This is a genomic window from Cellulosimicrobium funkei (assembly GCF_001019615.1).
Lineage (GTDB): Bacteria > Actinomycetota > Actinomycetes > Actinomycetales > Cellulomonadaceae > Cellulosimicrobium > Cellulosimicrobium cellulans_E.
Map to the genome: position 1 here is coordinate 1 of NZ_JNBQ01000003.1, position 57,171 is coordinate 57,171.

51 protein-coding genes (1 of these 51 only partly in view) are annotated in these 57,171 nt (G+C 74.0%); 23 read left to right on the plus strand and 28 right to left on the minus strand.

What is annotated here, in order from left to right; all coding sequences use genetic code 11:
* The 4 genes from FB00_RS20930 to FB00_RS04460 all read right to left on the minus strand — a co-directional run.
* The coding region (locus FB00_RS20930) for an alkaline phosphatase family protein (RefSeq protein WP_052877440.1) at positions 1–2,514 on the minus strand (2,514 nt) is incomplete at its 3' end.
* A gap of 149 nt (positions 2,515–2,663) precedes the next feature.
* On the minus strand, positions 2,664–2,918 hold the full coding sequence (locus FB00_RS04450; protein WP_156186299.1) for a hypothetical protein: 255 nt from the start codon (positions 2,916–2,918) through the stop codon (positions 2,664–2,666).
* 270 nt (positions 2,919–3,188) lie between these two features.
* Positions 3,189–4,322, minus strand: a complete 1,134-nt coding sequence (locus tag FB00_RS20935) for an RDD family protein (protein ID WP_052877441.1) — start codon at positions 4,320–4,322, stop codon at positions 3,189–3,191.
* Positions 4,323–4,384: 62 nt separating this feature from the next.
* Positions 4,385–5,623 (minus strand): MFS transporter, encoded by a 1,239-nt coding sequence (locus tag FB00_RS04460; RefSeq protein ID WP_082140995.1) that lies wholly within the window; start codon positions 5,621–5,623, stop codon positions 4,385–4,387.
* 66 nt (positions 5,624–5,689) lie between these two features.
* Here FB00_RS04460 and FB00_RS04465 point away from each other — a divergent pair, with 66 nt between their 5' ends.
* A complete protein-coding gene (locus FB00_RS04465; protein WP_047231709.1) occupies positions 5,690–6,115 on the plus strand; it encodes a MerR family transcriptional regulator in 426 nt (141 codons plus the stop codon).
* 4 nt (positions 6,116–6,119) lie between these two features.
* Here FB00_RS04465 and FB00_RS04470 read toward each other — a convergent pair whose 3' ends face one another.
* From FB00_RS04470 to FB00_RS04490, 4 genes are all read right to left on the minus strand, one after another.
* Positions 6,120–6,455, minus strand: a complete 336-nt coding sequence (locus tag FB00_RS04470) for a YnfA family protein (protein ID WP_047231710.1) — start codon at positions 6,453–6,455, stop codon at positions 6,120–6,122.
* A gap of 392 nt (positions 6,456–6,847) precedes the next feature.
* A complete protein-coding gene (locus FB00_RS04480) occupies positions 6,848–7,486 on the minus strand; it encodes a sugar O-acetyltransferase (RefSeq protein WP_047231712.1) in 639 nt (212 codons plus the stop codon).
* Between the two features lie 115 nt (positions 7,487–7,601).
* Positions 7,602–8,327: a HEAT repeat domain-containing protein gene (locus FB00_RS04485; RefSeq protein ID WP_047231940.1), complete on the minus strand. Its 726-nt coding sequence runs from the start codon at positions 8,325–8,327 to the stop codon at positions 7,602–7,604.
* 110 nt (positions 8,328–8,437) lie between these two features.
* On the minus strand, positions 8,438–9,859 hold the full coding sequence (locus tag FB00_RS04490; RefSeq protein WP_269429991.1) for an NAD(P)/FAD-dependent oxidoreductase: 1,422 nt from the start codon (positions 9,857–9,859) through the stop codon (positions 8,438–8,440).
* Positions 9,860–10,050: 191 nt separating this feature from the next.
* Between FB00_RS04490 and FB00_RS04495 the strand changes: the two genes are divergently transcribed.
* Positions 10,051–10,512: an Lrp/AsnC family transcriptional regulator gene (locus FB00_RS04495; RefSeq protein ID WP_047231713.1), complete on the plus strand. Its 462-nt coding sequence runs from the start codon at positions 10,051–10,053 to the stop codon at positions 10,510–10,512.
* A gap of 37 nt (positions 10,513–10,549) precedes the next feature.
* Here the strand turns inward: FB00_RS04495 and FB00_RS04500 are convergent, their stop codons facing one another.
* Complete coding sequence (locus tag FB00_RS04500) at positions 10,550–12,112, minus strand: class I adenylate-forming enzyme family protein (RefSeq protein WP_047231714.1); 1,563 nt, start codon at positions 12,110–12,112, stop codon at positions 10,550–10,552.
* Positions 12,113–12,262: 150 nt separating this feature from the next.
* Between FB00_RS04500 and FB00_RS04505 the strand changes: the two genes are divergently transcribed.
* From FB00_RS04505 to FB00_RS04520, 4 genes are all read left to right on the plus strand, one after another.
* Entirely contained in the window at positions 12,263–12,937 is a 675-nt protein-coding gene (locus FB00_RS04505; RefSeq protein WP_047231715.1) for a TetR/AcrR family transcriptional regulator, read from the plus strand.
* Positions 12,938–13,133: 196 nt separating this feature from the next.
* On the plus strand, positions 13,134–14,780 hold the full coding sequence (locus FB00_RS04510) for an acyl-CoA dehydrogenase family protein (RefSeq protein ID WP_197088758.1): 1,647 nt from the start codon (positions 13,134–13,136) through the stop codon (positions 14,778–14,780).
* Positions 14,781–14,927: 147 nt separating this feature from the next.
* Positions 14,928–15,368 carry a protein-tyrosine phosphatase family protein gene (locus tag FB00_RS04515; protein WP_047231942.1) on the plus strand — a complete coding sequence of 147 codons (441 nt, stop codon included), beginning with the start codon at positions 14,928–14,930 and terminating at the stop codon, positions 15,366–15,368.
* 68 nt (positions 15,369–15,436) lie between these two features.
* Positions 15,437–16,012, plus strand: coding sequence for a DUF4240 domain-containing protein (locus tag FB00_RS04520; RefSeq protein ID WP_047231717.1), 576 nt, complete (start codon positions 15,437–15,439; stop codon positions 16,010–16,012).
* Positions 16,013–16,061: 49 nt separating this feature from the next.
* Here the strand turns inward: FB00_RS04520 and FB00_RS04525 are convergent, their stop codons facing one another.
* The 3 genes from FB00_RS04525 to FB00_RS04535 form a co-directional block, all read right to left on the minus strand.
* Positions 16,062–17,450: an FAD-binding oxidoreductase gene (locus tag FB00_RS04525; protein ID WP_047231718.1), complete on the minus strand. Its 1,389-nt coding sequence runs from the start codon at positions 17,448–17,450 to the stop codon at positions 16,062–16,064.
* A 118-nt stretch (positions 17,451–17,568) separates the two neighbouring features.
* On the minus strand, positions 17,569–18,366 hold the full coding sequence (locus FB00_RS04530) for an alpha/beta hydrolase (RefSeq protein ID WP_047231719.1): 798 nt from the start codon (positions 18,364–18,366) through the stop codon (positions 17,569–17,571).
* Between the two features lie 76 nt (positions 18,367–18,442).
* Entirely contained in the window at positions 18,443–19,180 is a 738-nt protein-coding gene (locus tag FB00_RS04535; RefSeq protein WP_047231720.1) for a hypothetical protein, read from the minus strand.
* 245 nt (positions 19,181–19,425) lie between these two features.
* On the opposite strand from FB00_RS04535, the gene FB00_RS04540 reads away from it, so the two are divergent.
* Positions 19,426–20,487: an iron-siderophore ABC transporter substrate-binding protein gene (locus tag FB00_RS04540; protein WP_047231721.1), complete on the plus strand. Its 1,062-nt coding sequence runs from the start codon at positions 19,426–19,428 to the stop codon at positions 20,485–20,487.
* Positions 20,488–20,530: 43 nt separating this feature from the next.
* Here FB00_RS04540 and FB00_RS04545 read toward each other — a convergent pair whose 3' ends face one another.
* Positions 20,531–21,547 (minus strand): 5'-3' exonuclease, encoded by a 1,017-nt coding sequence (locus FB00_RS04545; protein WP_231581717.1) that lies wholly within the window; start codon positions 21,545–21,547, stop codon positions 20,531–20,533.
* A 121-nt stretch (positions 21,548–21,668) separates the two neighbouring features.
* On the opposite strand from FB00_RS04545, the gene FB00_RS04550 reads away from it, so the two are divergent.
* Positions 21,669–21,959, plus strand: coding sequence for a hypothetical protein (locus tag FB00_RS04550; RefSeq protein WP_047231722.1), 291 nt, complete (start codon positions 21,669–21,671; stop codon positions 21,957–21,959).
* 10 nt (positions 21,960–21,969) lie between these two features.
* Here the strand turns inward: FB00_RS04550 and FB00_RS04555 are convergent, their stop codons facing one another.
* The 3 genes from FB00_RS04555 to FB00_RS04565 form a co-directional block, all read right to left on the minus strand.
* The gene (locus FB00_RS04555) at positions 21,970–22,833 is read right to left on the minus strand and encodes a CPBP family intramembrane glutamic endopeptidase (protein WP_052877443.1); all 864 of its coding nucleotides are present in this window, start codon (positions 22,831–22,833) and stop codon (positions 21,970–21,972) included.
* A 146-nt stretch (positions 22,834–22,979) separates the two neighbouring features.
* On the minus strand, positions 22,980–23,507 hold the full coding sequence (locus FB00_RS04560; RefSeq protein ID WP_047231723.1) for a hypothetical protein: 528 nt from the start codon (positions 23,505–23,507) through the stop codon (positions 22,980–22,982).
* A gap of 33 nt (positions 23,508–23,540) precedes the next feature.
* Complete coding sequence (locus tag FB00_RS04565) at positions 23,541–23,906, minus strand: ArsR/SmtB family transcription factor (protein ID WP_197088748.1); 366 nt, start codon at positions 23,904–23,906, stop codon at positions 23,541–23,543.
* 84 nt (positions 23,907–23,990) lie between these two features.
* On the opposite strand from FB00_RS04565, the gene FB00_RS04570 reads away from it, so the two are divergent.
* Positions 23,991–25,409 carry an FAD-dependent oxidoreductase gene (locus tag FB00_RS04570; RefSeq protein WP_047231725.1) on the plus strand — a complete coding sequence of 473 codons (1,419 nt, stop codon included), beginning with the start codon at positions 23,991–23,993 and terminating at the stop codon, positions 25,407–25,409.
* A gap of 50 nt (positions 25,410–25,459) precedes the next feature.
* Here FB00_RS04570 and FB00_RS04575 read toward each other — a convergent pair whose 3' ends face one another.
* Genes FB00_RS04575 through arsB form a run of 3 tightly spaced genes read right to left on the minus strand, consistent with a single transcriptional unit; the run spans position 25,460 to position 28,037 of the window.
* Complete coding sequence (locus FB00_RS04575) at positions 25,460–25,897, minus strand: arsenate reductase ArsC (protein ID WP_047231726.1); 438 nt, start codon at positions 25,895–25,897, stop codon at positions 25,460–25,462.
* A gap of 17 nt (positions 25,898–25,914) precedes the next feature.
* A complete protein-coding gene (locus tag FB00_RS04580; protein WP_047231727.1) occupies positions 25,915–26,934 on the minus strand; it encodes a metalloregulator ArsR/SmtB family transcription factor in 1,020 nt (339 codons plus the stop codon).
* Positions 26,931–28,037, minus strand: coding sequence for an ACR3 family arsenite efflux transporter (gene arsB / locus FB00_RS04585; protein ID WP_047231728.1), 1,107 nt, complete (start codon positions 28,035–28,037; stop codon positions 26,931–26,933). The genes FB00_RS04580 and arsB overlap by 4 nt, the downstream gene beginning before the upstream one ends.
* Before the next feature lie 263 nt (positions 28,038–28,300).
* Between arsB and FB00_RS22265 the strand changes: the two genes are divergently transcribed.
* The 4 genes from FB00_RS22265 to FB00_RS04605 all read left to right on the plus strand — a co-directional run bounded on the left by FB00_RS22265 (position 28,301) and on the right by FB00_RS04605 (position 29,786).
* Positions 28,301–28,516 carry a hypothetical protein gene (locus FB00_RS22265; protein ID WP_047231729.1) on the plus strand — a complete coding sequence of 72 codons (216 nt, stop codon included), beginning with the start codon at positions 28,301–28,303 and terminating at the stop codon, positions 28,514–28,516.
* 57 nt (positions 28,517–28,573) lie between these two features.
* Positions 28,574–28,813 carry a DUF1254 domain-containing protein gene (locus FB00_RS22270; protein ID WP_269429996.1) on the plus strand — a complete coding sequence of 80 codons (240 nt, stop codon included), beginning with the start codon at positions 28,574–28,576 and terminating at the stop codon, positions 28,811–28,813.
* Between the two features lie 62 nt (positions 28,814–28,875).
* On the plus strand, positions 28,876–29,319 hold the full coding sequence (locus FB00_RS04600) for an acetyltransferase (RefSeq protein ID WP_047231731.1): 444 nt from the start codon (positions 28,876–28,878) through the stop codon (positions 29,317–29,319).
* An 89-nt stretch (positions 29,320–29,408) separates the two neighbouring features.
* Complete coding sequence (locus tag FB00_RS04605) at positions 29,409–29,786, plus strand: VOC family protein (RefSeq protein WP_047231732.1); 378 nt, start codon at positions 29,409–29,411, stop codon at positions 29,784–29,786.
* 69 nt (positions 29,787–29,855) lie between these two features.
* Here the strand turns inward: FB00_RS04605 and FB00_RS04610 are convergent, their stop codons facing one another.
* The 3 genes from FB00_RS04610 to FB00_RS04620 form a co-directional block, all read right to left on the minus strand.
* Entirely contained in the window at positions 29,856–30,527 is a 672-nt protein-coding gene (locus FB00_RS04610; protein ID WP_047231733.1) for a response regulator transcription factor, read from the minus strand.
* Positions 30,524–32,536 (minus strand): sensor histidine kinase, encoded by a 2,013-nt coding sequence (locus tag FB00_RS04615; protein WP_197088749.1) that lies wholly within the window; start codon positions 32,534–32,536, stop codon positions 30,524–30,526. Before FB00_RS04615 ends, FB00_RS04610 begins: the two co-directional genes overlap by 4 nt.
* 170 nt (positions 32,537–32,706) lie before the next feature.
* Entirely contained in the window at positions 32,707–33,402 is a 696-nt protein-coding gene (locus FB00_RS04620; RefSeq protein WP_047231734.1) for a hypothetical protein, read from the minus strand.
* 218 nt (positions 33,403–33,620) lie between these two features.
* On the opposite strand from FB00_RS04620, the gene FB00_RS04625 reads away from it, so the two are divergent.
* From FB00_RS04625 to FB00_RS04640, 4 genes are all read left to right on the plus strand, one after another.
* Positions 33,621–34,703 carry a DUF389 domain-containing protein gene (locus tag FB00_RS04625; protein WP_082140997.1) on the plus strand — a complete coding sequence of 361 codons (1,083 nt, stop codon included), beginning with the start codon at positions 33,621–33,623 and terminating at the stop codon, positions 34,701–34,703.
* A gap of 107 nt (positions 34,704–34,810) precedes the next feature.
* A complete protein-coding gene (locus FB00_RS04630) occupies positions 34,811–36,700 on the plus strand; it encodes an alkyl/aryl-sulfatase (RefSeq protein WP_197088750.1) in 1,890 nt (629 codons plus the stop codon).
* A gap of 297 nt (positions 36,701–36,997) precedes the next feature.
* A complete protein-coding gene (locus FB00_RS04635; RefSeq protein WP_156186301.1) occupies positions 36,998–44,887 on the plus strand; it encodes a DUF5979 domain-containing protein in 7,890 nt (2,629 codons plus the stop codon).
* 64 nt (positions 44,888–44,951) lie between these two features.
* Positions 44,952–45,371 carry a phage holin family protein gene (locus FB00_RS04640; protein WP_047231736.1) on the plus strand — a complete coding sequence of 140 codons (420 nt, stop codon included), beginning with the start codon at positions 44,952–44,954 and terminating at the stop codon, positions 45,369–45,371.
* Between the two features lie 43 nt (positions 45,372–45,414).
* On the opposite strand, the gene FB00_RS04645 is transcribed toward FB00_RS04640, so the two are convergent.
* The 4 genes from FB00_RS04645 to FB00_RS04660 all read right to left on the minus strand — a co-directional run bounded on the left by FB00_RS04645 (position 45,415) and on the right by FB00_RS04660 (position 51,301).
* Positions 45,415–46,044, minus strand: a complete 630-nt coding sequence (locus FB00_RS04645) for a PAS and ANTAR domain-containing protein (protein ID WP_047231737.1) — start codon at positions 46,042–46,044, stop codon at positions 45,415–45,417.
* 144 nt (positions 46,045–46,188) lie between these two features.
* The gene (locus FB00_RS04650; RefSeq protein WP_047231738.1) at positions 46,189–48,099 is read right to left on the minus strand and encodes an alkyl/aryl-sulfatase; all 1,911 of its coding nucleotides are present in this window, start codon (positions 48,097–48,099) and stop codon (positions 46,189–46,191) included.
* A 95-nt stretch (positions 48,100–48,194) separates the two neighbouring features.
* Positions 48,195–49,973 carry a SulP family inorganic anion transporter gene (locus FB00_RS04655; protein ID WP_197088751.1) on the minus strand — a complete coding sequence of 593 codons (1,779 nt, stop codon included), beginning with the start codon at positions 49,971–49,973 and terminating at the stop codon, positions 48,195–48,197.
* 2 nt (positions 49,974–49,975) lie between these two features.
* On the minus strand, positions 49,976–51,301 hold the full coding sequence (locus FB00_RS04660) for an ion channel protein (protein ID WP_047231739.1): 1,326 nt from the start codon (positions 51,299–51,301) through the stop codon (positions 49,976–49,978).
* 177 nt (positions 51,302–51,478) lie between these two features.
* Here FB00_RS04660 and FB00_RS04665 point away from each other — a divergent pair, with 177 nt between their 5' ends.
* Together FB00_RS04665 and FB00_RS04670 are read left to right on the plus strand one after the other, a co-directional pair.
* The gene (locus FB00_RS04665; protein ID WP_047231740.1) at positions 51,479–51,976 is read left to right on the plus strand and encodes a DUF1269 domain-containing protein; all 498 of its coding nucleotides are present in this window, start codon (positions 51,479–51,481) and stop codon (positions 51,974–51,976) included.
* Positions 51,977–52,118: 142 nt separating this feature from the next.
* A complete protein-coding gene (locus FB00_RS04670) occupies positions 52,119–52,790 on the plus strand; it encodes a GAP family protein (protein WP_047231741.1) in 672 nt (223 codons plus the stop codon).
* Between the two features lie 88 nt (positions 52,791–52,878).
* On the opposite strand, the gene FB00_RS04675 is transcribed toward FB00_RS04670, so the two are convergent.
* On the minus strand, positions 52,879–54,147 hold the full coding sequence (locus FB00_RS04675; protein WP_231581720.1) for an AI-2E family transporter: 1,269 nt from the start codon (positions 54,145–54,147) through the stop codon (positions 52,879–52,881).
* A 149-nt stretch (positions 54,148–54,296) separates the two neighbouring features.
* On the opposite strand from FB00_RS04675, the gene FB00_RS04680 reads away from it, so the two are divergent.
* The 4 genes from FB00_RS04680 (at position 54,297) to FB00_RS04695 (ending at position 56,103) form a co-directional block, all read left to right on the plus strand.
* Positions 54,297–54,704 carry a DUF7144 family membrane protein gene (locus tag FB00_RS04680; RefSeq protein ID WP_047231742.1) on the plus strand — a complete coding sequence of 136 codons (408 nt, stop codon included), beginning with the start codon at positions 54,297–54,299 and terminating at the stop codon, positions 54,702–54,704.
* A 60-nt stretch (positions 54,705–54,764) separates the two neighbouring features.
* Positions 54,765–55,196 (plus strand): DUF6325 family protein, encoded by a 432-nt coding sequence (locus FB00_RS04685; RefSeq protein WP_047231743.1) that lies wholly within the window; start codon positions 54,765–54,767, stop codon positions 55,194–55,196.
* A gap of 62 nt (positions 55,197–55,258) precedes the next feature.
* A complete protein-coding gene (locus FB00_RS04690; protein ID WP_047231744.1) occupies positions 55,259–55,606 on the plus strand; it encodes an SHOCT domain-containing protein in 348 nt (115 codons plus the stop codon).
* 14 nt (positions 55,607–55,620) lie between these two features.
* A complete protein-coding gene (locus tag FB00_RS04695) occupies positions 55,621–56,103 on the plus strand; it encodes a DUF1269 domain-containing protein (protein ID WP_047231745.1) in 483 nt (160 codons plus the stop codon).
* A gap of 20 nt (positions 56,104–56,123) precedes the next feature.
* Here the strand turns inward: FB00_RS04695 and FB00_RS04700 are convergent, their stop codons facing one another.
* A protein-coding gene (locus tag FB00_RS04700; protein ID WP_082140998.1) for a sigma-70 family RNA polymerase sigma factor crosses the window boundary here: on the minus strand, positions 56,124–57,171 show its 3' portion. 23 nt of this gene lie beyond the right edge of the window; only the last 1,048 of its 1,071 coding nucleotides appear in the window; its start codon lies beyond the right edge, outside the window — the gene reads right to left on this strand; its stop codon occupies positions 56,124–56,126.

Consider the following 57,171-nt stretch of genomic DNA (forward strand, 5'->3'; position numbering starts at 1 on the left):
GTACGTCGCCGTACCGGGCCGAGAACGTCTCGGACGACGTGCTCGACGTCGAGCTCGCGACGGACTTCGGGACGCGCGCCGTCGCGGGGTGGAGCCGGGCGCGACGTCCTCGACGCGTCGGGTGCCGAACGGGGTGGCCAGCGTGACGTCCACCGGAACGTCGCCCGCGTTCACCGCCCGCACGGCGACGTAGACCTTGCCCGCGAGGCAGCGCGGCGCCGCCTCCACGGCCAGGTCGACCACGGGGAGCTCGGGGGCATCCGCCCGGACCTCGGGCGCGTCGACGGCCCAGTAGCCGTTGTTCCCGCCGTCGTGCAGGCGCCAGCCGATCCGCACCTGCCGCGCGCCCGACGCGGGGGCCGTTGTCGAGAGCGCGACCTCCTGGCTGGTCTCGAGCGCGGCGCCCTGGGCGGCGTCCCGGCTCCACAGCACCTGCTGCGTGCCGTCGTCGTACTCGGCGACGACCTCGGCGCGCTGCGGCTCGCCCGTGGCGACCTGGCGGTAGTGGTGCGTGAACGTGAGGTCCACAGCGCCGCCGGCGGCGACGTCCTGCCACGGCGACCAGAGCGTGGAGTCGAACCGCTTCCCCGCGCCCACGGGGTTTCCCTTGTCGTTCCACTCGTCGGGGTCGGCCACGGCGATCACGTCCCGGCCGCGGACGAACGAGCCGCGGCCCTGTCCCTCCTCGCTCGTGGTCCAGAACTCGCCGGTCATGAACGACCACCCGCGGTACTCGGTCACGCCGCCCTCGGTGCGCTCGTCGATCGTCCAGCCGGCGGGGGTCTCCTTGGTCCAGCCGGCCGTGTCCTGCGGCTTGGCCGGCTCGTCCACGACGCCCTGGAAGGACGGTGCGACGGTGTCGAACGGGTCGGTCGACGGCGTGCCGATCGGGACGCCGTCGAGCCCCCAGGCCGGGTCGATCGCCACGCCGAGGTGGCGCAGGATCGTCGGCACGACGTCGACCTGGCGCCACTCGCGCGGCGCGGTGCCCGTGACCGGGACGTCCCCTCCCGCGGCGAGGATCCAGATCTTGCGCGTGAGGTGCTGGTCGCCGCCGTGCCCGTACCCGGTGAAGCCGTGGTCGGTGGAGGCGACGACCAGCCAGTCCTCCGCGGCATACGTCTCGCGCGCCTCGACGGCCGCGACGAGCTCGCCGACCTGCCGGTCGAGCCGCTCGATCGTCGTCCTGTACTGCGGCGACTCGGCCGTGTACGCGTGCCCGGTCGCGTCGCCGTCGTGGAGGTAGACGACCATCGCGTCGGGGTCGCGCGTCGAGAGCACCTCGACGGCGTCGTCCACGCTCTGCTGGTCCGTCGCCGCCGCGGAGGGGCCGCGCTGCGTGATCTCCACGTCCGCCGACTGGATGAGGTGCTGGTTGACCGGGACCCAGTCGGCGGTCGAGAAGGTGGAGAACCCGGGGTCCACCTGTTCCAGGCGGGTGAGGACGTCGGGGTACTCGTCGAAGTTCGGGTCGGTGAAGTTGTTGTCCGGCGAGCGGTGCTTGTCCACCCAGACGCCGGTGAGCAGGTTCGCGTGGCCGTGGCCGGAGACCGTCGGCCCCAGCAGGTTGTCCTGCAGGTAGGACACGCCGAGCTGGCCGCGCGCGGCGAGCGCGTCGAGGTTCGGGGTGTCGTACTCGCGCAGCTTGTCGAGCCGGACGCCGTCGAAGTCGATGAACAGGACCTTGCGGTCGCTGATCCCGTCCGGGACGTCCGCCGGGCCGAGCGGGGGCGGCGGCAGGGGCGACTCGGCGCCCGGGAGCGGGGTGTCGGTGACGGCGACGTCGTCGATGGCCCAGTACCAGTCGTTCGTCGCCTTCTCCACGACCCACGAGAGCCGCATGGTCGTCGCGCCGGCGGGGACCGCGACCGGCTGGGTGAGCGTGCGGTCCTGCAGGTACACCTGGTCGCCGAGCACGGCCGTCGAGTACTCGAACAGGCGCTGCGGGGCGGCGCCGTCGAACGACACCTCGAGCGCGGCGACCTGCGGCCCCGTCTGGCGGTAGCTCGAGTCGAAGCTCACGTGCACGGTCGAGCCCCCGGTCACGGCGATGCCCGGGGACGTGAGCGTGCTGGCGAAGAGCTGCTCGCCGGGGGAGTTGCCGTCGTCCCACTCGTCGTCGTCGGCGACGGCGAGCACGCCGGAGGCCTTGGTGAACTGCTCACGGCCCTGCCCGGGCTGCGCGGCCGCCCAGAACTCCGGGGTGGCGAAGGTCCAGCCGCGCCACTCGGCCTTGCCCTTGCCGGCCATGGACGGGTCGTTCGTGACCGTCCATCCCGTCGGGGCGTCGGGTGTCCAGCCGAGCAGGCCGGCCGGCACGTGGGTCTCGTCGACGCGCGGGCGCAGAGAGGGGGCCAGGGAGTCGAAGTCCTCGCGGGCGAGGACCGTGACCCCGGCCTCCTCCGTGCCCTGCGCGGGGTCGGGTTCCGTCCCGGCCGTGGCCGGGAGCGTCGGCAGGAGCATCGCCGCGAGACAGCTCGCGATCGCGATCGCAGCTCCGTTGCGTGGTCGCATGGTCGTCCTTTCGTCGGGTGACCGCCTGAGCGTTCCCGACAGGGTCGACGCGCCGGAGGCGCGGCGAGGACGACCTGGTGAACGGCACACGTCGTCGCGCGGGGGTTGTGCGGACAACCCGCGGGTGCCTCACCGCGACGACGCGCGCCTCACCACCCGGTGGCGCTGCGGCGGATGACGTCCCGACGCAGGTCCAGCAGCGCCGCACGGGCGCGGCGGCGACGGTCGGCAGGGTCCACGGTCAGCTCGTCGCCGGGGTTCGCCCGACGCCGCGGCTCGTCGCGGGAGCCGAGGTCCAGGGTCGCGCTGTGGTCGGCCGGGCGGCGCGTGGCCGCCGTCGCGGTGGACGGCGCGGTGGACGTCGTGGTCGACGGGGCGGAGAAGAGCGGGCGGTTGTCCGGCACGGGAGCCTCCTCGGGGGCGGCCGCGAGGGCGGCCGCGGGTCGGGACGGATGCTGGTGCGCCGGGCTCGTGGCCCGGCGCACCTCCATCGTGCGACCGCGACGTTTCCCCCGGTCGTCCGAGGCGTTTCGGTCGTGTTGCAGCCGATCCGCCGCCCCGTGAGACGCCCGCCCGGGCCGAGCACGAGGTTGCTGCCGTTTTCGGGCCCATGACGCCAGCAACCTCGTGCTCGACGCCGCGTGACGTCGTGCTCGCCGCGCCCAGGACGACGGTCAGGTGGAGCCGCGGCCTCCGCACGAGGCGACCGTCTCGCCCTCGACGACGACGGACGCCTCCCAGTTCCATGCCGTCGGGAGCGCTGCGACCGTCGCCAAGGGGACGTGGACCGTGTACAGCCCTGCGCCGGCGGCCGTGGGCGGGACGACTTCCCACTCGCTGCCGCCGTCCGCGCGCTGCTCGACCCGGAACGGCGACCGGAACTCGCCCAGAGGCTCGCCCTGCCACGTCTCGAGGCGCAGGACGAGGGCGGCGTCCAACGGTCCGTCGGGCATGGCGTCCAGGTCGAGGTCGACCGCGAACGACGCGTCGAGGCCCCCCTCGTCTCCGGCCTCGTCGGGGAGCGGGCTCGTCCGGGTCACGCCCCACCGGCTCTCGGTGCCCGGCATCGACCAGTTGACGACCTGCACGTCGCCGACGGTCAGGGGGGACTCGTCCGACACCTCCGGTGTGCACGTCGCCGTCCATACGTCGCCGCCGGTGTACGTGGCAGGGCCGAGGACGAAGACGGCGCTCCCCACCGAGAGGATCGTCGCCGCGGCGGTGACGGTGCGCGACGGCGTCGGGCCCCCGGTGCCGGTCCCCAGGCCGAGGAACGGCACTGGCGGGCGGACCCGGCGCAGCACGACCGTGCTGCACACCGAGTCGGCGAACGTCCGGCGCTGCGCGTGCCAGAGCGGGCGGAGGAAGCCGATGTACAGGATCGCGTCGAGGAGGTGGGCCAGGTGGCGCAGGACGGTGCGGATCAGCCCGGCGGGCCGCCCGGTCGTGTCGTGCACGACGACGATCCCCACCGTCCGCTTGCCGGGCGTCGCCCCGGTCCAGCCCTGGAGGGCGAAGAGCGCGGCCGCGGTGCCGAGAGCCCACCATGTGCCGCCAGGGACCACGGTGCTCGTGGTCACGCCGAAGCTGATCGCCGGGAGCCAGGCCACCTCGTAGGCGGGCCCGACCGCGAGGAACAGCACCGTCGCGACGATCGCCGTGTCGAGCAGCGACGCGACGACCCGGCGGGACCAGCTCGCGTACTCCTCGCGCGTCGGCTCCGGACCGAGTCCGGGAAGGGTGGGCTCGAGGTCTCCGGCTCCGACGTCGTGCGTCGGCCCCCTGCCGGTCGGGGCGTCGATGGCCACGCGCCGATCCTGGCAGAGACCCCGCCGGGCGGGAAGCCCGCGCCACGCCGCGGAGGAGCGGGTCAGCGGAAGGAGTGGCGCCGGCCCGCGACGATGGTCGCCAGGACCGGGACCATGAGGGCGAGCGAGACCCACGGCAGCCCGGCCGGTCCGGCGACGGCGAGCGCCGCCCCGCCCACCGCGCCGCCGAGCGCGACGGACGTGTTCCAGACGGTGACGAGCGCGGACTGCGCGACGTCGGCGCCGTCGCCCGCGGCCCGGGCGGCGGCGGTCGTGTAGAGGGTGCCGGCCCCGCCGAACGCGGCACCCCACGCGGCGACGGCGAGCACGACGATCACCGTCGACGTCGGCGCGAGGCCGAGGACGAGCATCGCGAGAGCGAACACGACGACGGACCCGAGGGTGAGCGCACGCAGCCGGTGGTCGATGAGCGCCCCGACGAGGACGAGCGCGCCCGCCGACGCCGCGCCGAGGACGAGCAGCAGCGCGCTGGTCCGCGAACCCTGGCCGAGGTGAGCGAGGTGGATCGCGACGTACGTGTACAGCGACGTGTTGGCGAGCACGTTGAGTCCGGTCACGAGGAGCACGGGCCGCAGCCCGGGACGGGGGAGCACGGCGCGGATCGGGAGCTGGGCGCCGCGCGGGGTGCCCGCGGCGGCGGGGACGCCGAGCCGTACCCAGGCGAGCAGGCCGAGGCCGACGAGCGAGAGGACGCCGAACGTCCACCGCCACCCGACGGCTGCGCCGAGCACCGCACCCGCGGGCACCCCGAGCGTGAGGGCGAGCGGGCCGCCGGCCATGGCGATCGTCATGGCCCGCCCGACGCGGTCGGCGGGCACGATCCGGCGCACGTACCCGGGCAGGAGCGCCCACGTGAGCCCGGCCACGAGCCCGGCGGCGAAGCGCGCGACGAGCGTCAGCGCGAACGACGACGAGACCGCGGTGACGGTGTTCGCGACGACGAACCCGGCGACCGTCACGAGCAGCAGGGTGCGGCGGTCCCACCGCGCCGTGGCGCGCGTGAGGGGGATCGCGGCGACGATCGCGCCGACCGCGAACGCCGTGACGGTCTGCCCGGCGGCGCCGGCTCCGACGCCGAGGTCGGCGGCCATGGCGGGCAGCACGCCCGCGGGGAGGATCTCCGTGAGCAGGGTGAGGAACCCCGACGCCGCGAGCGCGAGGAGCGCGCCGACCGGCAGCGCGCCCGGGCTGCGGGCGCCGGAGGCGGGGCGAGGGGCGCCGGCCGACGCGGTGCCGGGGTCCGGGACGGTGGCGGTGGTGGGTGTGCTCGTCGTGGACATGGGGTTAGCATCGATGTCTGACATTGATGTGAAGGTCAAGCGCGACGACCAGGTGAGGTGGATCACGTGCGGATCGGCGAGCTGTCCCGGCGCACCGGGACCCCCACGCGGCTCCTGCGGTACTACGAGGAGCAGGGGCTGTTCACGCCCGAGCGGGCCGAGAACGGCTACCGCGAGTACGGCGAGCACCTGGTCGACCGCGTGCTCCAGATCCGCGGCCTCCTCGAGGTCGGCTTCACGACCAAGATCATCAAGGAGTTCCTGCCCTGCCTCGGCAACGCTCCCGAGATCCACCTGCACAACGCGTACCCGGACAAGATCGAGCTCCTCGAGACGGAGCTCGGCCGCCTGGAGGACCGCATCCGCATCCTCGAGAAGAACCGCGACGCCATCGCCGACTACCTCGAGCGCATCCGCCCGTTCGCCCAGCGCCCCGAGGACCGCCACCCGGCACGGTCCGTCGCGTCCGCACCGGCCGCCGTCGCCCGCTGACCGGCTACTCCGGGCGCGGTGCGTACATGATGACGGCGACGCCGGCGAGGCAGAGCAGCGCGCCGACGACGTCCCAGCGGTCCGGCCGGAAGCCGTCCACGACCATGCCCCACGCGAGCGACCCGGCGACGAAGACCCCGCCGTAGGCGGCGAGGATGCGGCCGAAGCTGGCGTCGGGCTGGAGCGTCGCGACGACGCCGTAGAGCCCGAGCGCGACGACGCCCGCCCCGATCCACAGCCAGCCCCGGTGCTCGCGCAGCCCCTGCCACACGAGCCATGCCCCGCCGATCTCCAGCAGCGCGGCGAGCACGAACAGCGGGATCGAGCGTGCGAGGTCCATGCGCGCCAGCGTAGGCGGGCGTGCACGCACACCCGTGGGGTCCCCTGCCCCGTCGCTGCCGGTGCGGGCCGCGGTGGGTGCTACCGCCGGACCTGCTCCAGCGGCTCCGCGAGTCGCGTGCACTCGCTGCACCGCAGCCGTCGCGCCGTCCGCACCACGGGGTTCCCCACGGAGCTGGAGGGGATCTGGATCCGCACCTCTCGGGTGTGCTCCGCGCACGTGGCTGCGCCGCACTCGCTGCACACGGCCGTCGCGACCCGTCCGTCGCGGGAGGTGGTTCCGCACTCTGCACACTGCATGAGTCCTGCTCTCCGCCGGCACCGGTGCCGGCTGTTCGGGTGAACGTGTCGTCGAGCGCCCCGGGGCGTCGTCGCCCCGGCGCGCGGGTGGCTTCAGCGGGCGGTGGTGTCCTCGGGGGCGGTCGTGATCGCGCGGACGGGTCGGCACGGGTTCCCCACCGCGACGACGCCCGCGGGCACGTCCCGCGTGACCACGGACCCCGCGCCGATGATGCTGTCGTCGCCGATCGTCACGCCGGGCGTGATCGTCACCGAGCCGCCGATCCACACGTTGCTCCCGATCGTGACGGGCTCGGGCCGCTCCCATCCCTCGCGGCGGCGGACGACGTCCTCGGCGTGGTTCGGCGTGTAGATCGAGCAGCGCGGCCCGATGAGGCAGTCGGGACCGATCGTGACGAGGCCTCCGCCGATGACCATGAAGTCGGCGTTGATGAACGTCCGCGCGCCGATCAGCAGACGGTCGCCGTAGTCGATCGTCAGCGGCGGGCGGAAGTCGATCCCGTCCTCGGCGCCGGGGACGAGCTGGTGGAAGAGGCGGCGCGCCTCGTCGACGTCCTCGAAGTACACGCTCCCGATCCGGGCGCACGTCGCGTGTGCGTCCCGGGTCAGCTCCTGGAGCGCCGGCGACGTGCGGTAGCGCAGCCAGCCGCCGGAGAGCAGGCTCCGGAGGTCCTCGTCCGTGGCGGCCAGCTCGGCCATCCTCGTCGTCGTCGGCTCGGTCGTGCTGGTCATCGGACTCCTTCGTCGCGGATTAGTATTTCCGTTAAACATATAGGTCCCCGCGGCGCGACGCAAGACCTCTCGGCACAACCTCTGTGCCGGCGCCGGGGCGGCTCCCGGCGCCCGGTCAGGCCGGGCGGTCGAGCACGCGGCGCAGGCGCGCCTTCTTCTCGTTCTCGCGGACGACCCACGCCACGTCCGGGTCCGACGACCCGCGCAGCGCCGCGAACCGCGGCACACCGGTGGCTGGGTCCCCGACGACGGCGACGCTCCAGCAGTACCCGAGGGCCAGGCGCAGCGTGCGCACCTCGGGGTCGCGACGCGCGTCGGTGGGGAGCGCGCCGAGCGAGGCGGTCGCGGCCGCGCACGCGTCCAGGGCGGCGGCAGCGGTTGCCGGGTCGCGGAGGAGGCGCGGCTCGCAGATCCCGGCGACGGCGGCGCGGCGGACCAGCGGGTCGGGGTCGGCGACCCACGACGCGACGAGCGCGCGGAGCGTGGCAGGCTCGGCGTCGCCGATCCGCTGGAGCGCCATCGCGGCGGCCTCGCGGACGCGCCACGACCCGTCCGACGCGCGGGCACGCAGCCGGTCGGTCGGCGCCGCGCGTGCGTCGGCGGAGGCCTGGACGACGAGCCGGCCCAGCCCGCAGGTGCCGCAGCAGCGGAGGTACTCGTCGGGCTCCTCGGCGAGGGCGCGCACGAGGTCGGCGGGGGCGACGTCGGCGAACGCCCCCAGGAGCTCGAGGTTCGCCCGGGGCCCCGGGAGTCCGGAACCCGCGGTGAGGTACGCCCGCACCGCGGCCGGGTCGCCGTCGAGGGCGCGCAGTGCCGTCCGGTGCTGCTCTCGCACGCTCATGACGACCACGCTAGGACGCGGTGCCCCCGTTCGACAGGGTCTTTCGGCTGGGCTCGGCCGGGCGCGGCGGAGGCGACCCGGGAGCCGTCCGAGGGCGCCTGCCGCCGGGATCAGCGCAGCGGGTCGAACGCGCGGATCTCGTCGGGGGTCTCGCCGGTCGTCACGAGGTGGGAGAGCGCCCGGCCGGTGGCGGGCCCGAGCACCATGCCCCACATGCCGTGGCCGCCCGCGACGTAGACGCCAGGGGTGCGGGTCGCGCCGACGAGCGGCAGACCGTCGGGCGTGACGGGGCGCGACCCGACCCACTCGTCGTGCCGGTCGTCGAGGTCGACGCCCTGGAACAGGTGCCGCACGGACGCGAGGATCGCCTCGATGCGGCGCGGCTGGAGCGGCTCGTCCGGACCGCGGAACTCCATGGTCCCCGCGATGCGGAACCGCCCCTGGTACGGCGTGCACGCGACGCGGCGCGCGGGCAGGTAGATCGGCGTCTCGACGGGCTCGTCGGTCTTCACGGTGAACGAGTAGCCGCGTCCGGCCTGGACGCGCGTGCGCACGCCGAGCGGCGCGGCGAGCGTCGGCAGCCACGCGCCGGTCGCGAGCACGACGGCGTCGCCGCGCAGCACGACCCCCTCCTCACGCTCGGCGGGGGACCCGGCCCGGCGGGGCGCCTCGGCGTCCTGCCCGACGGCGTCCCCCGCCCTGGCCGCGCCCACGAGCGCCGGGTGTGCGGCGGCGTCGGGGTGCACGGCGCGCGCGAAGACGCACGCGCCGAGGCGGCCGGGCTCGACGTCGAGCACCTCGAGCCCGGTGAGGATCCGCCCGCCGCGGGCGCGCACGGAGTCGGCGAGGGCGTGGACGAACGGTCCCGGCTCGAGGAAGCGCTGGCCCTCGAGGGCGTAGACGGTCGAGACGCTGTCGGTGAGCTGGTGGGCGCGCTCGCCGGCCTCGACGCGCCGGACGGGCACGGTCTGGCCGGCGGCGGCGACGTGCTCGAGCTCGCGGAGGAACGGCCGCGCCTCGCGCACGTGCTCGAACGCGACGGTGAACGGCCCGGGCGTGGTGCCGGCCTCGACGCCGTGCCCGAGGCTCCCGCCGGCGGCGAGCTCGTCGAACGCGTCGAGCGCGACGCGGTCGATGGGGGTGAGGGCCGCCATCGCGTGGTCCCAGCGACGCTGCGTCGCGTGCGCCATGAAGCGCGCGAAGAACGTCCACAGGCGCGGGTCGAACCGCAGCGGCACGTGCAGGGGTGCGGCGGGGTCGAGGAGGGCGCGCGGGCCGTACGTCCAGAGGGACGGGTCCGCCAGCGGCATCGCCATGCCGGGGGTGAGCCACCCGGCGTTGCCCCACGAGGACCCCGCGGCGACGCCCTCGCGGTCGACGACGGTGACCTCGACGCCCTGCTCCTGGAGGTGCCAGGCGGTGGCGAGGCCCACCATGCCGGCGCCGACGACGACCGCCGTGCGGGGCGCTCGGCCGGGCGACGCGGACCGTGCGTCGCGGGTGCGGGGACGGGAACGGGGGGTCGTGCTCACGCCGGGCTCCTTCGACCGACGCCCGCCTCGCGGGTGGCGAGGCGGGCGCGTGGCTGGTGTGCGACGGGATGGTGTCGCAACGCCTCCAGCGTGGTGGATCCTTCGGTGTGCGGCAAGATGTGCCGAAGGATCGTCGTAGCGACACGCGGCGACCGACCTGACCTTCGCCGAACCACCTCAGGAGGCTCCCCGTGCCGAAGGATCTTCGACCCGCCGTCCTGGACGACGTGGACCGCCGCATCCTCGACGTCCTCGCGACCGACGCGCGCGCGACGAACGCGGCGATCGCCGCCCGCGTCGGCATCGCCGCGTCGACGTGCCACGCGCGCGTGCGCGCCCTCGTGGAGCGCGGCGTGATCCGCGGCTTCCGGGCCGACGTCGACCCGGCCGCGCTCGGCCGCGGGCTCGAGGCGCTCATCGCGATCCGGCTCCAGGCGGGCGCGCGCAAGGGCCTCGAGGCGTTCCGCGACTACCTGCTCACCCTGCCGGACGTCGAGGGCGTCTTCTTCGTCACGGGCGACCGCGACTTCCTCCTGCACGTCGCCGTCGCCGACTCCGACGCCCTGCGCGACCTGGTCTCCAAGACGCTCAGCGTCCGGCCCGAGGTCGCGGGGACCAGCACGACCGTGATCTTCGAGCACGCGCGTCCCTGACCCCGGCGTCGCGGTCGGGGTCAGGGACGGGCGATGGTCAGACGGCGGCGCTCTCGCGGACCCGCGAGCGCAGCACGTGCTTGGTGAGCTTGCCCGACGGGTTGCGGGGGAGCTCGGTGACGAGCACGACGTCGCGCGGCACCTTGTAGCGCGCGAGGCGGTCGGCGAGGAACGCGCGCAGCGAGTCGAGCGAGGGCTCGGCGCCCGGGGCCGGCACGACGAACGCGACGACGGTCTCGCCCCAGTCGGCGTGCGGCCGCCCGACGACGGCGACGTCCGCGACCTCCGGGGAGCCGCGCAGCGCCTCCTCCACCTCCTGGGAGTAGACGTTCTCGCCGCCCGTGATGATGACGTCCTTGAGCCGGTCGACGATGAACAGGTAGCCGTCCTCGTCGACGCGCACGACGTCGCCTGTGCGGTACCAGTCGCCCACGAGCACGGCCTCGGTCGCCTCCGGGTCGTCGAGGTAGCCGACCATCCGGGTGTCCGACCGCAGCCAGATCTCCCCGGTCCCGCCCGGGCCGACGTCGTTCCCGTCGAGGTCCACGACCCGCACGTCGACGCCCGGCATGCCCGCGTGCCCGATCGAGCCCGCCTTGCGCTCCTGGTCGGCCGGGCCGAGCGCGGTGCCGACCGGCCCCATCTCGCTCATGCCGTACACCTGGTGCAGCTCGCCCGGGTAGGCGGCGCGGATCGCCCGCACGGTGTCGGCGCCGACGGGCGCGCCGCCGGCGAGCCACAGTCGCGCGCTCGACAGGTCGAACGCCGACAGGTCGATCCCCTGCGCGGCCGCGACCTGGAGCGGCGCGACGTACGCGATCGGGGCGCCGAAGAACGCCGTCGTGCGCTCGGTCGCGACCGTCCGGAGCATCTCGATCGGGTGGTACTCGCGCAGCAGCACCGTTGTCCCGCCCAGGAACACCATCGACAGGAACCAGTTGTTGAGCGGCGACGCGTGCCAGATCGGCATCGCGAGCAGGAAGCGGTCGTCGGCGCGCAGCCCGACGGCGGCGGTCGTGTACGCCGCGACCGAGGTCAGCCCGCGGTGGGTGTGCTCGCAGCCCTTGGGGGCCGCCGTCGTGCCGGACGTGTAGAGCACCTGCGCGATGGTGTCCTGGTCGGGCGGGACGCCGTCCCACGGCGCGGCGGCCACGACGAGCGCGTCGAAGTCGTCGTGCCCCGGCGTCCCCTCCACGCCTGCCGCGTCCTGACCGACGGCGTCCGTCTCCGTCCACAGCCAGCGCACCGCGGGCGCGGCGGCGGTCACGACCGGGGCCAGGCTCGCGTCCGCGACGCCCAGCACCGCGCCGCTGTGCGCGACGAGCCGCGCGACCTCCGGCGCCTGGAGCTTGTGGTTGACGGGCACGAGCACGGCGCCCGCACGCCACAGGCCGAACGCCGCGACGACGAAGCCGGGGGTGTTGAACGTCATCACGGTGACGCGGTCGCCGGGGCGCACCCCGGCGTCGCGGAACACCGCGGCGGCGCGGCGTGCGGCGTCGTCCAGCTCGGCGTAGGTGAGCCGGCGCTCGCCCAGCACGAGCGCCTCCTTGGCGGGGACCTTGCGTGCCGTGCTCTCCAGCATGCTGCCCAGGTGCATGTCGTCCTCCTCGACGTCCTGCCCGGCGTCGTCCTCGACGCCGTCTCGGCGGCCCGGCCGGAGCCGGTACCGTGATGAATTGAACCATGGTTCAATTCTTGGTGGGAAGCCGCGACGGGGCGGCGCACCCTCGACGACGACGGAGGAACCGTGCCCTACCGCGAGACGCCGGCCACGCGGGCCGCCCGCGAGCGCAAGCGTGAGGCGCTGCTCGACGCGGCGCGCACGATCGTCGCCGCGCACGGGTTCGCCGGAGCGAGCGTGCAGGCGCTCGCCGCGCGCGCCGGGGTGAGCACGGGCGGCGTCTACTCGTACTTCCCCACCAAGGCCGACCTGCTCGTCGCGGTGTTCCGGCAGGCGGCCGACGTCGAGCTCGACGCCGTGCGGGCCGCCGCGTCGGCGCGTGCGGACGACCCGCCCGGCGGGACGACCGTCGCGCGCCTCGGCCGCGCCGTCGACACCTTCGCGCGGCGCGCGCTACGCGGCCCGACGCTCGCGTGGGCGCTGCTGCTCGAGCCGGTCGACCCGGCCGTGGACGCCGCGCGCCTGGAGTACCGGCGCGCGTACGCGGAGACGTTCGCAGACGTCGTGCGCGCCGGCGTCGACGCCGGGGAGATCCCCACCCAGGACGTGGCGGTCGTCGCGACCGCCCTCGTCGGCGCGATCGGCGAGTCGCTCACCGGTCCGCTCTCCCCGCTCGCGGGCGGCCCGACCACCCCCGAGGGCACGGTCCCGTCCGCGGCGCGGGACGCCGTCGTCGCGACGATCCTGCGTTTCTGCCTGGGCGCCGTCGGCGCCCTGGCCGCCGCGCACGAGTCGACCTGACCGCGTCCGGACCGACCCGAGCTCCCGGACCCCATCCGCACCACCGCCGCATCGCGGCCCCGAACCACCCGCAGAGCCGCAGGAGGACACCGTGACCCCGACCGACACCACCACGCCCGCCTCGGCCCCTGCCGCGGTCACCGTCTCGCACCCGGCCGCGACGGCGTCGCACCCCGCGCCCCACGTCACCCACCGGGTGACGAACCAGCCGCCCGAGCGCGAGGGGGTCAACGAGTACCTCGACCACCCCGTGCTGCGCGAGGCTGTGCACGCCTACGGCGGCGCGTGGGGGGAGGAGCGGCTCGTCGCGGTCGGCGCGCTCGTCGGGTCGGGCGACTTCCAGCGCGCGGCCGAGCTCGCGAACGTCCACGAGCCCGTGCTGCGCACGCACGACCGCCGCGGGAACCGCGTCGACGAGGTCGAGTACCACCCGGCGTACCACGAGGTGATCGGGGCGGCCGTCGCGCACGGCGCGCACACCAGCGCGTGGGCGGAGCCCGGGCCGGGGGCGAACGTCGTGCGGGGGGCGGTGTTCTCGCTGTTCGCGCAGGTCGAGCCGGGTCACGCGTGCCCGGTCTCCATGACGCACGCGGCGGTGCCGTCGCTGCGTCACGCGCCGGGGCTCGCCGCGGTGTGGGAGCCGCGCCTGCTGTCCCGCGGGTACGACGGCGCCCTCGCGGCCCTGGCGAGCAAGCCCGGCGCGCTCGTCGGCATGGCGATGACGGAGAAGCAGGGCGGCTCGGACGTGCGCGCGAACGCGACGACGGCCGTGCCCGCCGGGGCGGACGGCGCGTACCTGCTCACGGGGCACAAGTGGTTCTGCTCGGCGCCGATGTCGGACGCGTTCCTCGTGCTCGCCCAGGTCCCGGGTGAGACCGCGCGCGGCGGCGACGCCGCGCCGTCGTGCTTCCTCGTGCCGCGCGTCCTGGAGGTCGGCACGCGCAACGTCTTCCGCATCCAGCGCCTCAAGGAGAAGCTCGGCAACCGGTCGAACGCGTCGTCGGAGATCGAGCTCGACGGCACGGTCGGGTTCCTCGTCGGGGAGCCCGGGCGCGGCGTGCGGACGATCATCGAGATGGTGTCGCGCACCCGGCTCGACTGCGTGCACGGCTCGGCCGCGGGCATGCGCCAGGCGGTCACCGAGGCCCTGTGGCACGCGCGGCACCGCAGCGCGTTCGGCGCGGCGCTCGTGGACCAGCCCGCCATGACCGCGGTCCTCGCCGACCTCGCGCTCGAGTCCGAGGCCGCGACCCTCACCTCGGTGCGCCTCGCCGCCGCGCACGACGGCGAGTCCGAGCACGACCGCGCGTTCCGCCGCCTCGCGACGGCCGTGAGCAAGTACTGGGTGTGCAAGCGCGGCCCGCACCACGCGTACGAGGCGATGGAGTGCCTCGGCGGCAACGGGTACACCGAGGCGTTCCCTCTTGCGCGCCGCTACCGCGAGCAGCCGGTCATGGCGATCTGGGAGGGGTCGGGCAACGTCATCGCGCTCGACGTGCTGCGCGCCATGGGCCGCGAGCCGGAGTCGGTCGCCGCGTTCGAGGCCGAGCTGGGCACGACGGCGGGCGCGCACCCCCTCCTCGACGCGCACGTCGAGCGCACGCGTCGCCTGCTCGCGGAGGTCGCGGGGGCCGACGCCGGGGCGCAGCAGGCGCAGGCCCGCCGGGTCGTGGAGTCGCTCGCGCTCGCGCTCCAGGCGTCGCTCGTGGTGCGGCACGCGCCGTCGGCCACCGCGGACGCGTTCGTCGCGGCGCGCCTCGGGGAGGACCGAGGGCACGGCTACGGCGTCCTGCCACGGGGCACCGACGCGCACGCGATCCTCGCCCGGCACGCTGGGGCATGACCGGCGGCCGGCTCGCGTCGGGAGCACCACTCTCGTCCCGCTCGGCTACGGTCTCCGAGAGCGGTGGCCCGGGATCGAGGCCGTGATCGGGCCGTACCAGAAGGGGTCCTCGCGTCGGTGGGCACCCTCGTCGGCGAGGAGGGGCACATGGGTTCGTGGGAGCGGGGCGACGGCGTCGTCGAGCTGCCCGACGGGCGGCGCGTGCGGGGTCGCGGGCTGCGCTCGGGGACGCCCGGGCCGGGCGACGAGCCGGAGCTCGGCGTCTACCTCACCGGAAGGCGGCCGCCGTCGCAGCCCTGGGAGTCGCGCTGGGTCCGGTGGCCGGACTTCGCGCTGCCGCGGTCCACGCCGGACGCCGTCGCGGTGCTGCGCGAGGCGTACGAGCGGGCGGCCGACGAGCGCGTGGAGGTCGCCTGCGGGGGTGGGACCGGCCGCACCGGCACGGCGCTCGCGCTCCTCGCGGTCTGGGGCGGCGTCCGTCCCGACGACGCCGTCGCCTGGGTCCGCGCGCACTACCGGCCCCGCGCGGTCGAGACGCCGTGGCAGCGCCGCTGGGTCCGCCGCACCAGGGACCGCACGGTCTCGTAGACCCAGGTCCGGACCACCGGCGCCACCGGGGACCAGCGTCTGTGGGTGACCGGCCGTACCGTCCGGCCATGGATCGAGAGACCTTCTGGGAGATCGTCGACGCCGCGCGTGACCGGGCGGGCGCGGGTGCGGACGACCGCGGCGCCGAGGACGACCCGCTGCCCGGCGTCCTGACCGACCTGCTCGTCGAGCGGCTGAGCCCGGACGAGATCCTCGCGTTCGCCGACGTCGCCGGTGCCGTGGCGCGCGACGCCTACGCGTGGCCGGTGTGGGGAGCGGCGTACCTCGTCGAAGGCGGGTGCAGCGACGACGGCTTCATGGACTTCCGCGACGGGCTCGTCCTCGCGGGTCGTGCGTCGTTCGAGCGTGCGGTCGCCGACCCGGACTCCCTCGCCGACCACCCCGTCGTCGCCGCGATGGCCGACGGCGGGTCGCCCTGGTTGGGGTTCGAGTCGCTGGACTCGCTCGTGGGGGACGCGTGGTCCCGCGCAACCGGCGAGGACGACGAGGCGTACTACGCGGCCCGGGAGCGGACGTCGTCGGGCCACGCCCTCGCCGAGCCCGCCGGCGAGCAGTGGGACTTCGACAACGACGAGGAGAACGCGCGTCGCCTCCCGCGGCTCACCACGCTCTTCGCGGTGTGACCGGCACGGGCCGGGGCGCCTCCCCCGGGCGCCGGGGGAGGCGGCGAGGTCAGACCCGCCAGGCGAAGAGGCCCGTCGGGTCGTAGGCAGACCGGACCGACGCGAGCCGCGCCGCCGTCTCCGGCGGCCAGGCCCGCGCGAGCGTCTCGTCCGTCCAGGGACCGGGCAGGAAGTTGATGTTCGTCTCCGTCGCGGCCCACGGCTGCGACCACTGCGCGAACGTGGCTGCCGTCTCGATCATGTCCGGCACGCGCGGCGGGTTCACCCCGACCAGGCTGAGCAGGAACCCGGCCGTCCGCCCGCCCGCGGCGGACCCGCCGTCGACGTCGCGGGCACCGGCCGCGCCGACGTGCCGCAGCTCGGCCGCGACGAACGGGGACCCGCTGCCCGGCCCGAGCTCGGCGAGGAACCGGTCGAGGAACGCCCCGTCCACCTCCCGCAGGCCGGCGCCGTAGACCCACGACGGGCCGGCGTCCTCGGGGTCGTTGTGGATCGTCGCGACGGCGGTCGTCGGGATCTCCCCGACCGCGTCGGCCATGACCGGGGCGAGGGCCCGCAACGGCGCAGCCAGGCGCTCGCCCTCCGCGGCGTCGCCCGGGTAGGCGAAGCGCAGGGTGAGCACCGTGCGACCACGCAGGTGCTCCGGGATGAACGGCAGGTCCGGGAGGGCGAGCACGACGGCCGACGTCGTGACGTCGTCGGGCGCGGTCGCGGTCCAGGCGACCCAGCCGCGCAGCACGTCCTCGATGTGCGAGGCGTCGAACGTGAGCGACCCGGCGTACAGGGTGCGCAGCGGCGCGAGCTCGACGTCGATCCGCGTCACCACGCCCAGACCGCCCTTGCCGCCGCGCAGCGCCCAGAACAGGTCCGGCTCGGAGTGCGCGCTCGCCTCGACGACCGAGCCGTCGGCCAGCACCACCCGGAAGCCCCGGACCCAGTCCGTCGTGAGCCCGTGGCTGCGCGTGAGCGGGCCGAAGCCACCCCCGAGCGTGTACCCGACGACGCCGACGCCCGTGGACGACCCCGTGACGGGGAGCAGGCCGTGCTCCGCCGCCGCCTCGACCACGGACTTCCAGCGCGTGCCCGCGGCGATGCGGGCGACCCGTGTCCCCGGGTCGATCTCGACGCCCGCGAGGTCGCTCGTGCCGAGGACCAGGCCGTCCGTGACGGGCGAGGCCGCGCCGTGGCCCGTCGCATGGGCGCGCACCCGCAGCCCGTGGTGGGACGCGAACCGGACCGCCTCCACGACGTCGGCCTCCGTCGCGGCGAGCACCGCGAGGTCGGGGTCGTGCACGACGAGCGTGCTGTGGGCGGCGACGGCCTCCGCGGCGGTGGGGCCGCCGTCGGGCAGGTCGCCCCGGGCGAGGACACGCCCGGTGAGGCGGTCGCGCAGCGCGGTGACCTCGGTGGGCGGGAGCGTGGTGGCAGAGGTGGTCATGGTGGTGGTCCCCTTCGTCGCGGTGTGCGCGCCTCCCGACAGTAGGTGCGCTCACCCACACGACGACGCGCGGGCACGGTGTGTGACACGTGGCCCGAGGGGTAGAGAGGGCGCGACGTCAGTTTCGTGGCGTCCCCGGCAGCGGCAGCCAGTCGAGGACGTCCTGGATCGTGCGGTCCCAGAAGCCCCACTCGTGCGTGCCGGGCGAGAACTCCGACCGCAGCGCGACGCCGGACTCGCGCGCGACCTGCTCGAACGCCCGGTTGCCGTCGACGAGGAAGTCCTCCGTCCCGCACGCGAGGAACAGGTCCGGCAGGTCCGCGGTGCGCCCCTCGGCGGCCGCCCGGCGCAGGAGCGCGAGCAGGTCGTCGTCCGAGCCCGCGATCTCGCGGTCGCCGAACACGCGCTCGATGTCCGGCAGCCGGCGCTCGCGGTACGACTCGTCGGCGAGGTCGAGGACCCCTGACAGGCTCGCCGCGGCCGCGAACCGCTCGGGCTGGCGCAGCGCCCACCGGAACGCGCCGTAGCCGCCCATCGACAGGCCCGCGACGAACGAGTCCTCGCGCCGCGACGACACCCGGAAGAACTGGCCGACCAGGCTCGGCAGCTCCTCCGACAGGAACGTCCAGTACCGGTGCCCGTGCACCTCGTCGGCGTAGAAGCTGCGCTCCACGCGCGGCATGACGACGGCGAGCCCCCGGTCGGCGACGTACCGCTCGATCGACGTCCGGCGCGTCCAGATCGTCTCGTCGTCGCTCATGCCGTGCAGCAGGTACAGCACCGGTGCGCCCTCGGTGCGGGCGCTCGCGGACCCGGTCATCCCGATCTGGGTCGTCGTGGCCTGCGGGAGCACGACGGTCATCGTCGTGCTCACCTCGAGCACGTCGGAGTAGAAGGAGCAGCGGACGAGGGCCACGGGGTCGCCTCCAGGGGTCGTTCGGGTCGCCCGGGGCGGGTGCCCGACGACGCCCGCCCAGTCTGCCGGACCGCCGTCAGGGCGCGGTGCGCGCCGCGTGGTCGGCGCGCCCGCGGGCGAGGAAGGACGGCCGCCGCCCGAGGAGAGGCTCGTGCCCGGTGAAGGCCACCGCGAAGAGGAACGTGACGATCACGCTCAGGGCGACGAGCTCGCCGCCGTCCTCGAGGGTCGTGAGCGGGACGTCGAAGGCGGGGATCTCCAGGATCGTGTGGTGGACGGCGTCCAGGACGATCCCGAGCAGCACGAGGACGCCGAACAGCACGACGAGCACCGCGGACACGGCGCGGTCCCGGGCCGCGGCGCGCACGTGGGTGACCGCGACGACCGTCAGCAGGACGAGTCCGACGCCGCCGGTCCAGACGAGCTCGCCCACGTCGTTGGCGAGGGATCCGAGGGCGGGGACGCGCTCGGCGAACGCCGCGCCGAACCGCTCGTGCAGCTGGAACCAGTCGTCCGCGAGCAGGTAGCCGCACACGAGCGCCCAGGCCGCGAGCACGGCGGCCCGACGACGGACGGCGAGCAGGGCCGCGAGCGCGCCCGCCCAGAGCGACTTCAGGTACTGGACGAGCTCGCCGTAGCCGCGGTCCACACCGAGGTCGAACGTGTAGCCCGACGGCTCCCCGAAGATCTTGAGCGACAGGTGGAGCCCGATGAGGGCGATGTCGGCGAGGAGCAGGAGCGCGAGCAGCCCACCGACGGGCGCGGCGCCCGTCCCGAGAAGTGCTGCGCCGACGGCGCGTCCGGGCACGGGCATGGGTCCTCCTGGTCGTCCTGCGGAGCGCCGGTCGTCGTCACGCGGCGCAGGGTGACGACGATGACGACACCTCATGAACGACGGGTGAACGCCGTGCGACGTCGAGATGGCCGCTGCCGAGGGGAGGCGGAGCGTCGTGTGAGGCATCGCACGACCCCGCGCGGCTCGATCCCTTGGGAATGAGGCTAGCCTTACCTTGCTCTGCCGCCGCGCCCGGCGGCGCCACCGTTCCCCTGGGAGAGTCCATGCGTCGTCCGACGTCCTCCGCCTCGCGCCGCGCCCCCGCGGTGGCCACCCTCGCGCTCGGCGCGCTCGTGCTCGCCGGCTGCTCCGCGGGGGCCGACGACGGCGCCGCCGCCGACGACGCGTCCACGACCCCGGCCGTGGGCGGCGCCTTCCCGGTGACGATCGAGAGCGCCCTGGGCGACGCCGTCATCCCCGAGCAGCCCGAGCGGGTCGTGACCTGGGGCTGGTCGACGCAGGACGCGGTCCTCGCGCTCGGGGTCGTCCCCGTCGCGATGCCGCGCAACGACTACGGCGGCGGCGAGGCCGGGATCCTGCCGTGGGACGAGGACGCGATCGACGAGCTCGGCGGGGAGACACCGACCCTGCTGTCCGGATCGGACACGGGCGAGGTCCCGTTCGAGGAGATCGCCGCCGCCCAGCCCGACGTCATCCTCGCGCCCTACTCCGGCATCACGCAGGAGGAGTTCGACCGGCTGTCCGAGGTCGCGCCCGTCGTCGCGTACCCGGACCAGCCGTGGGCGCTGCCGTGGCAGGACCAGCTCGAGATCGTCGGGACGGCGCTCGGCAAGAGCGACGAGGCGGCGGCGCTCCAGGCCGAGACCGACGAGTACGTCTCCTCCCTCGCCGGCGAGCACCCGGAGCTCGACGGCACCACGTTCGTCTACGCGGCCGCCAACACCCCGGGCACGCTCAACGTCTTCCGGGCGGACGACCCGCGCGTCGACCTGCTCGAGGACATGGGCATGACGCTCAGCCCGAGCGTCGCCGAGCTCGACGCGTCGCCCGACGACGGCACGTACTTCTACGGGCTCAGCGAGGAGCGCCTCGGCGAGATCGAGACCGACGTCCTCGTCATGTACTTCGGCAGCCAGGACGAGGTCGACGCCTTCACGGCGCTGCCGTCCGTCGGCGCGATGGAGTCCGTGCAGCAGGGCCGGTTCGCCCCGATCGTCGGCGAGTCGTTCGTCATGGCGAGCAGCGCCCCGACCGTGCTCTCCATCCCGTGGATGCTCGACCAGTACGTCCCGCAGCTCGCCGAGGCGGCCGCCGCGGCGAAGTGAGTAGCGCGGCCGCGTCGTGCGCGACGCGGCCGCGACGGCAGCCTCAGCGGCCCAGGACGTCCAGCAGGCGCCGGACCGACGTCCCGAGGCCCCACCGCTCGGTGAGCTCCGCGAGCGCGTCGGGGTCCGCGGGGGCGGTGGGGAGCGCGTCGTGGAACTCCCCGACGGGCGCGTCCGGGGCGACGCGCACCACGAGCGGGGCGACCTCCAGGTAGGCGGCCGCCTCGGTGAGCCGACGGCGCTGCGTCGCCGTCAGGCCGGGGTCGCCCGCCTCGCGCGCGGCGAGCACGCCCGCGAGGTCGCCGAACTTCGCGAGCAGCGCGACCGCCGTCTTCTCCCCGATGCCGGGCACCCCCGGCAGGCCGTCGCTCGGGTCGCCGCGCAGCACCGCCATGTCCGCGTACGCCGCGCCGGTCGTGATCCCGTACCGCTCGGCGAGGCGTGCCTGGTCGACGACGTCGAGGTTCCGCACACCCTTCGTCGGGTAGAGGATGCGCACGCCCGCGGCGTCGTCGACGAGCTGGAACAGGTCGCGGTCGCCGGTGACGACCTCGACGGCGGCACGTCCCGACGGGTCTGGCGCCGTCCCCTCGGCCGCGCGCCGCGCGACCTCGCGCGCGGTGAGCGTGCCGATGACGTCGTCGGCCTCGTAGCCCGCCGCGCCGACGCGCGCGATCCCCAGCGCCGCGAGCACGTCGACGATCACGGGGACCTGCGCGACCAGCTTCTCGGGGACCTCCTCGACGCCCGTGGTCCCGGGGACCTTCTCGGCCACCCGGTGGGCCTTGTAGGTCGGGATGGCCTCGACGCGGAACGCCGGGCGCCAGTCGACGTCCCAGCACGCGACGAGGCGCGACGGACGACGGTCCGTGACGAGCGTCGCGATCATGTCGAGCAGGCCGCGCACCGCATTGACCGGCGTGCCGTCGGGGGCCTTGATCGAGTCGGGCACCCCGAAGAACGCGCGGAAGTACAGGCTCGCGGTGTCGAGCAGCATGAGCTCGCCGCCCGCCGTCGCGGGGGTGCTCGAGGGGGCGCCGTCGTCCGTGCTCTGCGTCATGCCGCCATCCTGCCGCACGGCCCCGACACCCGGCCCGCGGTGGTGCCACGGTCCTGCCCGCGCCGTCGGGCGACGCACGCGGTTCACTGGTGCCGTCGACTGCTGCACGGAGGTGAGTGTCATGTCCACGACGACGCGACGAGGAGCCGGTGCGGCTCTCGCCCTCGCGGTGATCCTGCTCCTCGGGGCGTGCGCGGCCGGGCCGAACGTCGCCGCGAGCCCCGGCGGCTACGGGTTCTGGTGGGGGCTGTGGCAGGGCATGATCCTGCCGTTCACGTTCATCGTGTCCCTCTTCACCGACACGGTGAGCATCTACGAGGTCGACAACAACGGGAATTGGTACGACGTCGGGTTCATGCTCGGCATCGCCCTGTTCTCCGGGCCGGTGATCGCGCTGCGCCGCCGGTCCTGACGGCCGCGCCTCAGCCCCGTGCCACCGCGGGCTTCCCCACGCGTCCCGAGACGAGGAAGATCGCCAGGACCGCCATGGCGACGAAGACGACGTTGAACGTCCCGGCGAGCGCGACGAGCGCCTCGGAACCGGCGTTCGCGCCGTGCGTGTCGACGCCGCCCGTCGCGAGCATCGTCGTGGGGTCGGTCGCGGCGTGCAGCAGGATGGCGGGCACGATGCTGCCGGTGACGCGCATCGAGAGGTACATCATGGTGCCGAACCCGAACGCGAAGACGACCGTCGTACCCACGGTCAGGAGGTTCTGCCCCGAGACCAGGTTCGACGCGTGCAGGAACCCGAAGAGGAGCGACGACAGCACCATCACGGCCTTCTCGCCGTAGCCGGCCCGGCGGAGCATCGTGACCGCGACGCCGCGCGTCAGGACCTCCTCGGCGAACCCGATGCACAGGCCGAGCGCGAAGACGGTGAGGATCACCGTGACGTCGTACGACGACCAGCTCGTGCCCGCGACGTGCAGCACGATCGGGACGAGCACCAGGACGACCGCGACCCACATCCAGGGGCGTCCGGCGATCGGTTGCGGGCCGAGCACCTCGCGCCGCCAGCGCATCGTGGACAGGAACGCGACGAGCAGCAGGCTCATGACGAGGATCGGGAGGAGCAGCCCGAAGAACACGGAGCCGGACGAGTCGAGGAGCTCCTCGGCGCGGTCCGGACCCAGGCCCGTGGCGCCCACGAGCCACCCGATACCGAGGTACACCGCGAGGTAGAGCACCGCGAAGAGGAACGCGCGCCACCACCCGCCGCGGTCCCAGAACCGCTGCCAGCCCGACCGCGGGGTGGCCTGCTCGATCGATCCCGTCACCTCGGTCATGGGTGCTCCTCGTTCGTCGTCGCACGGCCGTCGGCGCCGGCCGATCGGTGCGAACGAGCGCGACCGACACGCCGAGCGTAGGGAGCGGACGCGGGGTGCGCGCGGCGAAGCGGCGAGCCGCGTGCCGGGGAGAGGCGGTTGGGACGTCAGGGAGGGGTGGAGGCACGGCGGCCCGGGTGGGCGTCACGAGGCGGCCTCCGGCGGCGCACCGCCGCGACGACGAGCGGGAGCCCGACGAGCGTGGGCAGGAACCAGAACGACCAGTCCGGGAGGCGCTCCCAGAGCGGCAGGTGGGGACCGTTGTCGACGTAGAACGCGGTGAGCATCGCCACGTACGCGACCGACATGAGCACGAGGTGCGCGGCGTCGCTCCCGTGTCGGCGGCGGTTGCGCCAGCCGGCGACCCCCGCGGTGAGGGCGACCGCGCCCAGGACGACGAGATGGACCGTGGCAGGCCACCGGATCACCGCCATGACAGACATGGTGACGAACAGCGCGACCAGGCCGCCGAGGAAGGTGCGCCCCGCACGGACGTGCCAGGTGCCGCCCTTGCGGGACAGCATCGCGACGAGCCCGGCGACCACCGAGGTGATGCCGGCCGCGACGTGCACCAACAGGGCGGTGTCGAAGATCGGGCCGGCGTCGGGGACCGGGAGGCCGGGGATGTCGATCACGGCCGCCTCCGGGAGGCGAGTGGTTCCGTCGGGTCAGCGGGTGGCGGCGGTCTCGGCGAGGGAGCCCGCGAGCCGGGCGAGCGCGCCGGGGACGAGCGAGTAGTACGCCCAGCGGCCGCGCTGCTCGCGGGTGAGCAGACCGGCGTCGACCAGGATCTTCAGGTGGTGGCTCACGGTCGGCTGGGAGAGGCCGACCGGCTCGGTGAGGTCGCACACGCACGCCTCGCTGCCGTCCTGCGCAGCGACGATCGCGAGGAGCTGGACCCGGGCGGGGTCCGCGAGGGCCTTGAAGGTGCGGGCGAGCTCGCGCGCGGTCTCGGGGTCGACGGCCTGCGTGACGGGTCCGCAGCAGCCGGCGCCGTCGCCGACCGGCGCGAGGGTCAGTTCGGTCGTCGTCATGCCCACCATCGTCGCACAGATTGACAACCTTCGATATGTGCTCGACGATGCTCATATCGACAACCTTCAATGCGAGGAGTGGTGATGGTCGAGGTGGTGCGGGACGAGCTCCCGGTCGTGGTGATCGGGGCGGGTCCGGTGGGTCTGGCGGCGGCGGCGCACCTGCTGGAGCGCGGGCTGGAGACGATCGTGCTCGAGGCGGGCGAGGGGCCTGGAGCGGCCGTGGCGTCGTGGGGCCACGTGCGGTTGTTCTCGCCGTGGCGCTATGACGTCGACGCCGCGGCACGGCGCCTGCTGGAGCCGACGGGCTGGGTCGAGCCGGACCCGGACGCCTTGCCGACCGGAGGGGAGCTCGTTCAGCGGTACCTCGCGCCGCTCGCCGCGACGCCTCAGATCGCGCCGCGTCTGCGCACCGGCACACGGGTGCTCGCCGTCGCTCGCGACGGGGCGGACAGGACGCGCTCGCTCGGCCGGGGCCGCCGCGCCTACCGCGTGCGGACGGTCGGTGCCGACGGCGCGGTGCGCGACGTGCTGGCCCGCGCCGTGGTCGACGCGTCGGGCACGTTCTCGACGTCGAACCCGCTGGGGGCCTCGGGCCTGCCCGCCGTGGGCGAGGTGGAGTCCGCGGCGTTCCTGACCGGTCCGCTGCCGGACGTGCTCGGCGCCCAGCACGACCGGTTCGCCGGTCGCGACACGCTCGTCGTCGGGATGGGGCACTCCGCGGCGAACACGCTCCTGAGCCTGGTCGAGCTCTCCGAGTCCGAGCCGGGCACCACGATCACGTGGGCGATCCGCGGCGGGTCCGCGCGGCGCCTGTTCGGCGGCGGCTCCGACGACGAGCTTCCCGCCCGCGGGCTGCTCGGCACGCGCCTGCGGGCCGCCGTGGAGGCGGGGCGCCTGACGCTGCTCACGCGCGTCTCGATCGAACGGCTCGTGCCCGGCGCCGGGACCGTCCAGGTGCTGGGGACCACGCGGGACGGCGCCCTGAACCTCGAGGTGCACCAGATCGTCGACGCGACGGGCTTCCGGCCGGACCTGGACATGCTGCGCGAGGTGCGCCTCGACCTGGACCCGGTCGTGGAGGCGCCCCGGGCGCTGGCGCCGCTCATCGACCCGAACCAGCACTCCTGCGGCACCGTGCCCCCGCACGGGGAGCAGGTGCTGGCCCACCCGGACGACGGGTTCTACCTCGCCGGCATGAAGTCCTACGGCCGTGCGCCGACGTTCCTGCTCGCCACGGGCTATGAGCAGGTGCGCTCGATCGCCGCGGCACTGGCCGGGGACAGGGCCGCGGCGGACGCAGTCGAGCTGAACCTGCCCGCGACCGGGGTCTGCTCGACCGACCTGGCCCTGGAGACCGACCGCGCGAGCGCAGCCGGGTCGTGCTGTGGCACCGCGCCGTCCGAGCCGCAGCTCGTCACCCTCGGGGTCGGGGCGCCCGGTGGTGTCGGGTTCGCGACCGGCGTCGTGCACGGCCGCTCGGGCGACGCGGACCACGGCTGAGCGCCCGGCCGCGCGTCGGGTCCGGGTGGGACCGGCGCGCGGCCGGCTCCTCAGCCGCGCGGCAGAGCGACCGGGGCGACGCCGAGCTCGTCGAGGAGCGTCAGCACGCGGGTGCGGATCTGGTCGCGGATGGGGCGGACGGCGTCGATGCCCTGGCCCGCCGGGTCCTCCAGGGCCCAGTCCTCGTACCGCTTGCCGGGGAAGATCGGGCAGGCGTCGCCGCAGCCCATGGTGATGACGACGTCGGACGCCTGGACGGCCTCGGTCGTGAGGACCTTGGGCTGCTCGGCACGGAGGTCGATGCCCTCCTCGAGCATGGCGTCGACGGCGACGGGGTTGATCTGGTCGGCCGGGGCGGACCCGGCGGAGCGGACCTCGACGGCGCCGCCGGACAGGGCGCGCAGGTACCCGGCGGCCATCTGGGACCGGCCGGCGTTGTGGACGCACACGAACAGGGCGGACGGCTTCGCGGTGGTGCTCTCGGTCATGATGATGTCTCCCGGGATCAGAGGGTCGGGCTGGCGGGCAGGTCGAGGTCGGGCAGGAGGTCGGCGAGCAGGGTGCGCACGCGGGTGTCGAGCTCGTCGCGGATCGCGGCGACCCCGACCGGGGACGCCAGGGCGGGGTCGCCCACGAGCCAGTCCTCGTACCGCGTACCGGGCAGGACCGGGCACACGTCTCCGCACCCCATCGTGATCACGACGTCGGCGGCGCGGACGGCGTCGTCGGTCAGCGGCTTGGGGTAGGCCTCGCCCTCGGTGGTGCCGAGCGCGGCGAGCTCGGGACGCACCGCGGGGTGCACGTCCGCGGCCGGGGTCGACCCGGCCGAGCGCACCACGACCCTCTCGCCGGCGTATCGGCGGACCAGGGCGGCGGCGAGCTGGGAGCGTCCGGCGTTGGCGACGCAGACGAACAGCACCTGCGGGCGTGCGCCGGCCTCTCGGGTGAGGTCGGCCAGGCGCTGGCGGGCGAAGCGCTCGGTGAGGGTGAGCAGGTGCGCGGAGACCGTGGCCGAGCGGGCCAGGGCCGTGTAGGACTCGCGCACGGTGCGCAGCACGACGCCGGGCTCCAGGCCTGGGTGCCGGGGGGCGAGGTCGGTCGCGAGCCGGTCGAGCGCCGCGTCGACGTCCTCCAGCCCGGTGAGCTCGTGCGGTCCGACCAGGGCCTCGAGCGCGGCGGGGGCGAACGACTCCAGCAGGGTGGAGACCGCGGCCTTGTACCCGGGCGCGATGCGGTACCAGACCCAGGTGCCGCGCCGCTCGGAGGTCAGGACGCCGACGTCGCGGAGCACCTTCAGGTGGTGGGAGACGGTCGGCTGCGAGACGTCCGTGAGCGCGGCGAGGTCGCACACGCACGCCTCGCCGGCCGCAGAGGTCGCGATGAAGGAGAGCATGCGCAGGCGTAGCGGCTCGGCGAGGGCCTTGAGCGTCGTGGCCACGGCGCCGGCGACCTGGGCGCCGATGGCGTGGGACTCGACCTGCGGGGTGCAATCGGGGTTCGTGACGGTCAGGGGGGTGGTGGTCATGACCTCACCTCTTCCAGCTCGGGTGCTCGGGTCGTGGGGGCGTGGGGGTCGACGCCGAACCAGCGGCGCGCGAGCCACAGGGAGACGTAGACGAGGCCCACCAGGACGGGGACCTCGATGAGCGGGCCGACGACACCTGCGAGTGCCTGGCCGGAGGTGGCGCCGAAGGTGCCGATGGCGACGGCGATCGCGAGCTCGAAGTTGTTGCCTGCGGCGGTGAACGCGAGCGTCGTGGATCGTGCGTAGCCGAGCGCGAGCATCTTGCCCACGGTGATGCCGATGCCCCACATGGCGGCGAAGTAGACCAGCAGCGGCAGGGCGATGCGGGCGACGTCGAGCGGGTGGGAGGTGACGGCCTCGCCCTGGAGGGCGAAGAGCAGCACGATCGTGAACAGCAGCCCGTACAGCGCCCACGGCCCGACGGCGGGCAGGAACCGGTCCTCGTACCAGGCTCGGCCCTGGGCGCGCTCACCGACCAGGCGCGAGGCGAACCCGGCGGCCAGCGGCACGCCGAGGAAGACGAGCACGTTGAGCGCGATCTGCCCCACCGACACGTCCAGGCCCTGGGTGTCCAGGCCCAGCCACCCGGGCAGCACCGTGAGGTAGAACCAGCCGAGCAGGGAGAAGGCGACGACCTGGAACACGGAGTTGATCGCGACCAGCACCGCCGCGGCCTCCCGGTCACCGCACGCGAGGTCGTTCCAGATCACGACCATGGCGATGCACCGGGCCAGGCCGACGATGATCAGGCCGGTGCGGTACTCGGGCAGGTCCGGCAGGAAGGTCCAGGCGAGGGCGAACATCAGCGCCGGCCCGACCAGCCAGTTCAGCACGAGCGAGGAGACCAGGAGCCGCGTGTCGCCGGTGACCGCACCCACCCGGTCGTAGCGGACCTTGGCCAGCACCGGGTACATCATCACGAGCAGGCCGAGGGCGATCGGGACGGAGATCCCGCCGATCTCCAGCGCGGCGAGCACGTCGGACAGCGCGGGGACGAACCGGCCCAGGACCAGCCCCGCGACCATCGCGAGCCCGATCCACACCGGCAGCCACCGGTCCAGCGTCGACAGCCGCCCGCGCGTGGCCTGGGTGGGGTCGTTCACGCGAGAACCTCGATGCAGCCCTCGACGTCCCGGCCGAGCTCGCGGAGGGCGGGCTTGGTCGTGAAGAGCCCCGCGCGTCCTGACGCGACCGCGCTTTGCTGTATTGACATGTCTCTATGTTGACAGTCGTCGATTTAGGCGCGCAAGTCACTCGGGTGCGGCTGCGACCGGGGATCACGCGGATCACATGATGGCGACGGGCGCGCGCGCTGGTTCTGATGGGTTCGTGACGGATGCCGACGGTCGGCACCAGGGAGGACGGCATGGGTCTCGACGTCCGGTCCGGCTACAACACGACGATCCCGGCCCACATCACCACACCGGACCGGGTGGCGACGAGCATCGGCGAGCTGCGGTTCGTCGACGGCGTCCCCACGCCCGAGACGGCGTCGCGGGTCTTCGACCACCTCGACCTGGTGCGGGGCGTCGAGGCGTTCCTCGGGTGCATCCCGGCCGCGTCGCTGGAGGGGATGCGGTGAGGGACCGCCGAGGTCGCGGGGGACGCGTGCCACCAGGGCGCGATCGCCGACCGCCTGCTGGACTCCGACCCCTTGTTCCTCACCGGCAACACCGACACGGTGTACGCGATCGTCATGCTCGACCTCGAGCGCGACGGCCCGACGGTCATCGAGGAACCGGGCGAGCTCGCCGCGAACTGGGTCCAGACCGTGCCGGGCAAGGGGTGGTTCGTCCTGCTGCGCCTCTACGGCCCCCTCGAGACCTGGTTCGACGGCACCTGGCGCCCCGGCGACGTCGAACCGCTGAGCGTCCCCTGACGCCGACGTGTCGACCAGCAATCCGCTTGAACCAGCAAGGTCCGGGGCGGGAGGCTCGTGCCATGGTCGACCTCCCGCTCCGCCCGGCACGCCCCGACGACACCGCCGCGCTGGTGGACGTGTGGCGCCGGGCCGTCGAGGCCACGCACGACTTCCTCACCCCGGACGACATAGCCGAGCTGGAGGTCGGGGTGCGCGACGAGTACCTCGCGGCCGTCGACGTGACCGTCGCGGAGCGTGCCGGCCGCGTAGCGGGGTTCGTCGGGACGGTCGGGCACCGCGTCGAGATGCTGTTCGTCGACCCGGACCTCCACGGGCAGGGGCTCGGCCGCGCGCTGCTGGCCCACGTCGGCCGGGACCACCCGGTGCTCGAGCTGGACGTCAACGAGCAGAACCCGTCCGCGCTCGGCTTCTACCGTGCGCAGGGTTTCGAGGTCACGGGCCGCTCCGCGACGGACGACCAGGGCCGCCCGTTCCCGCTGCTGCACCTGCGCCGGGAGGCGTGAGGCCGGTCCGCGACCGATGAGCGGGCGGGCCCCGACCGGTCGACCCTGGGGAGAGCGGGCCGCCGGCCCGCGCGACCCCAGGAGGAGACATGCTCGGCAAGGCGTTCAGCGGGTTCTCGGTCGACGACGTCGAGGCGGCGCGGCAGTTCTACGGTGACCGGCTCGGGCTCACCGTCGAGGGCGACGACCTGCTGTGGCTCCGGGTGACCGGCGACTCGGGCGTGCTCGTCTACCCCAAGGGCGACGCCCACGAGCCCGCGTCGTTCACCGTCCTCAACTTCCCGGTCGACGACGTCCCCGGCACCGTCGCGGCCCTGCGCGAGCGCGGCGTCGTGTTCGAGAAGTACGCGGGGACCCCGGTCGAGACGGACGACGACTTCGTGTTCCGCGGCGGCGGCCCGCTCATCGCGTGGTTCACGGACCCGGCCGGGAACGTGCTGTCGGTCATCCAGGACGACGACGCCTGAGAGCGCCGGGCCTTCCGAACCAGGGCTCTACCTCGCGCAACCAGGGTTCTACCTCGCGTGACCACGGTTCTACCTCGCGGCGCCGAGGCCCTCCTCGCGGGCTCGGACGATCGCGGCGGAGCGGTCGCGGACCGCGAGCTTGGCGAGCACGTTCGCGACGTGGTTGCGCACGGTCTTGGGGCTGAGCACGAGGCGGCGCGAGATGGAGGCGTTGTCGAGCCCGGCGGCGACGAGGTCGAGCACCTCGCGCTCGCGGTCGGTGAGCTGCGGGAACGGCACGCGCGCGGCGGTGCGCCCGCCCACGACGTACGCCATGGCCCGGTCGGCGACGGGCGGGGACAGGATCATCGCGCCGTCGGCGACCGCGTGGACGGCGCGCTCGACCTCGGCGGGGCTCGCGGACTTCACGAGGAACCCGCGCGCCCCGGCGCGGACGGCCGCGACGACGGCGTCGTCGTCCTCGTGCATCGTCACGACGAGCACGCGCGCGGCCGGGTCGGCCCGCACGAGGTCGCGCGTCACGTCCACGCCCGAACCGTCCCCGAGGTCGAGGTCCATGAGCACGACGTCGGGCACCGCCCCGGGCGCGGTCTCCGCGCCCGGGTCCAGCCCGAGCAGGGTGCGCGCCTCGGCGGCGGACGCCGCCTGCCCGACGACGCCGACGCCGTCGAACGAGTCCAGCAACGCCGCCATCCCGAGCCGGAACACGGGATGGTCGTCCACGACCGCGACCCGGATCACGACGCGCCCTCCCGCGCGAGCGCCCCGGCCGGGACGAGCGGGAGGGTCGCGCGCACGCGCGTGCCCGGGCGCTCGCCGTCTGCCCGCACGGCGGCGACCTCGAGCCGCCCGCCGAGCTCGTCGGCGCGCTCGCGCAGCGACCGGGAGCCGACGCCGCGGGTCGCGTCGGGCGCGATGCCGCGCCCGTCGTCCTCGCACGTGAGGACGACGCAGCCGTCGCCGAGCCGGACGGTCAGGCGGCACTCCCCGGCGCCGGAGTGCCGCGCCGCGTTGACGACGCTCTCGCTCGCGATCGCATAGGCGGCCGCGGCGACGCGTGGGTCGAGGCCGTCGCACGGGTCGCAGCGCACGTCCACGACGAACCCGCCGAGCGCCTGACGGCCCGCGAGCTCCCCGAGCGCGACCTCCAGCCCGTGCTCGTCGAGCGACGGCGGCAGGAGGCTGCGGGAGAGCGCGCGGACGTCCTCGACGCGCTGCGCCACCTCGGCGCCGAGCGCGTCGAGCACGGCGGCGGCCGCGGCCGGGTCGGTCTCGAGCGTGTTCCGTGCGCCCTGGAGGCCCAGGCGCAGGCCGACGAGCCACGGCCCGACGCCGTCGTGCAGCTCCCGGCGGATCACGCGCCGCTCGGCGAGACGCGCGCGGGTCGTCGCGTCGCGCGCCTCCTCGAGCTCGCGCGCGCCCTGGGCGAGCGCGAGTCCGGCGCCGAGCACGGGGAGGAGCTGGTCGAGCGCGTCCCGGGTGCGCGCGTCGAGCCGCTCGCCGGCCCGGGCGACGACGTGGACGCGGCCGAGCACCCGCCCGCCGTGCGTCACGGGGAGCGAGGCCGTCTGCCCGGTCGCGCGGGACGTCGGCCCGGCCCAGGCCAGGCCGGGCAGGTCCTCGGCGGCGCCGGACTCCGCCGGGTGGTCCGGGGCGCGCTCGATCGTCACGCTCTCGAGGCGCAGCGCCTCGCGCACGCCGACGGCGAGGCTCACGACGAGGTCGTCGGCGGTCGACGCCGACGACAGGTGCCTGCCGACGCTCAGCGCGGCGCGGCCCGGGTCGTTGCCCTCCCCGTAGACGAGCGTGCGGACCCGGTGCCGCAGCCACGCGTGCAGGGGCTGCACGGCGAGCGCCACGCCGACCGCGGCGAGGACCTGTGCGGCGGGGCCGTCGACGACCGTCGTCGCGAGCACGACGACCACGGCGTAGACGACGGCGAGGCCCACGGCGAGCATGGCGGCGACGGTCGCGCGCGACAGCACGAGGTCGATGCCCCACAGCCGGTTGCGCAGCACGCACACGAGGATCGCGGCGGGGAAGAGCGCCTGGCACGCGAGGTGCGTGAGGGGGAGCGCGAGGAGCGCGTCGGGGCTGGCCCACGTCCCGAGCAGCGGGAGGAACGACAGCGCCATGAGCGCGGTCCCGAGGGCGAGCAGACCCAGGCCGCGGCGTTCCTCGACCGGCCCGCGGCGCCAGCGCCACGCGGTGGCGGTGGCCGTGACGAGCCCCATGACGACGACGCCGACGATCGCGGGGCGCGGGTCGTCCGTGGGGGCGAGGAAGAAGAACGCGATGGACGCGACGCCGCCCGCGACGCCGCACCACGCGCCCGCGCCGAGCCGCCCGCCGCGCACGAACCACGGGACGAGGACGAACAGCCCGACCGTCCCGGGGACCCACGCCCACCCGTAGGCGTCCGCGAGCGGCGTCAGCGGCGGCAGGCCGGGGTGGGTCGACGCGTAGCTGCGCCACGCGCCGCCCAGGGCGGCGACCCCGCCGCCGATGCCGGCGAGCGCGACGAGCCACCCGACGACGTGCGGCCGCCGCACGAGGATCACGGCGGCGACGGTCCCGTAGACGAGGGCGACGGTCGCGTCGACGACGACGAACAGCAGGTCGCCGAGCAGCAGCGGCACCCCGGACGTGAGCTGGAGCGCGAGCGCGGACACGCCGAGCACCCAGGCGAGGACGCCGATCGTCCAGCCCGTGCGGGGCATCCCGGCGCGGCCGGGCCCGGGGTCGGCCACGGGCCCACGGTAGGGCCGCGGCACGCGCGGCGAGAAGGGCCCCGGCGGGAGATCACCCGGCCGCGGCCGACGGCGAGATCGGCGGTCCGTGCCGAGGTCGGCGGTCCGGACCGCCGACCTCGACCGGACGTGCCGATCTCGCCGCGTGCTGCCGATCTCGCGCGTCGCGCTCAGCGCCGGTCCCCGAGCGCGAAGCCGAGCGCGGTGACGAGGAGCCAGATCGGCCCGACGAAGCCCGCCATGTACTGCAGCGGCGACACGCCCGTGAGGAGCGCGAGCCCGCCGAGCACGAACCCGACGACGCCGATCCAGCGCGGCGCGGCCGCGTGCCGCAGGGCGGCGACGCCGAGCGCGACGCCCGCGACGCCCGCGCCGACCCACAGCCAGGGGATCGTCGCGACCCAGTCGCTGTAGAACGCGCCCGACTCGGGGACGATGAGCGCCGTGTCGCCGAGGCCGAAGAGGAACTGCGTGTCCAGGCCCGAACCGAGCAGCCCGGCGACCGAGACGAGCACGAGGCCCCAGCCCGCGACGGTCGGCAGGAGCGAACCGGCGGGCGCCTGCGCGTCGAGCCGGCGCTTGAGGCCCGCGGCGAACACGAGCACGAGCAGCGCGCACGCGATCGTCGCGGTGTGGAACACGATCTGGGTTCCCGTGCGGCCCGCGAGGTCGGCGACGATCGCGTCGGCGTCGCCCGCGGTCTCCTCCCAGTTCACGCCGAGCGCCATCGAGGACTGGATCGAGACCAGGCCCAGGACCCCGGCGACGACGCCGGTCCAGGCCCACGCGCGGGGCGTCGTGCCGCGCGAGCGGCGGGTCGGGTCGCCGGCGAGCGGCGACGGGGCGGTGAGCGAGCTGTCCTGCATGGGACGACCTTCCGTTCGGGCCGCCCATCCCGCGGCCGGGGCCCGCCACGTGCCGCAGCGGTCCCCGCAGGCTCGACCGGGCGGCGTCCCGGGCCCCAGGGGCAGGTGTCCCGACCTCCCGGGCAGATCCCCGCGACGCTCCGGTGGCACCCCGCGGCCCGCGACCATAGCGTCAGGTCGCCCGGTGAGCCGGTCACCGGCCGAGCGCGGGAGGCGGCATGACGGTGCCCTCGGACGGCGACCGACACGGAGCGGTCACCGACCCGACCACGGCGACGGCCCCCGCTCCGCCGGGCCGGGTCCTCCGGCTCCTCGTCCCCGCCGCCCAGCGCCGTCCGCTCGCCGACGTCGCCGACCGGCTCGACCTCGACGTCGGCGACGTGCGGGCCAAGCGGTCCGCGTTCTGGACCATGCTCGTGCTCTCGGGCGTGATCGCTGTCGCGGGCGTCGTCACCGACTCCACGGCGACCGTCATCGGCGCGATGATCATCGCGCCGCTGTCGACGCCGATCCTCGGGATCGGGCTGGGCGTCGTCGCCGGCGAGCCGGCCAAGGTCGGACGGTCCGCGGCGTACGTCGTCGGCGGCCTCGCCCTCGTCGTCGCGATCGGGATGCTCGTGACCCTCGTGCTCCCTGCGACCACCGACGTCCTGTCCAACTCCCAGGTGACCGGCCGGACGTCGCCCGGCGTCGGCGACCTGGCCGCGGCGTTCGCGACCGGGTTCGCCGGGGCGATCGCGCTCGCACGTCGCGACCTGGGCGACGTGCTGCCGGGCATCGCCATCGCGATCTCCCTCGTCCCGCCGCTCGGCGTCGTCGGGGTCAGCCTGGGAGAGGGGCAGCCCGCGCTGGCCGCCGGCGCGCTGCTGCTCTTCGTCTCGAACGCCGTCGCGCTCGTCGTCGCCGCGACCGTCGTCTTCTCCGGTGCGGGGTACCTCGGGGAGGCGCGCGCGGCGCGTTCCGGCGCACCCGCGCCGCGTCGTCGCGTCGCCGTGGTCGTCGCGCTCGTCGCGGTCCTCGTCGTCGCCGTCCCCATGGCGGCGAACACCGTGCAGGCGGCGCTCGCCGACGTCTGGCTCGGTCAGACGCGCGCCGCCGCGGAGGAGTGGCTGTCCGGGACGGACCACGCGTCCGTCGACTCCGTGCGGTGGGAGGGGCAGGACCTCGTCGTCGAGGTGCGCAGCCCCGGGAGCCTGCCCGACGTCGCGACGCTCCAGGAGCAGGTGGACGAGCTCGTCCCCTGGGACCCGCACGTCGTCGTCGTCCACACCGTCGGTGAGCGCGTCGACCCCGCGGACTGAGGGCTCGTCGCGCGCTCCGGACGGGTCCCACGGCAGGGCGTGTCGACCGGTCAGCGGGCGCGACGTTCCGGATGCGGCCCTCGGACCGCGCTGACATGCTCCGAACCATGTCGACTCCCAAGCCAGCGACGCCCGCGATCGTCGCGCAGAACTCCGCCCTCCTCCAGAAGCTCCCCTTCTCGGACACCCAGGACTTCGACGACACGACCCGTGGCCTGATCGCCAGTCGCACGCCGAACGCCGTGACCGCCGACGACGGGACGGTCCTGTGGGACAACGACACGTACGGCTTCCTGCAGGGGGAGGCGCCCGACACGGTGAACCCGAGCCTGTGGCGCGTGTCGCAGCTGAACACGACGCAGGGGCTGTTCGAGGTCGTCCCGGGCATCTACCAGGTGCGCGGGATGGATCTGTCGAACACGTCCTTCATCGAGGGGGACGAGGGCGTCGTCGTGATCGACACGCTGCTCTCGGCCGAGACCGGGGCGGCTGCGCTCGCGCTGTACCGCGAGCACCGTGGTGACCGACCGATCAAGGCGATCGTGTACACGCACTCGCACGCGGACCACTTCGGCGGGGTGAAGGGCTTCGTCTCGCAGGAGGAGGTCGACGCCGGAGCGGTGAAGATCTTCGCGCCGGAGGGGTTCATCGAGCACGCGGTGTCCGAGAACGTGTACGCCGGCACGGCGATGAACCGCCGCGCCGGGTACATGTACGGTGCCGCGCTCGCGCGAGGTCCGCAGGGCGGCGTCGGCGCGGGCCTCGGTCAGACGCTGTCGATCGGTCTGGTCTCGCTCATCGCCCCGACGGACCTCGTCACGACGACGGGGCACGAGGAGGTCGTCGACGGCGTCCGCATGGTGTTCCAGATGGCACCGGGGACTGAGGCCCCTTCGGAGATGCTCATCTACCTGCCGGACTTCAAGGCGCTGTGCGCTGCCGAGGACGCGACGCACAACCTGCACAACCTGCTGACGCTGCGCGGCGCCGTCGTGCGCGACCCGAAGGCGTGGTCGAACTACCTCACCGAGACGATCGACCTGTGGGGTGACGACGTCGAGGTCGTCTTCGCTTCCCACCACTGGCCGACGTGGGGCCGCGAGCGCGTGGTGGAGTTCCTCTCCCTCCAGCGCGACCTGTACGGCTACCTGCACGACCAGACGCTGCGGCTGCTCAACAAGGGGCTCACGGGACCCGAGATCGCGGAGGAGATGGTCCTGCCGCCCGCCCTCGAGAACGCCTGGAGCACGCGCGGCTACTACGGCTCGGTGAGCCACAACGTCAAGGCGATCTACCAGCGCTACCTCGGCTGGTTCGACGGCAACCCTGCCCACCTGTGGGAGCACGTCCCCGTCGAGCGCGCCAAGCGTTACGCGAAGCTCGCCGGAGGCGTGGACGCCCTCGTTGCGAACGCCCGCGAGGCCTTCGACGCCGGCGACTACCGCTGGGCCGCGGAGGTCGCCAACCACGCCGTGTTCGCCGAGCCGGACCACGCGGACGCACGCGAGGTGCTCGCCGACACGTACGAGCAGCTCGGCTACGGCTCGGAGAACGGCACGTGGCGTGACTTCTACCTGTCGGGCGCGGCCGAGCTGCGCGACGGCCAGTTCGGCACCCCGACCGAGACGACGGCCCCCGACGTCATCGGTCAGCTCACGCCGGCGATGCTGTTCGACGCCATCGCCATCACGGTGAACGGCCCGAAGGCGTGGGACGAGAAGCTCTCGATCGACGTCGCGCTCACCGACGTCGACGAGCGTTACCGCCTCCGGCTCGCCAACGGCGTCCTCACCTACAGCGCGGCGGCGCAGAAGGGCGACGCCGACGTCACGCTCACCACGACCAAGCGTGCCCTCCCGGCCCTTGCCACCGGCCCGCTCACCGCTGAAGGGCTCGCGCAGGCGGGCATCGAGCTCTCCGGTGACGCCTCGGTCCTCGGACGGCTCGCCGCCGTGCTCGACCCCGGCGACAAGAACTTCGCGATCGTCACCCCCTGAGTCGGCCGACGCCCGCGCCGCAGCCCGAGGGGCGGTGGCGCGGGCGTCGTCGTTCCCCCGTGCGCGTCCCGGTTCGCCGCGACGAACCCGAGGCGCTGTGTCAGGGTCGTGACCACGAGGCGTGCGCCGGCGCGCGCCAGGGGCGCGGCGTGACCGGAGGGCGACGGCATGGCGAACGGGCAGACGACGGGCGGCACGACGCGGGGTGCACGGGGGCGGGCCGAACGGAGGTCGAGGAGACTCCGCCGCGCCTGGGCCACCGGGGGCAGCGTCCTCCTGGCACTGCCGCTCGCGCTCGTGCCCGCGCTGCCGGCGGCGGCCGCGGACTGGCAGATCAACAAGACGGAGATCAGCACGGGCCCGTACCAGCCCGGCCAGAACGTCCAGTGGGCCGTCACCATCTCGTGCTCGGACCCCAACGCCGACCCGTGCGCGCCGGTGTCGATGACCGACCCGCTGCCCGAGAACCTCGAGCTCGTCAGCGCGGTGATCCAGAGCGCCGGAGCGGGGACCGGGAACCCGGCCGTGGACGCGAACACCGACACCGACACCGTCACGTTCACCGCGGACAACGTGAACAACGGCCAGCAGGCGCAGGTCCTCATCACGGCGCAGGTGCCCGCGGACATCCCGTACAGCGAGAACGGCGCGACGTACACGAACACCGCGACCGTCGTCTCCGACAACGCGCCGGCGCAGTCGGCGTCCGACACGGTCGACATCGTCGTCCCGCTCGTCCTCGACTCGGAGACGACCAAGACGATCGAGCCGCCCGGCGCCATCGCGAGCCCAGGGACGCCGGCGACGATGACCATCGGCGGCACCAACACGTCGAACGACGCGGTGGACTCCCTCGTCCTCACCGAGCCGACGCCGGGCACGGACCCGAACCCGTTCACCTACCTCGCCTTCACGGGCTGGGGCGACGTGTCGTGGCCCGAGGGCGCGACGTCGGCGGACGTGACGTTCACGTGCGCCGACGGGTCGACGCCGTCGGGTACCAGCACGACGCCGAACACGCTGCCCGACCCGCCCGCCGACTGCGTGGTCGAGGGCTTCACGGTGCAGTTCGACGGCGCGATCGCGATCGACGCCTCGGCGAGCATCCCGTTCGACGTCGAGCAGACCGACGCCGTCACCGAGATCACCGAACCGACCACGATCACCAACACCACGTCGTCGAACGTGATCCACGGGGAAGAGCAGACGGACCCGGTGGATGCGAGCGACACCTACGTCGTCACGCCGCCGAACAACTCGGTCACGCCGACCAAGAGCTTCGACCCGGCCGTCGTGTCCGCGGGCGACCCGACCACGGTGACGATCGGGGCGACGAACGACGGCGACCCGACGACGTCCCTGACGATCACCGAGCCGTCGCCGGGCACGCCCAGCCCGTTCGAGGGCGACGACCCGCTGACGTTCACGGGCTGGGGCACGGCCGACGACCCCGGCGTCGTCCAGTGGCCGGCGAACGCCGACGCCGCGAGCGTCACCTACACGTGCTCCGACGGCTCGCCGGTGACGCTCGAGGCCGAGGCGGTGAACACCCTGCCCGATCCTCCGGCCGGCTGTGACGTCGTGGGGTTCTCCGTGGAGTTCACGGGGGCCATCGTCACCGGCGCGGAGGCGTCGATCCCGTTCCAGGCGGACACCGACCCGGACCAGGGAGAGGAGGACGTCACCCACCCGAACCAGATCACGGCGACGATCCCCAACGACTCGGGGACGGCCGACGCGTCGCTCGTCACGCTGACCGACCGGCTCGCGACCGTGACGACGAAGTCGATCTCGCCGTCCACCATCCCGGCGCTGCCGGGGCAGAGCGTCATCGTGCAGCTGCCCACCCAGCTGCTGCCGTTCGGCCCGGACGGTTCGACCACGGACGCCAACGACGTCGTCGTCCAGGACCCGACGGACCCGAGCGACCCCGAGGCGTTCTGGGACGACTTCGAGGCGACGAGCGTGCGGTCGACGGACGTGCCGGCCGGCGCGACGCTGACGATCAGCTACTGGGACGGTAGCGAGTGGGTCACCGACCCCGACTGCGGCACGTTCACCGGCGCGACCACCGTCAACTGCGACCTGCCGGACGGGGCCCAGGGTGTCCAGTTCGCCTACCACTCGGACGGCGGCTTCCCGCCCGGGACGAGCTTCCAGCCGAACTTCACCGCGGCCTACACCGGCCCGGAGGACGCCGACGACCCGATCGCGAACTGCGGCGCCTCCAGCGCCTCGTCGGGCTCGGTCGCGCCGACCGACCCGGCGGAGGGCTGCGCCACCGTGGACCCGTTCCCGGTGCCGACCGACCCGGGCGACCTGGACTTCATCGCGAAGGACTTCCTGGCACCGGAGGGGCAGACGGGCCAGCCCTACACGGTGCGGGCTCGGACGCAGGACGAGATCACCGCGCAGATCACGTGGTCGACCAACGGGTTCGAGGGCGTGGACCCGATGGTGATCAGCGACATCGCCGACCCGGTCGCCGCGGGCGATCCGGCGATCGAGGGGTCGTTCTACGACGCGTTCGACCTGGTCCGGGTGGAGGCCATCGACCCCTCCGTGGACCCGCTCATGGTCTACGACGCGGTCACCGGCGTCGACCTGTTCATCGACGGGGGGTGGGTCGACGCCGAGAACGACCCGTGCAGCGTCGCCGCGCCGTGCAACACGTCGTTCCCGGGGTACACGCTGACGGACGACGAGCGCGCGAACGCCACCTCGGTGCGGCTCACCTACACGGAGTCCCCGACGCGCGAAGAGTTCCCGGCGGACCCGACGCAGCCCGCGGCCGGATCGGGCGTGGCGCGCTCGACACAGGCGGACGGCCGCCACCTCGACCTCACGTTCCGGCTCCGTGACGACCGCCGCAGCGGCGGACCGGCCCTCGGCAGCACCAACGGCACGGTATACAACCGGGGGGAGGACAACCCCGGTCTCGTGAACGACACCGCGCGCGGCACGGCCACGTTCCAAGGCACGGAGCGCACCGACACCGACGACGACGACGTGCTGATCATCGACACGCCGATCAACGTGGGGATCGTCAAGGACTGGACCGGCGGACCGCTCTCGGTCCCTCCGGACGGCACTCCCGACGACGCCTACCCGTCCACGCACGCGGTGATCACGGCGACCAACAGCTCCGCCGCCCGGGTGGACACGTTGCGGATCACGGAGCCGTCGTCCGCCAACCCGGACGGCGTCCTCGATCCCGTCACCGACCCCGGGACGTCGCCCTTCGACGCGTTCACCCTCACCGCCGTCGACATCACGCCGCCGAGCGGCACCGAGACGACGACGGTCGTCCTCACGAGGTGGGACGGGGCGGCGACGAGCACGGACACCTACGACGAGGCGGGTGCCGAGGGCCTCTCGGCGGCGGACCTGGCGGACGTGACCGGCATCGACGTCTCGTTCGACGGCAGGGTGGACTCCGAGGCGACCGGCACCCTCGACCTCACGCTCCTCCTGCGCGAGTTCGACCGGTACGACACCTCGGCGCGGATCACCGTCGCCGACTACTCGCCGGTGCCCAACAGCGCCGGCGCGGAGGTCGTCGATCCCGGCGGGACGACCGCGGACGTCCCGCAGGCGTGGGACACCGCCGACATGGAGCTGCAGGACGCCGCGATCTCCCTGGTGCAGACCAAGTCGTTCGACCCCGCCACGATCGTCGAGCCGGGTTCGGACGCCGAGGAGAACCCGACCTCGACGCTGACCATCACCGGCCAGCCGACGGGCCCGTCGCGTGCGGTCGAGATGGTGCTCACCGACGTGGACGGCAGCTTCTGGAACCAGTACGACCTGGTCGGGTTCGACGCGTCGGTCCTGACCGCGCCGATCGACCAGGTGCAGGTCGACGCCTGCGTGGGCGGCACCTACGACGAGGCGAGCGACGCGTTCGCCGACTGCACGTGGAACGACGGGGAGCCGTCGGCGACCTTCGCCCTCCCGGACGGCGTCACCGACCCGTCGACGGTCACCGGTCTGCGGTTCACGTTCACGCGGGCGGACGGCGCGATCTGGGAGAACCCGGCCAACCCGGTCCAGGCGGTGAACCTCGAGATCCAGGTACGCGACACGTTGCGCTCCGACCCAGGCACCCCGGTGCCGAGCGACCTCGCGCAGAACGACCCTGCGCCGGGCGAGACCGCGCCGGGCCTCGCGACCAACGACGTGACGTCGACGGTGACGGGCGCCGACCTCGTCTTCAACCCGGACGACCCGGAGAACCCGATCCCGGTGAGCGCCGACGCCGACGCGCAGGCGGTCGTCACCTACCAGCACACCGAGAACGGCGTGCAGATCGTCAAGGACTTCGCGGGCGTGCCGTCGGGCGGCACCCAGGAGCCCAACGCGGTGATCCCCATGAACATCACGGTGACGAACACGGGGAACCGGCCGATCGTCGACCCGGTGATCGTGGACGACCCGATGCCGAGCGACCCCGACGGGCCGCAGCTGCGGCTGGCCGACGTGGACGAGCCGTTCGGCTACGCGCTCACGGAGCCGGAGGACCGTGACCCCGCGCTGCCGCCGCCGCCGGGCCGACCCAACGGACCGCAGATGCCCACCGACCCGGACGACGTCACGGTGGATCAGGACGGCAACCTGTTCGGTCTGACGTTCACGTTCCCCGAGGGGACGGTGCTCGAGGTCGGGCAGGTGTACACCATCACCGTCCAGGTGCAGTTCCGCGTGGGGCTGGCGGCGAACACCGTCGTGAACAACACCGCCGGTGTCACCGGCGACAGGCCGTGGGACAGCTGTGTGAGCCGGCTCGACGACGAGACCGGGCAGTGCCAGGCGGACGCCGACGTCACCCCGATCCCGTCGGCGGTGCTCTCGGAGTCGAAGTACGTCAAGGCGACGGCCGACGACGAGCTCGACGTGATCGTCGACCCCGCCGCGCCGAACCCGCCCGCGGAGTGCCTGCCGCTCGGCGCCGACGGCTTCTACGCCTACCCCTGCACACCCGTGATCGCCCCGGGGCACAACGAGACCTGGCGTATCCGTGTGGACAACGTCGGCAACCTGCCGATCGACACGGTCGTCGTCTACGACCGGCTCCCGCGGCCTGGCGACACCGCGTCCGACCCCCGGTCGAGCTCCGAGCGCGGGTCGCAGTGGGAGCCGATCCTCGACCCTGCGACCCCGCCGCAGCTCGTCAACGCTCCGCAGGGCAGCACGACGACGTTCTACTACACCCTCGTCGACGACTACTGCGCGGACGACCTGGCGTCCCCGATCGACGAGCCGACGTGCTCCGACGACCCGGCGGCAGGGGGCTGGGCGCAGCTCACGGCTGACACCAGCGACGAGACGTACGCGCAGATCACCGCACTCAAGGCCGTCGTCGAGATGGACCCGGACTTCCCGTTCCAGCCGGGCCAGTTCATCGCCCTCGACGGCACGACGACCACGCCCGCCGAGGTGCCCGACGCCGGGCCGCGCTCCATCGCCTGGAACTCGGCCGCCGCGAACGGCGTCGGGGTGACGCCGAGCGGCACCCGGTTCAACATGGTCTCCACCGAGGGCACGAAGGTCGGCGTCGCGACGGCGGCGGGCTCGCTCCAGGTGAACAAGGCTGTCGCGGGCGACGCGGCCGAGTACGCTCCCGACTCGTTCGCCATGACGGTCGAGTGCACGTCCGCCGTGGGGACGTGGGTGGAGACGGTGCTGGACCCGATCCCGATCACCGTGACGCCGGGCACCCCGACGGTCGTGCCGGACCTCCCGTACGGGGCGGTGTGCACGGTCACGGAGGACGGCAGCGACGGGCAGACGCGCCTCGTCCTGGCCCCGCAGACGGTGACGATCGACAGCGAGGACCCGGAGGCGCCGGTCGTCATCGAGGCCGTGAACTGGTACGACTGGGCCAGCCTCGTCATCGACAAGGAGGTCGTCACCGCCGCGGTCGACCAGGACGGCACACCGGTGCCTTTCGGCCCGTTCGAGGTGACGGTCGAGTGCACGTTCCTGGGCGAGCCCGTCTACGCCGCGGGCTACGGCCCCGACGACCCGATGGTGCTCACGATCGAGGACGGCGAGACCGTCGAGCTCGACGAGCTGCCCGTCGGCTCGCAGTGCACCGTCACCGAGACCGGGACGGGGAACGCGTCGTCGGTGACGATCACCGTCGACCAGGGCCTGCCGGGGCACCCCGTGACCACCGACGGCCCGGCGACGGAGCTCGGGCTCGTCGGGGACGTGGCCGGCCTGAGCACCAACGACGTCACGCTGACCAACACCTACGACGTGGGCGCGATCGGCCTGCAGAAGGTCGTGGACGGCGCGGGCGGGCCCGCATACGGGCAGGGCCCGTTCACGATCACCGTCGTGTGCACGTACGACGACGACGGCGACGGGCCGGGCGAGCCGCGCACGGTCTACGACAGCCAGGTCGTGCTCGGCGGCCCAGGGCCGTTGGGCGCGCAGATCGCGAACCTGCCGACGGGCGCGGTCTGCGACGTCGAGGAGGTCGACGACGCCGGCGCCACGGGGTCCGTCGTCGTCCCCGAGACCATCACGGTCGGCAGCGGCGACGTCGCGAGCGTCGTCATCACCAACACGTTCGACGTCGGCTCGATCCAGGTCGACAAGGAGCTCGCCGGGCTCGGCGCGCTCTACGGCCCCGGGCCGTTCGCGTTCACGCTCGAGTGCGTCTACGAGGACGTGGCCCTGACCATCCCGGGGGGCGCGGTCCGCGAGGTCGACGGCGGCGCGAGCGTCGTGTACGACGGCCTGCCGGTCGGCTCGGTGTGCTCGCTCACCGAGTCGGACGACTTCGGTGCCTCGTCGACGCAGATCACGGTCGACGGCGGTGAGCCCGTCGACGGCACGAGCGTCGAGGGCATCGTCGTCCCGCCCGCAGACGGCGGCGAGCCCACGACCGTGACCGTCGCCGTGGAGAACACGTTCACCACGGCACCGCTCGTCGTGCGGAAGGTCGTCGACGGTGACGCCGCGGGCTTCGCGCCTCCGATGCCGGACCTGCCGCCGCTGCCCGAGGTGCCCGACGGCCCCGTCGACCCGGAGACGCTGCTGGAGCTCCTGGAGCAGCTCGAGGAGTACCTGGCGGCGGTACCGTTCGACGAGCTCCCCTACGCGGTGACGTTGGAGTGCACGACGTCCCAGGGCGCGCCGGTGACCTTCATCCCTGGCGGCCCCGACCGGCGGTTCGGGCCCGGGTTCCCCGCGCTCTACTTCGGGCTCCAGGACGGCGACACCTGCACCGTCACGGAGACGGAGACCGGCGGCGCGACCGGGGTGGCCTACGCGCCGAACCCGGTGGTCGTCACGGGGACGTCGAGCGCTCTCGACCCGGTCGAGGCGGTCGTGACCAACACCTACGACGCCGGGTCGCTCGAGGTCGAGAAGGTCGTGGCCGGCGACGGCGCCGAGGCGTTCGGCTCCGGGCCGTTCACCGTGAGCGCCGCCTGCACGTTCCTGGGCGAGGCCATCGAGGTGCCTGGTGGCGCCGAGCGCACGATCTCCGGGGGCGAGGTCGCCGTCTACGACGGCCTGCCCGTCGGCGCGGAGTGCGTCGTCACGGAGACGGCGACGGGCGGGGCCGCCTCGACGACGATCTCCGCGTCGGTCGAGGGCGGCGAGCCCGGTGCGGCCACCATCGGTCCTGACCCCGCCCAGGTGACGGTGACGAACACGTTCGACGTCGGGCAGGTCGTCGTGACGAAGAGGCTCGCCGGGCCGGGCGCGTCGCAGCACCGCGGCGACGAGTTCGTCGTCACGCTCGCGTGCACGTGGGACGTCGACGGCGTCACGACGGACGTCGTGGTCCCGGGCGGCGCCGAACGCACGCTCTCGGCCGACGACGACTGGACCGCCGTCTACGAGCTGGTCCCGCAGGGGGCCGAGTGCACGCTCGCCGAGACCGACGCGGGCGACGCCGAGGCCGTGACGCTCGCCGTCGCGGGGACCGACGTGACCGTCGACCCTGACGACACGACGCCGACGTCCGACGCGTTCACCGTCCCGACGGGCGACGGCGCCGAGGTCGACGCGACCGTGACCAACGCGTTCCGCGCCACCGGCGGGGGCAGCCTCCCGCCGACCGGTGCGAGCGTCGGGGCGGTCGCGGTGCTCGCGATCCTGCTCACGGGTACCGGTGCGCTGCTGGCCGACGCCCGGCGGCGCGGATCACGGACCGCGGGCCGCGCCTGACCCGTCCCCTGGTCAGGCCGCGCCTGCGGTTGCGGAACCTGACCAGGGGCGGGACCGTTACCGCATGATCCGCTTCCTGCTGAGCTTTGCGATCAACGTGGTCCTCGCCGCCGTGGGCCTCCTCGTCGCCTCGGCCCTGTTCGACGGCGTCACCGTGCACGCCTCGGGCTTCGTCGTCGCCGTGCTGATCTTCGCGGTGGCGCAGGCGATCCTCGCGCCGTTCGTGTTCAACGTGGCGCGCAAGTACGCCTCGGCGATCCTGGGCGGGATCGGCCTCGTGTCGACGTTCCTGGCCCTGTGGGTCGCGACGCTCATCGGGGACGGGCTCGAGATCTCGGGCGCGTCCACGTGGATCGGCGTCACGGTCGTCGTCTGGCTGATCGGCGCGCTCGGCGGGTGGTTCCTCGGCTGGCTCGTGCTCACGCGCTGGTGGGACCGCCGCCAGGAGCAGAAGCGGATCCGCGAGGCCACGGCCAAGGGCTGATCACGACGGCCGGCCCGGACGGGTCGAGGGCCGGCCGTCCGTGCTACCGCAGCAGCGCGTCGACGTGCTCGACGCTGTCGGGGCCGCCCCGCACGCCCTCGTGCACGACGAGCCGGGCGAGCTCGCGTAGCGGCACGTTGCGGTTGTTGGACGCGCGCTTGAGGCGGGCGAACGCCTCGTCGGGGTGCACGCCGTAGGCGGCGACGACGACGCCCTTGGCCTGCTCGATCGTCCCGCGGGTCTCCGCGGCGGCGGCGATGTCGTGCCGTGCGCGCTCCTGCGCGTTGTCGGTGACGGTCCGCGTCACGTCCACGAAGTACCCGACGAGCTCGGTGACCTCGCCCGTCTCGCGGTCGCGTCGGCCCTGGCCGACGACGACGAGGAAGCGTTCGCCGCCGTGGGCGTCCATGATCCGGTGCACGCTCGAGAACGGCTCGCCGGAGAGTCGTGCCTCGTCGAGGACCTGCCGGACCCGCTCGCGGTCGTCCGGGTGCTTGTGGGCGAGCACGAGGGTGGTCGTCGGCACGACGTCGCCGGGTTCGAAGCCGTGCAGGCGGTACGTCTCGGGCGACCACCACCACACGCCGGTGCTCAGGTCCAGGCGGTACTGGCCGATCTGCTGGTGCGCGCCGCGCGCGAGGGCTTGCTCGATGGCATGGTCGTCCACGGACATTCTGGCCTCCGGATCTCCGGTGGATGAGGAGCCAGGTCCAGACTCGACCCTCTGACCGTACTCCACTTCTCCCCCGGGGAGTGCCGGACGTACCCCGCGGAGCCTTCCGCCTCCGCGTGGAGGCGGAAGGCGGTCTGCTCGGGACTACGGCGTGACGATGGCGAAGTTCGGGTCGAACTCGTCCAGGACCGACGCGTAGACGTCCAGCACGGACGCGTCGCCGTCGAGGGTCACCGTGCCCGCCGCGGAGAGCCGGGACGCTGCGGCGGGCTCGAGGAGCACGGCGGCGGCCAGCGTCTTGGGCGCGCGCACGGTGAGCGGCGCCTGGTCCGTCGCACCGGGCCGGGCATGGAGCACGCCGTTGCGGACCCAGACGGTCCAGGTCTCGTCGCGGTCGGTGAAGTCGACGTCGAACCGCACGTCCACCTCGGCGGCCTTCTCCCCGACGACGTGCACGGCAGCGTAGTCGAAGAGGATGTCGATCGGCATGGCGGCGACCGTGTCCGGGCTGGCCGTGCTGAACCGCGCCGGCAGGATGCCGTCGCGCAGCTCGCGCGCCGCGGTGAGGAAGATCCCGCGCCACTGCGGACCCTCGGCCTGGTAGCCCATCTGCTCGTAGGCGTCGGCCTGGAGGCCCTTGGCCTCGGTGTCGTCGGGGTCCGCGAACACGAGGTGGTGCAGCACCTGGACCGCCCAGCGGTAGTCGCCCGCCTCGACCGCGCGACGACCCGCCGCGAGGATCGCGTCGCGCCCGAACGCGTCGACGTAGCGCTTCGCGGTGTCGACGGGCGTGTGCGGGTGCAGGGAGACGGGGTCGCCGTCCCACGTGCCGAGCTCCTTGGTGAAGACGGCGCGCACGTCGTGGTGCAGCGTGCCGTGGTACCCGCGGTTGAACCACCTGCGGCCGAGCACGTCGGGCAGCGCGACGACCTCGGCGGCCTCGAGCGGCGTGTACCCCTTGTTGGCCAGCCGCAGGGCCTGGTCGTGGATGTACTTGTAGGTGTCGCGCTGCGACTCCAGGAACGCGACGACCTCGGCGTTGCCCCACACCGGCCACGTGTGCGGCCCGTAGTGCACCTCGACCTGGTCACCCCAGCGCACGAGCGTCTCGTCGAGGTAGCGCGCGAAGTTGCGGGCGTCGCGCGTGCGGGCGCCGCGCAGCGTCTGGATGTTGTGCAGCGAGTGGTTGGCGTTCTCCGCGCACGTCAGGGCCTTGAGCTCCGGGATCCAGATGTGCATCTCCTCCGGCGCCTCCGTGTCCGGGGCGTAGAGGAACTCGAAGGTGAGGCCCGCGATCGTGCGGGTCTGCCCGGTCTCGGTGATCGGGTCGGTCGGGGAGATGTAGGAGACCGTGGGCCCGTCCGCGGTCCCGATGCCGATCCCGCTCGTGACGGTCTGGTGCGTCCCGTGGCCCAGGAGGCTGCCGAAGGCGTACCCGGCGCGCCGGCTCATGGCGTTCCCCGCGACGACGTTCTCGCCGATCGCGTACTTGTCGAAGCTCGCGATCGTCCCGGGTGCGATGATCGGGATCTTTCCGGAGGCGACGTCCGCCTCGTCCACGAGGCCCTTGACCCCGCCGTAGTGGTCGATGTGCGTGTGCGTGTAGATCACCGCGACCACGGGCTTGTCCGTGACGTGCTCGCGCAGCAGGGCCAGCGCCTGCCGCGCGGCCTCGACCGACGACGAGCAGTCGACCACCACGACGCCGTCGTCACCCTCGACGAAGGTGACGTCCGCGATGTCGGTGTTGCGCACCTGGTACAGCCCGTCCACGACCCGGTACAGGCCGGCGTCCCGGATCACCTGGGACTGGCGCCAGAGGCTCGGCTCGACCGTGTCGGGGTTCGGGGCGTGGTCGTCGTCGAGGAACGCGAACGCGTCGAGGTCCAGGCTCACCGTCCCGTCGTCGAGGACGACCTTCCCCCCGGGGATGTCCGCGATCTTTCCCCGTCGCGACGTCTCGAAGTCCTCCACGTCGTCGAGCGCGTACCGTTCCCGCGCGTCGCGGTTGGCGGTCGCGGTCACGGGGGTGGCGTCCTTCGGGGTGTACGACATCGGTCCTCCAACCGTCGGGGGTGATCAGGACGACGCCGCACGACCGTGCGGCAGCATCACGCTCCCGCAGTGTTCGGGGCATCGCAACAGGTGGATCAGCCTCCCGCGTCGTCGCGCGGGGCACGCGCCCACCGCTCGGCGGAGGCCACCGCGTCGTCCAGCCCGCCCATGACCTCCGGGGTCGCGTCGACGACGGCGTCCTCGCCGAGCTCGGCCACGGTGCCCGTCCGTTCGAGGAGCTGGCGCATCGCCGGGGTGACGCCGACGAGGACGAGACGGTTCCCCTGTGCGGCGAGGCGTCTCGCGGTCCGGTGCAGGAGCTCCATGACGGCGGAGGAGGGGATGTCCGGCAGCGTCCGCAGCACCAGGACGAGGACGGCGCGCTCGGCGCCGCTGCCGTCGGGGAACTGGCCCTCGATCCGGGGGAGCGCTGCGAAGAAGGACGTCCCCGAGAAGTCGAGGACCGTGACCTCGCCGGAGCGCAGCCGGGTCGGGAGCTCCCGCGAGGTGCGCCAGCGACCGTCCGGCGCGCGCGTCAGGAGGACGAGGCGCGACTGCCGCGCTGCCTGGACGCAGTACAGGAGGAGGGACAGGACGGCGCCCACGACGATCGCCTGCTGGAGCGGGACCTGCGTCGTCGCGAAGAACGTGACGACCATGGCGAGCGACGAGAGGGGCGACGTCCGCAGCACGAGGAGGATCTCCCGCCGCTTCCCCCAGACGAGCTCGCCTCCCACCACGAGGATGAGCCCGCCGATCACCGGCATCGGGATCAGCTCGGCCAGGCCGCCGAGCAGGAGCACGACGAGTGCGAGGAAGACCCCGCTGACCACGCCGGCCCAGCGCGTCCGTGCCCCCGCCTCGGCCGCGACGCCCGTCCGGGACATCGAGCCGCCGCTCGGCAGGGCCTGGAAGAGGCCTCCGGCCACGTTCGCCCACCCCTGCGAGCGGAAGTCGGCGTTCGTGTCCGACCGGGAGCCGTCGGGGTTGGGCATCGAGGGCGCGATGGACGCGGCCTGCGCCAGGCCGACGAGCGCGACGGCGACCGCGCCGCCGACGAGGGCGGGCGCCGCGGACACGTCGGGGAGCGACAGGCCGGGGAGCGCGGACGGGATGGAGGCGATGTCGGCGACCTGGCGCACGTCGATCCCCGCCGTGACCACGACGACGGTGACGGCGACCATCGCGACGAGGAGCGCGACGGGGACGAGGCGCCGGACCGACCGGGCCACGGCCCAGACGAGGATCGTCCCGGCCGCGACGAGCGTGGAGGCGAGGTCCCACGACGTGACGTGGACGAGCCAGTCGCCGAGCTGGTAGAGCCGGTTGTGGCCCTGCGGGTCGTAGCCCGTCGCGTCCTCGAGGACGCCCGTGATGATCTGGAGGGCGATCCCGGTGGAGAAGCCCACCATGACGGCGTTGGAGACGAAGCTCATGACGGCGCCGAGGCGCAGCGCGCCGAGCACCAGCATGACGAGGCCGACCATGATCGTGAGGGTCGCGACGTTGGCGGGGTCCGTGGGGTCCAGGCCGGCGGCCGCGAGGACGCTCTGGGAGGTGAGCGCGATCGCGCTCGTGAGCGTCGTGATCATGAGGACCGTCCGCGCGGTCAGCGACCCGACGATCGCGGGTGCGACACCGGCGTAGAGCCCGGCGACCGGGTTGAAGCCGGCGATCGAGGCGTAGGCCATGCCCTCCGGGATGGAGAACAGGCCTGTGACCATGCCGGAGACGACGTCCGAGCGCGTCGGTCGCCCGGCGCGCCGCAGCCGACCCGACCGCCCGGCCTGCCCGCCCCGCCCGGCCCGCCCGTGGAGGCGGCCGTCGTCGGTGCCCGCGCCTCCGGCGTCGGTGGGTGCGTCGGCGTCGGTCACGCTCAGCGCTCCGCGGGGCCGGCCGGACCGGTCGGGGTGGGCACCGGAGCGAGCGCGCCGAACTCGGGCCTGCCGTCGGGGACCGTGACGCGCAACGGGGGCATCGAGCGGACGACGAGCCACAGCGGGAGGACGGCCACGCACAGCACCGGGAGCAGGTGGACGTCGCCGACGGTCACGGCCGCCATGAACAGGGCGAGCCAGCCGTCGCGGGCCACCACCAGGACGGCTCCCAGCACGCCGGCGGAGACGGCGACCGCGGGTGGCACCGCGGGGACGAGCCCGGAGGCCGAGAGCCCCAGGGCCACGCCGACGAAGACCGCCGGGAAGATGCGGCCCCCGCGGAAGCCGGCGCCCGCGGCGACGACGAGCGCGACGAGCTTGACGACGGCCATGAGGAGGATTGCGTACCAGGCGAGGGTGTCGGCCTCGTCGGCGAGCTCCTTCATCTCCTCGAGGCCCTTGAAGAGCGTGAGCGGCCCGCCCAGGACACCGAGCAGGCCCAGCACGAGCCCGCCGATCCCGAGCGCGAGCACCGGGCTGCGGAAGCGGTGGAACAGGGTGTGCACGGGGGTGAACGCGAGCACCGCGAGGAGCGTGACCAGAGCCGCGACGGTGGCGATCACCGCGGTGCTCAGGACGTCTCCGAGGGCGGGGCCCGGGTAGTCCGGGAGGGAGACCGCGAACGTCGGGGCGCCGAACGCGGTCATGGTGACGGCGCCCGCCCCGGCGGCCCCCAGGGGGGCGAACAGCCGGTCGAACAGCGGGGCGCTCCGGTCCCCGCGCTCCGCGAAGCTCTCGGTGAGCACGAGCGCGGCGGCGACCGGCGTCGCGAACATCGCGCCGATGGTGCCGGCCATCGCGAGCCCCACCGCCCCCGTGACCGGGACGCCGAACCGCGGCCGGCACAGGAACCACGCGGCGAGCGCGACGTTGAGGGCGATGATCGGGTTCTCGGGACCGAGGCTCACCCCTCCGGCGAGGCCCAGGACGAGCGCGAGCGCGAGGCCCGGCAGGGCCCGGAGCGGGAGCGGGGCGGAGACGAGCTCCGTGGTGGCCGGGTCGACGCCGGCGTGCCCCGGTGCCCAGCGGACGGTGGCGCCCACGAGCACGCCGGTGAGGGTGAGCACGAGGACCGTCCACCAGGTGCGCGTCGTCGTGACCCCCCAGGCCTCGGGCAGCCGGTCCCACACCAGGTGCTGGATCCAGCCGGCGAGCTCCGAGAGCGCGAGGAGCGTGAGCGCGCTGACGACCCCGACGACGAGTGCCGGGACCACGGACCGCAGGAGGCGCCTCGTCGTGAGGGCGGTAGCCGGCGCGTCGGACACACGGGAAGAGAACCACGGTGGGGCCGGGGCTGCATCCGGAGCCCCGGCGCCCGCGGGGCGTCGATCGGGGCCGGATGCTCGACGCGCGCAACCCGGCACCCGGGGATACGTTCGACGCGTCCCGGGGCGCAGCGTCGCGCTCCCGCCGAACGTACGAACCGGAACGAGAGGTCTGACGTGGCAACGCTCACCGTGTGGAAGTTCGACACCCCCGAGGGCGCGCAGCGCGCTGAGGACGCGCTGCTCGCGCTCCAGAAGCAGGAGCTCATCCAGGTCCAGGACGCGGCGATCGTGTCCTGGGAGGAGGGCAAGAAGAAGCCGAAGACGCGGCAGGGCACCAGCACGACGGCGGTCGGGGCGCTCGGCGGCACGTTCTGGGGCCTGCTGTTCGGCCTCCTCTTCTTCGTCCCGCTGCTCGGCGCGGCCATCGGCGCGGCGTCCGGCGCGATCGCCGGTGCCCTGACCGACGTCGGCATCGACGACGACTTCATCGACTCCGTGCGCAGCAAGGTCACGCCGGGCACGTCGGCGCTGTTCGCGCTGACGTCGGGCGCCGTGATCGACCGCGTGCACGAGGCGCTCCAGGCCGAGGGCATCCACGGCGAGCTCATCCAGACGAACCTCTCCGCGGACGAGGAGGCCAAGCTCCGCGCGGCCTTCGACGAGAACGCCTGAGCGGTCCTCCCGGGTGAGGTGCCCGACGGCGGTGCGCACCGCTGTCGGGCACCTCACCCGCTCGTACGCCCCGGCACCGGTGCCGTAGTCCGCGCAGTCCCTCCCGTCCCGTCCCGGGGCCGGACCACGAAGGAGGCCGCCCATGGGTGCGGCGATCGGTCAGTCCCTCCCCGTCGCGGTGGGTGTGCTCATCAGCCCCCTGCCGATCGTCGCGGTCGTGCTCATGCTCGTGAGCGGGCGGGCGAAGACGAACGCCTTCGCGTTCCTCGTCGGGTGGTTCGTCGCGGTCGGGGCGGTGACGCTGCTCGTCGCGACGCTGGCCGGGGCCGCCACGCCCGACGACGAGGGCCCGCCGCTGTGGGCGGCGATCCTCAAGATCGTCCTGGGCGTCCTGCTGCTCCTCCTCGCGGTCAAGCAGTGGCGCGGCCGTCCGCGCGCCGGGGTCGAGCCGCCGGCGCCGAAGTGGATGGCCGCGATCGACGCGTTCACGCCCGTGAAGGCCGCGGGGCTCGCGGTCCTGCTCGGCGCGGTCAACCCGAAGAACCTGCTCCTGGTCGTCTCGGGCGGGGCGGCGATCGCGTCGGCCGCCCCCGCGGACACGAACGCCCAGGTGGTCGCGTCCGTCGTGTTCGCGCTCGTCGCGAGCGTCGGCGTCGCGACGCCGGTCTTCATCTACCTGTTCATGGGGTCCCGCGCCGCCACGATGCTCGACGAGCTCAAGGCGTGGATGATCCACAACAACGCGGTCATCATGGCCGTCCTGCTGCTCGTCATCGGCGCCAAGATGCTCGGCGACGGCGTCGCGGCGCTCTGACCGCGTCCCGTCGAGCGGCGGCCGGATCGACCGACGTTCCTCGTCCCCACGACGTGTCGACCGCGGAGGACCGCGCGGGAGGCCCGTCTCAGTCGATGCCCTCGGCCCGCCGCTCGTCGACCGTGCGCTCGGCCTCCAGGGCGGCCTCGCGGTTCTTGCGACGGCGCCGGGCGGTGCCGCCGTCGCCGTCCCTCCGCTTGCCCCGGCCGTGCGGATGGTGTCCCTCGGAGCCGGGGTCGTGCAGCATGTGCGACTCGATGAGCTCGTGCCGCTGGAGGTACGTGTTCGCGACCGCCTGGATCGTCGCGGCGATGGGTAGCGCGAGGAAGGCGCCCAGCGCACCGAACACCGCGCCGAAGGCGAGCACGACGACGAAGCTCACCGCCGGGTTCATCTCCAGCGCGCGGGCGGAGACCTTGGGGGAGAAGTAGAGGTTCTCGAGCTGCTGGTACCCGATGATGAACGCGAGGACACCGAGCGCCTGCGGCAGCCCCTGCGACGTGAGCGCGACCGCGACCGGCAGCGCGCCGCCGATGTACGTGCCGATCGTCGGGACGAACTGCGAGACGACGCCGGTGAACACCGCGAGGGGGAGCGCGTAGGGCGTCTGGATGATGACCAGGAACACGAACGTGAAGACGCTCGACAGTGCGGCGAGGACGATGCGCGAGTTGATGAAGTCGGAGACCTTGACCTGCGTGATCTCCCAGAGCCGCAGGACCTCCTCCTGGCGGTTCGGCGTGAGCCAGCGGCACACGGCCGCGCGGAACTTGGGTCCCGCCGCGAGCAGGTAGTAGGTGACGAGCATGATCGTCAGCGAGGCGAAGATCCCGCCCACGATGGTCGTGGTGACGACGAGCGCGCCCGAGGCGACGTCGTCCCCGAAGTCGTTGATGACCTGCTTGATGAGGTCGTCCGAGTCCGGGATCACCACGTCGAAGCGGTCCGCGACGAAGTCCTGGACGCTCGCGTACAGGGCCGGGAGCGACTGGACGAGCTGGACGAGCTGCTGGACGAACAGGTTCCCGAAGAGCGCGAGGACGACGAGGATCGCGACGAGCGAGCCGAGCAGGGCCACGGCAGCCGCCGCGCCTCTGCGCCAGCCGTGCCGCACGAGCCACACGACGATGGGCTCCAGGGCGAGCGCGACGAAGAACGCGATGAGGATGTTGACCCCGAGCGCCTTGAGCTGGCCCAGCGCGTACCACGCGAAGATCCCGACGAAGACCGCGACCACGGCCATCGCGAGCGCGCGCGGGACCCAGCGCGGCGGGCGGCGGGAGTCGTGCTGGACGGGGCGCGTGCCGGCGTCCGGCACGTCCGACCACGGGTCCTCGGCGGAGGTCGGCGTCGTCATGCCCCGAACCTAGCGGCGTCGGTGTGGGGCGGCCCGGCGGGCGCGCCGTCGCTTCCGGATGCCGAACCTGGTGACCGGTGCCACGATCGACGCGCACGCTCGTCCGCTCGTCTCGCTCCGGCCACGGTCGGCTCTCCAGGAGGACTCGCATGGCACGCTCGTCGCAGGTCACGGCATGGGTCGGCTGGGTCTGGTTCGCGGGGATCGTCCTCGTGACGATCGGCTTCTTCAACGCGATCAGCGGGCTGGTCGCCGTCTTCTCCCCGAACAGCCTCGTCGGCGTCACGGACGCGGGCATCGTCGTCCTCGACGTCTCGACGTGGGGCTGGATCCACCTCGTCATCGGGGTGCTCCTGATCCTCACCGGCTTCGCCCTGCTCTCGGGCAAGGGCTGGGCGCGCATGGTCGCGATCGTCCTGGTCGTCCTCAACGCGATCGCCCAGTTCACGACGCTCCAGGTGACCCCGTGGTGGTCGCTGATCACCATCGTGCTCGACGTGTTCGTCCTGTGGGCGCTCGTGGTCCACGGCGACGAGGCCGAGCGCGCAGCGCGCTGACCCGTCCCGCGTCCCGGCTCTCGCATCCCCTCGTCCACCGCAGACTCAGGAGCACCGTCCATGGCAACGTCCACCTTCGGCCCGGTCGAGATCGTCGCGGTCGCCTTCCCGACGGACCGCATCCCCGCGGGGGTACAGGCCTCCGTCCTCGAGGTGCTCGCCGAGGGCACCGTCACGCTCCTCGACCTCGCGGTCGTCCGGCGCTCCGACGCCGGCGACGTCGAGGTCATCGAGGTGACCGACCTCGGCGACGAGCTGGAGATCACGGACGTCGAGCTCACGGGCGCCGGCCTCGCGGGCGAGGAGGATCTCGACGCCGTCGCCGCCGGGCTCGCGCCGGGCACGTCGGCCCTCGTCCTCGTCGTCGAGCACACGTGGGCCCGCGGCGTGATCGCCGCGACCAGCGCGGCCGACGGCGTCGTGCTGCTCAGCGAGCGCATCCCGGCCGAGGTCGTCAACGAGGTCGCCGACCTCGCGCTCGTCGAGGACTGAGCCGCCCGCCCACCGCTCGCCCGCCGGCGCACCCGACGCCGCCACCGAACGAGGAGAACCACATGCCCATCCGTCGCTTCGGCCGTCCCGGGCTCATCGGGACCGCCGCCCGCACCGCCGTCATCGCGGGCACCGCGTCCGCGACCGCGGGCGCCGTCCAGCGCCACCAGGCGAACCGTGCTCAGCAGTCGTGGGAGGCCCAGCAGGCCGAGGCCGCGCAGGAGCAGGCCCGCATCGAGGCGGCGGCCCAGCAGGCCGCCGCCCAGTACGCCCAGCCTGCGTCGGCCGCCCCCGCGGTGGCCCCGCAGGACGACCTGCTCGGCCAGCTCGAGCGGCTCGGTCAGCTCCACGCCTCGGGCGTGCTGAGCGACGCCGAGTTCGCCGCCGCCAAGGCCAAGCTGCTCGGCTGACAAGGAGAAGCGCCATGGCCACGTTCACCGTCTGGAAGTTCGACTCTCCCGAGGGCGCGGACACCGCGTCCCGCATCCTGCACGACTCCGCCTCGGAGCACGCGATCCGCATCATCGACACCGCCGTCGTCACCTGGCCCGAGGGCGCGGCCAAGCCGACGACGCGCCACGGCCACCAGGACGAGTGGCGCGGCACCGGCTGGGGCGCGTTCTGGGGCCTGCTGCTCGGCTCGCTCTTCTTCGCCCCCGTCCTGGGCGCGGCGGCCGGCGCCGCCATCGGCGCGTCGACGAAGGCGATGGCCGCCGTGGGGATCGACAAGGACCAGCTCGCCCGAATCCGCGAGGGCGTCACGCCGGGCTCGTCGGCGCTGTTCGTCGTGACCGAGGACGGCGACCTCGACCGCGTCGGCGAGCGGTTCCACGGCACCCACGGGAAGCTCGTCGCCACGAACCTCACGGAGGCGGAGCGGAGCACGCTCCTCGAGACGTTCGACTGACGTTCCGACCCCGCGCGCCCTCAGTCGTCGAGGCGCGCGGGGAGGCCGAACAGCGGAAACCACGAGGCCGTGTCGAGGAACGCGTTGATCGCCGTCACCCGCCCGCCCTCGGTCTCGATGACCTGGAGCGCCCACGGCTCGTGCCCGCCGCCTGCCGCTCGCCGGTACTGGCCGAACCCGATCGTGCCGTTCGCGGCCACCGGCACCATGCGCGACCCCTCGCACTCGTAGCCCGGTCCCGTCATCCAGGTGACGATGTCCGCGGTCCCCTTCATCCACAGCGGGTACGGCGGCATGGACAGCGTCGCGTCCTCGTGGAGGATCGCGACGAGCGCGTCCATGTCGTAGCGCTCGAACGCGTCGAGGTAGCGCTCGAGCAGCAGCCGCTCCTCGTCGCCGAGCCCGGCGTTCGACGCGACCGGTGCGGGCTCGGCGTCGTCCGTGAGACTCGAGCTGTCCCAGTGGGCCCGCGCCGCCATCGTCGCGCGTGCTCGCTGGAGCGCGCTGTTCACGGACGCGACGGACGTGTCGAGCAGCTCCGCGACCTCGCTGGCCTGCCAGCGCAGCACCTCGCGCAGCAGGAGCACCGCGCGCTGCTTGGGCGGCAGGAACTGGAGCGCGGCGACGAACGCGAGCCGGATGGTCTCGCGGCCCACCGCGACCTGCGCCGGGTCGCCGTCGTGCGGCAGCACCCGATCGTCCGGGACCGGCTCGACCCACGTCTCCTCGGGGAGCACCTGGCCCAGGTTCTCGACCTCCGGCGCCTGCGGTCCGCCGAGGCCCATGGGGCGCTCGCGCCGCTTGCGCGCGCCGAGCGCGTCGAAGCACACGTTCGTCGCGATGCGGTAGAGCCAGGAGCGCAGCGACGAGCGACCCTCGAACCGGTCGTACGAGCGCCACGCGCGCAGGAACGCCTCCTGCACGGCGTCCTCCGCCTCGAACGAGGAACCGAGCATGCGGTAGCAGTACCCCGTGAGCTCCCGCCGGTGGCCGGCGAGGACCGCGTCGAGGTCGTCGCGCGCGGGCAGGGGAGCGGGGGCGGTCGCGGCGGGTTCCGGGCGGAGGCTC

Excerpts from the sequence above, each read along its gene's own strand:
- FB00_RS04565 (WP_197088748.1), bottom strand. The coding sequence starts at position 23,906 with ATGACGACGACCGAACTGACCCTCGCGCCGGTCGGCGACGGCGCCGGC.
- FB00_RS04480 (WP_047231712.1), bottom strand. The coding sequence starts at position 7,486 with ATGACCAGCACGACCGAGCCGACGACGACGAGGATGGCCGAGCTGGCC.
- FB00_RS04540 (WP_047231721.1), top strand. The coding sequence starts at position 19,426 with ATGCGTCGTCCGACGTCCTCCGCCTCGCGCCGCGCCCCCGCGGTGGCC.
- FB00_RS04630 (WP_197088750.1), top strand. The coding sequence starts at position 34,811 with ATGTCGACTCCCAAGCCAGCGACGCCCGCGATCGTCGCGCAGAACTCC.
- FB00_RS04515 (WP_047231942.1), top strand. The coding sequence starts at position 14,928 with ATGGGTTCGTGGGAGCGGGGCGACGGCGTCGTCGAGCTGCCCGACGGG.
- FB00_RS04685 (WP_047231743.1), top strand. The coding sequence starts at position 54,765 with ATGGCAACGTCCACCTTCGGCCCGGTCGAGATCGTCGCGGTCGCCTTC.
- FB00_RS04580 (WP_047231727.1), bottom strand. The coding sequence starts at position 26,934 with ATGACCACCACCCCCCTGACCGTCACGAACCCCGATTGCACCCCGCAG.
- FB00_RS04570 (WP_047231725.1), top strand. The coding sequence starts at position 23,991 with ATGGTCGAGGTGGTGCGGGACGAGCTCCCGGTCGTGGTGATCGGGGCG.
- FB00_RS04575 (WP_047231726.1), bottom strand. The coding sequence starts at position 25,897 with ATGACCGAGAGCACCACCGCGAAGCCGTCCGCCCTGTTCGTGTGCGTC.
- FB00_RS04550 (WP_047231722.1), top strand. The coding sequence starts at position 21,669 with ATGTCCACGACGACGCGACGAGGAGCCGGTGCGGCTCTCGCCCTCGCG.
- FB00_RS04600 (WP_047231731.1), top strand. The coding sequence starts at position 28,876 with ATGGTCGACCTCCCGCTCCGCCCGGCACGCCCCGACGACACCGCCGCG.
- FB00_RS04625 (WP_082140997.1), top strand. The coding sequence starts at position 33,621 with ATGACGGTGCCCTCGGACGGCGACCGACACGGAGCGGTCACCGACCCG.
- FB00_RS04485 (WP_047231940.1), bottom strand. The coding sequence starts at position 8,327 with ATGAGCGTGCGAGAGCAGCACCGGACGGCACTGCGCGCCCTCGACGGC.
- FB00_RS04650 (WP_047231738.1), bottom strand. The coding sequence starts at position 48,099 with ATGTCGTACACCCCGAAGGACGCCACCCCCGTGACCGCGACCGCCAAC.
- FB00_RS04525 (WP_047231718.1), bottom strand. The coding sequence starts at position 17,450 with ATGACCACCTCTGCCACCACGCTCCCGCCCACCGAGGTCACCGCGCTG.
- FB00_RS04470 (WP_047231710.1), bottom strand. The coding sequence starts at position 6,455 with ATGGACCTCGCACGCTCGATCCCGCTGTTCGTGCTCGCCGCGCTGCTG.
- FB00_RS04605 (WP_047231732.1), top strand. The coding sequence starts at position 29,409 with ATGCTCGGCAAGGCGTTCAGCGGGTTCTCGGTCGACGACGTCGAGGCG.
- FB00_RS04500 (WP_047231714.1), bottom strand. The coding sequence starts at position 12,112 with ATGCACCTGGGCAGCATGCTGGAGAGCACGGCACGCAAGGTCCCCGCC.
- FB00_RS04520 (WP_047231717.1), top strand. The coding sequence starts at position 15,437 with ATGGATCGAGAGACCTTCTGGGAGATCGTCGACGCCGCGCGTGACCGG.
- FB00_RS04460 (WP_082140995.1), bottom strand. The coding sequence starts at position 5,623 with ATGTCCACGACGAGCACACCCACCACCGCCACCGTCCCGGACCCCGGC.
- FB00_RS04690 (WP_047231744.1), top strand. The coding sequence starts at position 55,259 with ATGCCCATCCGTCGCTTCGGCCGTCCCGGGCTCATCGGGACCGCCGCC.
- FB00_RS04640 (WP_047231736.1), top strand. The coding sequence starts at position 44,952 with ATGATCCGCTTCCTGCTGAGCTTTGCGATCAACGTGGTCCTCGCCGCC.
- FB00_RS04675 (WP_231581720.1), bottom strand. The coding sequence starts at position 54,147 with ATGACGACGCCGACCTCCGCCGAGGACCCGTGGTCGGACGTGCCGGAC.
- FB00_RS04545 (WP_231581717.1), bottom strand. The coding sequence starts at position 21,547 with ATGACGCAGAGCACGGACGACGGCGCCCCCTCGAGCACCCCCGCGACG.
- FB00_RS04645 (WP_047231737.1), bottom strand. The coding sequence starts at position 46,044 with ATGTCCGTGGACGACCATGCCATCGAGCAAGCCCTCGCGCGCGGCGCG.
- FB00_RS04680 (WP_047231742.1), top strand. The coding sequence starts at position 54,297 with ATGGCACGCTCGTCGCAGGTCACGGCATGGGTCGGCTGGGTCTGGTTC.
- FB00_RS04620 (WP_047231734.1), bottom strand. The coding sequence starts at position 33,402 with ATGCAGGACAGCTCGCTCACCGCCCCGTCGCCGCTCGCCGGCGACCCG.
- FB00_RS04535 (WP_047231720.1), bottom strand. The coding sequence starts at position 19,180 with ATGCCCGTGCCCGGACGCGCCGTCGGCGCAGCACTTCTCGGGACGGGC.
- FB00_RS04670 (WP_047231741.1), top strand. The coding sequence starts at position 52,119 with ATGGGTGCGGCGATCGGTCAGTCCCTCCCCGTCGCGGTGGGTGTGCTC.
- FB00_RS04695 (WP_047231745.1), top strand. The coding sequence starts at position 55,621 with ATGGCCACGTTCACCGTCTGGAAGTTCGACTCTCCCGAGGGCGCGGAC.
- FB00_RS22265 (WP_047231729.1), top strand. The coding sequence starts at position 28,301 with ATGGGTCTCGACGTCCGGTCCGGCTACAACACGACGATCCCGGCCCAC.
- FB00_RS04555 (WP_052877443.1), bottom strand. The coding sequence starts at position 22,833 with ATGACCGAGGTGACGGGATCGATCGAGCAGGCCACCCCGCGGTCGGGC.